General features: G+C 69.0%; 49 protein-coding genes. 21 read left to right on the top strand and 28 right to left on the bottom strand.

The window, feature by feature from the left end:
* Positions 1-42: 42 nt before the first annotated feature.
* The 10 genes from ABE434_RS16735 to glnA all read right to left on the bottom strand — a co-directional run bounded on the left by ABE434_RS16735 (position 43) and on the right by glnA (position 10,004).
* Positions 43-678, bottom strand: a complete 636-nt coding sequence (locus ABE434_RS16735; RefSeq protein WP_176990242.1) for a superoxide dismutase family protein — start codon at positions 676-678, stop codon at positions 43-45.
* Positions 679-731: 53 nt separating this feature from the next.
* Positions 732-1,295 carry a superoxide dismutase family protein gene (locus ABE434_RS16730; RefSeq protein WP_346479624.1) on the bottom strand — a complete coding sequence of 188 codons (564 nt, stop codon included), beginning with the start codon at positions 1,293-1,295 and terminating at the stop codon, positions 732-734.
* A gap of 93 nt (positions 1,296-1,388) precedes the next feature.
* On the bottom strand, positions 1,389-2,840 hold the full coding sequence (gene ntrC, locus ABE434_RS16725) for a nitrogen regulation protein NR(I) (RefSeq protein ID WP_346479623.1): 1,452 nt from the start codon (positions 2,838-2,840) through the stop codon (positions 1,389-1,391).
* Positions 2,833-3,891, bottom strand: coding sequence for an ATP-binding protein (locus ABE434_RS16720; RefSeq protein ID WP_346479622.1), 1,059 nt, complete (start codon positions 3,889-3,891; stop codon positions 2,833-2,835). Before ABE434_RS16720 ends, ntrC begins: the two co-directional genes overlap by 8 nt.
* A gap of 54 nt (positions 3,892-3,945) precedes the next feature.
* Complete coding sequence (locus ABE434_RS16715; protein ID WP_346479621.1) at positions 3,946-4,296, bottom strand: VOC family protein; 351 nt, start codon at positions 4,294-4,296, stop codon at positions 3,946-3,948.
* Positions 4,297-4,357: 61 nt separating this feature from the next.
* Entirely contained in the window at positions 4,358-5,488 is a 1,131-nt protein-coding gene (locus ABE434_RS16710) for an MltA domain-containing protein (RefSeq protein ID WP_346479632.1), read from the bottom strand.
* Between the two features lie 41 nt (positions 5,489-5,529).
* Positions 5,530-6,279 carry an N-acetylmuramoyl-L-alanine amidase gene (locus ABE434_RS16705; protein WP_346479620.1) on the bottom strand — a complete coding sequence of 250 codons (750 nt, stop codon included), beginning with the start codon at positions 6,277-6,279 and terminating at the stop codon, positions 5,530-5,532.
* A 159-nt stretch (positions 6,280-6,438) separates the two neighbouring features.
* The gene (amt, locus tag ABE434_RS16700) at positions 6,439-7,872 is read right to left on the bottom strand and encodes an ammonium transporter (protein WP_346479619.1); all 1,434 of its coding nucleotides are present in this window, start codon (positions 7,870-7,872) and stop codon (positions 6,439-6,441) included.
* Positions 7,873-7,890: 18 nt separating this feature from the next.
* Entirely contained in the window at positions 7,891-8,229 is a 339-nt protein-coding gene (locus tag ABE434_RS16695; RefSeq protein ID WP_019184907.1) for a P-II family nitrogen regulator, read from the bottom strand.
* Positions 8,230-8,594: 365 nt separating this feature from the next.
* Complete coding sequence (gene glnA / locus ABE434_RS16690) at positions 8,595-10,004, bottom strand: type I glutamate--ammonia ligase (protein WP_019184908.1); 1,410 nt, start codon at positions 10,002-10,004, stop codon at positions 8,595-8,597.
* Between the two features lie 223 nt (positions 10,005-10,227).
* Between glnA and ABE434_RS16685 the strand changes: the two genes are divergently transcribed.
* Positions 10,228-11,022 (top strand): undecaprenyl-diphosphate phosphatase, encoded by a 795-nt coding sequence (locus tag ABE434_RS16685; RefSeq protein WP_179460568.1) that lies wholly within the window; start codon positions 10,228-10,230, stop codon positions 11,020-11,022.
* A 71-nt stretch (positions 11,023-11,093) separates the two neighbouring features.
* On the top strand, positions 11,094-11,918 hold the full coding sequence (locus ABE434_RS16680) for an META and DUF4377 domain-containing protein (RefSeq protein WP_346479618.1): 825 nt from the start codon (positions 11,094-11,096) through the stop codon (positions 11,916-11,918).
* Positions 11,919-12,125: 207 nt separating this feature from the next.
* Here the strand turns inward: ABE434_RS16680 and ABE434_RS16675 are convergent, their stop codons facing one another.
* The 9 genes from ABE434_RS16675 to ABE434_RS16635 all read right to left on the bottom strand — a co-directional run bounded on the left by ABE434_RS16675 (position 12,126) and on the right by ABE434_RS16635 (position 21,153).
* Positions 12,126-12,737 (bottom strand): YbhB/YbcL family Raf kinase inhibitor-like protein, encoded by a 612-nt coding sequence (locus ABE434_RS16675; protein WP_346479617.1) that lies wholly within the window; start codon positions 12,735-12,737, stop codon positions 12,126-12,128.
* 10 nt (positions 12,738-12,747) lie between these two features.
* Positions 12,748-14,817 (bottom strand): tetratricopeptide repeat protein, encoded by a 2,070-nt coding sequence (locus tag ABE434_RS16670; protein ID WP_346479616.1) that lies wholly within the window; start codon positions 14,815-14,817, stop codon positions 12,748-12,750.
* Between the two features lie 61 nt (positions 14,818-14,878).
* Positions 14,879-15,874: an alpha/beta fold hydrolase gene (locus ABE434_RS16665; RefSeq protein WP_176990310.1), complete on the bottom strand. Its 996-nt coding sequence runs from the start codon at positions 15,872-15,874 to the stop codon at positions 14,879-14,881.
* 57 nt (positions 15,875-15,931) lie between these two features.
* Positions 15,932-16,723: a lysophospholipid acyltransferase family protein gene (locus tag ABE434_RS16660; RefSeq protein WP_179460572.1), complete on the bottom strand. Its 792-nt coding sequence runs from the start codon at positions 16,721-16,723 to the stop codon at positions 15,932-15,934.
* Between the two features lie 180 nt (positions 16,724-16,903).
* The gene (locus ABE434_RS16655) at positions 16,904-17,341 is read right to left on the bottom strand and encodes a hotdog fold thioesterase (protein WP_176990255.1); all 438 of its coding nucleotides are present in this window, start codon (positions 17,339-17,341) and stop codon (positions 16,904-16,906) included.
* A gap of 26 nt (positions 17,342-17,367) precedes the next feature.
* Complete coding sequence (locus ABE434_RS16650; protein WP_346479615.1) at positions 17,368-19,434, bottom strand: phospholipase D family protein; 2,067 nt, start codon at positions 19,432-19,434, stop codon at positions 17,368-17,370.
* Positions 19,431-19,988 carry a YceI family protein gene (locus ABE434_RS16645; RefSeq protein WP_346479631.1) on the bottom strand — a complete coding sequence of 186 codons (558 nt, stop codon included), beginning with the start codon at positions 19,986-19,988 and terminating at the stop codon, positions 19,431-19,433. Before ABE434_RS16645 ends, ABE434_RS16650 begins: the two co-directional genes overlap by 4 nt.
* A 42-nt stretch (positions 19,989-20,030) precedes the next feature.
* On the bottom strand, positions 20,031-20,507 hold the full coding sequence (locus ABE434_RS16640; protein ID WP_176990257.1) for a histidine phosphatase family protein: 477 nt from the start codon (positions 20,505-20,507) through the stop codon (positions 20,031-20,033).
* A 13-nt stretch (positions 20,508-20,520) separates the two neighbouring features.
* Entirely contained in the window at positions 20,521-21,153 is a 633-nt protein-coding gene (locus tag ABE434_RS16635) for a ParA family protein (RefSeq protein ID WP_176990258.1), read from the bottom strand.
* A 132-nt stretch (positions 21,154-21,285) separates the two neighbouring features.
* Here ABE434_RS16635 and ABE434_RS16630 point away from each other — a divergent pair, with 132 nt between their 5' ends.
* Positions 21,286-22,770 (top strand): AAA family ATPase, encoded by a 1,485-nt coding sequence (locus tag ABE434_RS16630; protein WP_346479614.1) that lies wholly within the window; start codon positions 21,286-21,288, stop codon positions 22,768-22,770.
* Between the two features lie 10 nt (positions 22,771-22,780).
* Here ABE434_RS16630 and ABE434_RS16625 read toward each other — a convergent pair whose 3' ends face one another.
* The 3 genes from ABE434_RS16625 to ABE434_RS16615 form a co-directional block, all read right to left on the bottom strand.
* Positions 22,781-23,698, bottom strand: a complete 918-nt coding sequence (locus tag ABE434_RS16625) for an AEC family transporter (protein WP_346479613.1) — start codon at positions 23,696-23,698, stop codon at positions 22,781-22,783.
* A gap of 110 nt (positions 23,699-23,808) precedes the next feature.
* A complete protein-coding gene (locus ABE434_RS16620) occupies positions 23,809-24,447 on the bottom strand; it encodes a tetratricopeptide repeat protein (RefSeq protein WP_346479612.1) in 639 nt (212 codons plus the stop codon).
* 92 nt (positions 24,448-24,539) lie between these two features.
* Entirely contained in the window at positions 24,540-25,163 is a 624-nt protein-coding gene (locus tag ABE434_RS16615; protein ID WP_346479611.1) for a DUF938 domain-containing protein, read from the bottom strand.
* 144 nt (positions 25,164-25,307) lie between these two features.
* Here ABE434_RS16615 and ABE434_RS16610 point away from each other — a divergent pair, with 144 nt between their 5' ends.
* The 9 genes from ABE434_RS16610 (at position 25,308) to ABE434_RS16570 (ending at position 37,894) form a co-directional block, all read left to right on the top strand.
* Complete coding sequence (locus tag ABE434_RS16610; protein WP_346479610.1) at positions 25,308-26,936, top strand: TldD/PmbA family protein; 1,629 nt, start codon at positions 25,308-25,310, stop codon at positions 26,934-26,936.
* A gap of 132 nt (positions 26,937-27,068) precedes the next feature.
* Complete coding sequence (locus ABE434_RS16605) at positions 27,069-28,703, top strand: TldD/PmbA family protein (protein WP_346479609.1); 1,635 nt, start codon at positions 27,069-27,071, stop codon at positions 28,701-28,703.
* Between the two features lie 20 nt (positions 28,704-28,723).
* Positions 28,724-30,058, top strand: coding sequence for a TldD/PmbA family protein (locus tag ABE434_RS16600; RefSeq protein WP_346479608.1), 1,335 nt, complete (start codon positions 28,724-28,726; stop codon positions 30,056-30,058).
* Between the two features lie 67 nt (positions 30,059-30,125).
* On the top strand, positions 30,126-30,827 hold the full coding sequence (locus ABE434_RS16595; RefSeq protein WP_346479607.1) for a DUF4159 domain-containing protein: 702 nt from the start codon (positions 30,126-30,128) through the stop codon (positions 30,825-30,827).
* Positions 30,828-30,888: 61 nt separating this feature from the next.
* The gene (locus ABE434_RS16590; protein ID WP_346479606.1) at positions 30,889-31,872 is read left to right on the top strand and encodes a MoxR family ATPase; all 984 of its coding nucleotides are present in this window, start codon (positions 30,889-30,891) and stop codon (positions 31,870-31,872) included.
* Positions 31,873-31,882: 10 nt separating this feature from the next.
* Positions 31,883-32,779, top strand: coding sequence for a DUF58 domain-containing protein (locus ABE434_RS16585; protein WP_346479605.1), 897 nt, complete (start codon positions 31,883-31,885; stop codon positions 32,777-32,779).
* Positions 32,776-33,894 (top strand): BatA domain-containing protein, encoded by a 1,119-nt coding sequence (locus ABE434_RS16580; RefSeq protein ID WP_346479604.1) that lies wholly within the window; start codon positions 32,776-32,778, stop codon positions 33,892-33,894. The genes ABE434_RS16585 and ABE434_RS16580 overlap by 4 nt, the downstream gene beginning before the upstream one ends.
* The gene (locus ABE434_RS16575; RefSeq protein WP_346479603.1) at positions 33,891-36,068 is read left to right on the top strand and encodes a hypothetical protein; all 2,178 of its coding nucleotides are present in this window, start codon (positions 33,891-33,893) and stop codon (positions 36,066-36,068) included. Before ABE434_RS16580 ends, ABE434_RS16575 begins: the two co-directional genes overlap by 4 nt.
* Entirely contained in the window at positions 36,065-37,894 is a 1,830-nt protein-coding gene (locus ABE434_RS16570) for a hypothetical protein (RefSeq protein ID WP_346479602.1), read from the top strand. Before ABE434_RS16575 ends, ABE434_RS16570 begins: the two co-directional genes overlap by 4 nt.
* Positions 37,895-37,913: 19 nt before the next feature.
* On the opposite strand, the gene ABE434_RS16565 is transcribed toward ABE434_RS16570, so the two are convergent.
* Positions 37,914-38,390 carry a hypothetical protein gene (locus tag ABE434_RS16565; protein ID WP_346479601.1) on the bottom strand — a complete coding sequence of 159 codons (477 nt, stop codon included), beginning with the start codon at positions 38,388-38,390 and terminating at the stop codon, positions 37,914-37,916.
* A 187-nt stretch (positions 38,391-38,577) separates the two neighbouring features.
* On the opposite strand from ABE434_RS16565, the gene ABE434_RS16560 reads away from it, so the two are divergent.
* Genes ABE434_RS16560 through ABE434_RS16550 form a run of 3 tightly spaced genes read left to right on the top strand, consistent with a single transcriptional unit; the run spans position 38,578 to position 42,530 of the window.
* Positions 38,578-41,058: a DEAD/DEAH box helicase gene (locus tag ABE434_RS16560; protein ID WP_346479600.1), complete on the top strand. Its 2,481-nt coding sequence runs from the start codon at positions 38,578-38,580 to the stop codon at positions 41,056-41,058.
* A complete protein-coding gene (locus ABE434_RS16555; protein ID WP_346479599.1) occupies positions 41,055-42,146 on the top strand; it encodes a ribonuclease H-like domain-containing protein in 1,092 nt (363 codons plus the stop codon). The genes ABE434_RS16560 and ABE434_RS16555 overlap by 4 nt, the downstream gene beginning before the upstream one ends.
* Positions 42,147-42,194: 48 nt before the next feature.
* Positions 42,195-42,530, top strand: a complete 336-nt coding sequence (locus ABE434_RS16550) for an I78 family peptidase inhibitor (protein WP_176990276.1) — start codon at positions 42,195-42,197, stop codon at positions 42,528-42,530.
* Between the two features lie 16 nt (positions 42,531-42,546).
* Here ABE434_RS16550 and ABE434_RS16545 read toward each other — a convergent pair whose 3' ends face one another.
* Together ABE434_RS16545 and ABE434_RS16540 are read right to left on the bottom strand one after the other, a co-directional pair.
* On the bottom strand, positions 42,547-44,412 hold the full coding sequence (locus ABE434_RS16545; protein ID WP_346479598.1) for a M56 family metallopeptidase: 1,866 nt from the start codon (positions 44,410-44,412) through the stop codon (positions 42,547-42,549).
* 15 nt (positions 44,413-44,427) lie between these two features.
* Positions 44,428-44,814, bottom strand: a complete 387-nt coding sequence (locus tag ABE434_RS16540) for a BlaI/MecI/CopY family transcriptional regulator (RefSeq protein WP_319210241.1) — start codon at positions 44,812-44,814, stop codon at positions 44,428-44,430.
* A 228-nt stretch (positions 44,815-45,042) separates the two neighbouring features.
* Between ABE434_RS16540 and ABE434_RS16535 the strand changes: the two genes are divergently transcribed.
* Complete coding sequence (locus tag ABE434_RS16535; protein WP_346479630.1) at positions 45,043-46,167, top strand: serine hydrolase domain-containing protein; 1,125 nt, start codon at positions 45,043-45,045, stop codon at positions 46,165-46,167.
* Here the strand turns inward: ABE434_RS16535 and ABE434_RS16530 are convergent.
* The gene (locus ABE434_RS16530; protein ID WP_346479597.1) at positions 46,124-47,233 is read right to left on the bottom strand and encodes an SDR family oxidoreductase; all 1,110 of its coding nucleotides are present in this window, start codon (positions 47,231-47,233) and stop codon (positions 46,124-46,126) included. The two genes, ABE434_RS16535 and ABE434_RS16530, sit on opposite strands and share 44 nt — an antisense overlap.
* 206 nt (positions 47,234-47,439) lie before the next feature.
* Here ABE434_RS16530 and ABE434_RS16525 point away from each other — a divergent pair, with 206 nt between their 5' ends.
* Positions 47,440-47,781 (top strand): hypothetical protein, encoded by a 342-nt coding sequence (locus ABE434_RS16525; protein WP_176990279.1) that lies wholly within the window; start codon positions 47,440-47,442, stop codon positions 47,779-47,781.
* 9 nt (positions 47,782-47,790) lie between these two features.
* Here the strand turns inward: ABE434_RS16525 and ABE434_RS16520 are convergent, their stop codons facing one another.
* Complete coding sequence (locus ABE434_RS16520) at positions 47,791-48,855, bottom strand: DNA topoisomerase IB (protein ID WP_319210235.1); 1,065 nt, start codon at positions 48,853-48,855, stop codon at positions 47,791-47,793.
* 134 nt (positions 48,856-48,989) lie between these two features.
* Here ABE434_RS16520 and ABE434_RS16515 point away from each other — a divergent pair, with 134 nt between their 5' ends.
* The 3 genes from ABE434_RS16515 (at position 48,990) to ABE434_RS16505 (ending at position 55,547) form a co-directional block, all read left to right on the top strand.
* Positions 48,990-49,391: an I78 family peptidase inhibitor gene (locus tag ABE434_RS16515; protein WP_313211184.1), complete on the top strand. Its 402-nt coding sequence runs from the start codon at positions 48,990-48,992 to the stop codon at positions 49,389-49,391.
* 167 nt (positions 49,392-49,558) lie between these two features.
* Positions 49,559-54,013, top strand: a complete 4,455-nt coding sequence (gene gltB, locus ABE434_RS16510) for a glutamate synthase large subunit (RefSeq protein ID WP_346479596.1) — start codon at positions 49,559-49,561, stop codon at positions 54,011-54,013.
* 88 nt (positions 54,014-54,101) lie between these two features.
* Positions 54,102-55,547: an FAD-dependent oxidoreductase gene (locus tag ABE434_RS16505; RefSeq protein ID WP_346479595.1), complete on the top strand. Its 1,446-nt coding sequence runs from the start codon at positions 54,102-54,104 to the stop codon at positions 55,545-55,547.
* 26 nt (positions 55,548-55,573) lie between these two features.
* On the opposite strand, the gene ABE434_RS16500 is transcribed toward ABE434_RS16505, so the two are convergent.
* The gene (locus ABE434_RS16500; protein ID WP_346479594.1) at positions 55,574-55,870 is read right to left on the bottom strand and encodes a hypothetical protein; all 297 of its coding nucleotides are present in this window, start codon (positions 55,868-55,870) and stop codon (positions 55,574-55,576) included.
* Between the two features lie 173 nt (positions 55,871-56,043).
* Here ABE434_RS16500 and ABE434_RS16495 point away from each other — a divergent pair, with 173 nt between their 5' ends.
* Positions 56,044-56,916, top strand: coding sequence for a methylglyoxal synthase (locus ABE434_RS16495; protein ID WP_176990285.1), 873 nt, complete (start codon positions 56,044-56,046; stop codon positions 56,914-56,916).
* Positions 56,917-56,994 lie beyond the last annotated feature (78 nt).

Raw genomic sequence — 56,994 nt, 5'->3', positions numbered from 1 at the left:
CGCCGGCGAATGCCGGCGTTTTTTCGTCAACCACGGCCCGGATTACGGGGCCGCTTTGATCACCGCGCAGGCCAGGCGCGCGCCGGCGTTGCCGGTCGGCTGGGTCTTGTAGTCGTCCGCGTCGGCGTGGACGATCAGCCCGCGGCCGATGATGTCGAAGTCATCGCCCTTGCCGATGTTGACGTTGGTCGAGACCGGAGCGTCGACCACGGCATTGCCCTGGGCGTCGGCCTTGATGTTGGGCATGTCACCGCCGTGGTGCGGTGCGGTGGCAACGCTGCCGTGGTCTTCCTTGCCCGGGTTGAAGTGGCCGCCGGCGCTGGCGCCGTCCGGCGCGCTGCAGTCGCCCTTCTCATGGATGTGGAAGCCATGCTCGCTGTTGGGCTTCAGGCCGCTGACCTGGCCCTTCACGTGGACCTTGCCGTCGACGATGCTGAAGGTCACGTTGCCCTTGACGTCGTTGCCCTGGGTGGCGGCGAGGTCGGCGCTGGCGGTGTGGTTGGCATGGGCTTCGCTGGTCATTGCCGGCGGGGCTTCCGGGGTCGCTTCGGCCGTCGGCTGGGCCGCGGTGGCTTCAGCGGCCGGGGTGGCTTCCGGGGTGGTGTCGGCCGGCTTGTTGCAGGCCGTCAGCCCGAGCGCGGCGATGGCAGCGAACAACGAGGTGTGGATCAGGCGCATGTGGATCTCCTTGCGGGTAGCGTTGGAAGAAGCGACGTCGGGGGACTGCGCGATCAGCGCACGACCCGGATGACGCCGCAGGCGATTCTGGCGCCGGCGTTGCCGGCGGGTTGGCTGCGGTAATCGTCGGCGTTGGCATGCACGATCAGTGCACGTCCGGCGATATCGGTGGCTGCGCCGCCGCCAAGAGTAACCGCTGGCAGGCGGATGTCGACGTTGACGCGCCCCTGCGCGTCGGCACGCAGGTTGTCCATGTCACCGGCGTGATGCGCACCGGCACTGTTGCGGCCGTGCGGCTGGCCGGACGGATTGAAATGCGCACCGGCGCTGCTCGCATCGACCGCACTGCAGTCGCCGCGCTCATGCACATGGAACCCGGCCACCTGCAGTGGCTGCAGGCCGCCGATGACGCCGGTGATATGCACGCCGCGCGTATCCGGGACCAGCGCAAGGCGCCCGCTGACCAGGCTGGCCGAGGCCGGCGACAGATTGGCTTCGGCCATCTGCGCGGTGCTGACCACCGGCACGACGGGTGCCACGGGGCGCGGCGGCGGCGTGCTGCCGCAGGCGGCCAGGCCGACCGCGATAGCTGCGAGGACGACAGGGGAACTGCGCATGGGAAGACTCCTTGGTTGCAAACTAACGGTGCGCTCGTCCACAGGCCATGAAAGTGGCCGGGACACGGCGCACACGCGGTGTGGACATGCGGTTCATCCGCCTCGGCGGCGACCGGCGCCGAGCTTGCGGGTGAGGGTGTTGCGGCCCATGCCCAGCCGCGCGGCGGCCTCGGCACGGCGGCCATGGGTGATCTGCAGCGCGGCCTCGAGCAGTGCGTGGTCGACGCGCTCACGCACCTGTGCGTGCAGGCCTTCCGCGCCTTCGGCCAGGCGCTGGCGCGCCCACGCCGACAGCAGTGTTTCCCACTGGCCCGGATCGCCGGCGCTGCGCGAGCGCGGCGCACCCGCGCCCCGATGCAGCGCGCTGTCCACGTCGGCCACACCGATGCTGTCGGCCGCAGCGAGCGCGGCCATGCGCCAGCACACATTCTCCAGCTCACGCACGTTGCCCGGCCAATCGTGTTCGCGCAGTGCCTGCAGCGCCGCCGCGGTCAGCCGCTTGGGGGACGTGTCCAGTTTGTGTGAGGCAGCCGCAAGGAAGGTCTCGGCGAGCTGGGCGATATCGTCGCGACGCTCGCGCAGTGGCGGCAGCCGCAGCCGAACGACATCCAGCCGATGCAGCAGGTCAGCACGGAAGCGCCCCTGCGCGACCAGGCTTTCCAGGTCCTGGTGGGTCGCGGCGATCACGCGCACATCGACGCGGATCAGCTCGCGTCCGCCGACACGGAAGAACTCACCCTCGGCCAGCACGCGCAGCAGGCGCGTCTGCAGCGGCAACGGCATGTCGCCGATTTCATCGAGGAACAGCGTGCCGCCATTGGCCTGCTCGAAGCGGCCGATGTGGCGACGCTGCGCCCCGGTGAATGCGCCGGCTTCGTGGCCGAACAGTTCGCTTTCCAGCAGTTCGGACGGAATGGCCGCGGTATTGAGTGCGACGAACGGCCCCTGCACGCGCGGCGATTCGTGGTGCAGCGCATGCGCGACCAGTTCCTTGCCGGTGCCGGTCTCGCCATTGATCAGCACCGACAGCGGCGCCTGCGCCAAGCGCCCGATCGCGCGGAACAGCGCGCGCATCGCCGGCGTATCGCCGACCAGCTGCGGGCGCTGGTCCGGCGGCGTGGCGCTGGCGGTCTCGCTCGGCTCGGCCAGGGGCACATCCGGGGCCGGCAGCACGCGCTGCGCCAGGGCGACCGCATCGTCCAGATCGAAGGGCTTGGACAGGAACTCCTGCGCACCGCCGCGGAAGGCACCGGCCGTGCTGGCCACGTCGGTGTAGGCCGACATCACGATCACCGGCAGCTGTGGATGCGCCGCCTTGAGCTTGTCCAGCAGCACCAGCCCATCATCGCCGGGCATGCGCACATCGGTGAACAGCAGGTCCGGTGGCGGCTGATCGGCCAGCATCGCCAGCGCCGCAGCAGCGCCGTCGAAGCCTTCGACACGGTAGCCGGCCTCGCGCAGCGCGGTGCACAGCACGAAGCGCACCGCGCGGTCATCGTCGACCACCCAGACGCGCTGGGCGGCGGTATCGACCTGGTCAGCCATGGGCGGCGGTGTCCTCGGCGGGGGTGCCCTGCCCGATCGGCAGCAGCACGGTGAATACGGTATGGCCCGGGCGCGAGCGGTAGGTCAGGGTGCCGCGATGCTCGCGCGCCACCTGCTGGGCCAGCGCCAGGCCCAGCCCGGTGCCCTCGGCGCGGCCACTGACCAGCGGCAGGAACAGATGCTCGGCCAGGTCTTCAGGCACGCCACGGCCGTCATCGGCGATTTCCAGCCGCAGCGCCAGCGGGTGCAGTTGATCCGTGATGCGCACACCGTGCTCCACCCGCGTGCGCAGGGTCACCGTGCCGGCACCGGCCTGGATCGCATTGCGGACCAGGTTCCACACCGCCTGGGTGAGACGGTCGGCGTCGCCATCGAACTCGGGAATGCTGGGATCGTAATCGCGCTGCATCCGGACGGCCCAGCCACCCTCGCTCTCGGCCAGGCGCAGCACGCGTTCCAGCGAGGCATGGATGTTGAGCGCTGCATGCGGCGCGGCCGGCGCCGGCGACAGCAGCTGCTCGAGCAGGCCGTTGAGGCGTTCGATCTCCGAGCCGATCAGCTCGATCAGTTCACGCTCGTCCGGATCGCGTTGCGCGTTGCGGCGTGCCAGCAGCTGGGCCGCGCCCTTCAACCCGGCCAGCGGATTGCGCAGCTCGTGCGCTAGTCCCTTGAGCGCGGCACTGAGCGCGCTGGGCAGCGCCTGGGTGGGATCCAGCCCCGGGAACTCATCCACCGGATGCGCCTCCAGCAGCCAGCCACCCTCGTCCCAGCGGCTCAGCCAGCCCTCGGCAAAGCGCGGTGCATCGCCCGGCAGCGCCAGGGCCAGCCGGTGCAGTCGCAGGGTGTCGCGCTCGTCACGGGCCAGGAAGTGGGCCAGGGCGTCGCCCTGGGCCTCCAGCGAGGCCAGCGGCTGGCCCAGCAAGCGACGCACGCTCACGCCCAGCCAGCGCGCGAAGGCGGGATTGCAGCCCACCAGGCGGCCGCTGGCATCGGCCCAGGCGACCGGGGTGCCGAGGGCGTCGAGGGCGGGGGGCGGTAGCGCGGTGGTCATTGCACCAATGTAGTGCAAAACGGCAGGCCTGTTGATCCCGGTTTCCTGCCTCGCTCACGCGTGCTGCAGGATGTTGACCAGCCGGCCCAACGGATCGCGGAGGTAGAACCGACGCACACCCCACGGTTCGTGGACCGGGCCGTACGTGATCGGAAGGTTGGCCGCGTGCACCCGACGCAGCACTTCGTCCAGATCGTCGACCTCGATGGAGAGATCAGGCACGGTGGTACCGGAGCCGCCTTCGGACGCCACACTCACCTGGACAGTCATATCCGCGGATCCCGCATAGGTGCGGATCCAACCATGATCCATGGCCAGTTCCAGGCCAAGGATGTCCCGATAGAAACTGTCCGCGGCGGCCGGATCGGACGCGGGGATGTTGGCGATGATGCGTTTGACCTTCATGAGCCCTCCCGGGCGCTGCAACAACCGCACGTATACCCGCCCCCACCAGATCCGCGCGTCGTCAGTTCGCCGCGACCGGCGCCTTCGGCAGCGCCGCGCCCTTCGGCCACAGCATCCAGATCGTGCCCTTCTGCTTCATGTGCCCCGCCAGTTCGCCGGCCGCATCGCCGGTGCCCCAGAACAGGTCCGCGCGGACCTCGCCGGTGATGGCACCGCCGGTATCCTGCGCGGCGACCGGGCGCACCAGCGCGGTGCCGTCCGGGCGCGTGGTGGACAACCACAGCAGGCTGCCCAGCGGCACCACGTTGCGGTCCACGGCGACGCTGTAGCCGGCGGCCAGCGGCACGTTCAACGAGCCGCGCGGGCCGTCGTCGCTGTCGGGGCCGCGGGTGAAGAACACATAGCTGGGGTTGCTGGCGAGCAGCTCGGGAACGCGCGCGGGATGGGCATCGGCCCAGGCGCGGATGGCGGCCATGCTCACGTCGGCCTGCTTCAGCTCGCCCTGCTCCACCAGCCAGCGGCCGATCGGGCGGTAGGGATGACCGTTCTGGTCGGCGTAGGCGATGCGAAGCTGGCGGCCGTCGGCCAGCTGCACGCGCCCCGAGCCCTGGATCTGCAGGAACTGCAGGTCCATCGGGCTGGTCAGCCACGCCAGCACCGGTGCCTTGACGCCGTTCGCGGCGATCCGCGCAGCATCGTCATACGGCTTGAGCACGCGCCCCTCCACGCGGCCGCGCAGGCGCTTGCCCTTGAGTTCGGGGTAGAGGCTGTCGAGCTGGACGCTGACCATGTCGCCCGGCACGCCGTACACCGGCACGGATGCCTTGGCGGTACGGGTGAGGCTGCCGGCATAGATCGGCTCGTAGTAGCCGGTGATCAGGCCATCGGCCCGGTTGCCACCCGCGCGCAGCGCATAGACGTCGAGATTCGCCTGCAGGAACTGGCGGATGGCGGCCGGCGTGGTGGCGACATTGGCCGCTGCAGCGCAGGTGGACGCCCAGCTGACCTCCGTCTTCAGGCGCGGGCAGGCACTGCGCCAGGCCGCGAAGCCAGCCTGCAGATCGGCGTCTGCGACGGCAGGCAATGCGTTCCAATTCGCCTTCGCGTAAGTGCTGGTTTGCACAGGCGCTTGTGATGCGGGGCGCTGCGGCGCGACCGCACACGCACTCAGCAGCGCCGACGCGATGCCCATCAACGCGGCGTGCTTGAGTGCGGGGAGGAGGGGCGTGAACTTCATGGGCGGCGTTCCTGTTGCAACAGCAGCGAGTGCAGGATGCGGGCGTCTTCGGCATCGAGATCTGCGGGGAGATCGTCACGACCGCGGAAGCGGCGATGGAAGGCACCGACCGCGGCAGCCCGGTCGTCCATCGGATAGCCGAACGCGTGCAGCGCCAGCCAGGCATCGAAGCCGGGCGGGGCCGGGCCATCGGCGGCGCGCGGCCATACGCCGAAGCCGGCCTCGGCCAGGGTCTGCCACGGGAAGAAACGGCTGGGATCCTGCTTGCGCGACGGCGCCAGGTCGGCATGCGCGATGATCTGGCTGGGTGGGATGCGCAGGCGCGCGCACAGGTCCTCGAGCAGGCGGATCAGGGCGGCGATCTGCGCCGGTGCGAACGGCGTGTCGCCGTCATTGTCGATCTCGATGCCGATCGAGGCCGAGTTGAGATCGGTGATCGTGCCCCAGCGCCCGGGACCGGCATGCCACGCGCGGCGGTCATCGCCGACCAGCTGGTAGATGTGGCCGTCGGCGCCGACCAGATAGTGGGAGCTGACCTTGCCGCCGCTGTTGGCGCTGCGCAGCGTGTCCAGGCTCTCCTGCACGGAGTGCTGATCGGTGTGGTGCAGCACGATCACCACCGGCGCGCGCGCGTTGTGGTTCGGTGACGGCACCCAGGTGGCGAGCGGGCTGCGGACCCCGGTACTGGCGCAGGCAGCGAACAGCAGGCAGGCGAGCAGCGGAAGCAGGAAGCGGATCTGGCGCATGACCGCATTGTGCGTGATCTGGCGCGCGGTTGCCGGGCGCGGCGTGAATCGGCGGTGTGCGCGGACGTCGTTGAAAGCAGCCCGATAAAAAGCCGGCGACCCGAAGGCCGCCGGCGAAGGTGAAGCATCTCTCTCGTTTCTAATGCGGTATCGCGCGGATCAGGCCTCGTAGGCCGATTCGCCGTGCGAGGTGACATCCAGGCCGGTGCGCTCTGCTTCTTCGGTGACGCGCAGGCCGAACACCATGCGCACCACCAGCAGGATCAGCACGGTGGCCACGGCGCACCAGACGATGGTGAAGCCGACGCTGACCAGCTGCACCCAGACCTGGTGGCCGATGTCCAGGTCGGCCTTGGTGCCGCCCAGCGATTGCGCGCTGAACACACCGGTGAGCAGCGCACCGACGATGCCGCCGATGCCGTGCACACCGAAGACGTCGGCGGTGTCATCGACCTTGAGCAGGCGCTTGAGGCCGGTGACGCCCCAGACACAGACCACGCCGGCGACCAGGCCGATCACGATCGCGCCCAGTGGGCCCACGGTGCCGCAGGCCGGCGTGATGCCGACCAGGCCGGCCACGGCGCCGGAGGCAGCGCCCAGCGCGGACGGCTTGCCCTTGCTGACCGCTTCGACCAGGGTCCAGCCCAGCACCGCGGCGGCGGTGGCGAGGATGGTGTTGATGAAGGCCAGCGAGGCGACGGTGTCGGCGGCGGCGGCCGAGCCGGCGTTGAAGCCGAACCAGCCCACCCACAGCAGCATCGCGCCGATATAGGTGAACGGCACGTTGTGCGGCTTCAGTGCGGTCTGGCCGTAGCCGATGCGTTTGCCGACGAAGTACGCGCCCACCAGGCCGGCCACGCCGGCATTGATGTGGACCACGGTGCCACCGGCGAAGTCGATCGCGCCCATCTCACCGAGATAGCCGCCGCCCCACACGATGTGCGCCATCGGGATGTAGCTCAGGGTGAACCACAGGGCCGAGAACAGCAGCACGGCCTTGAACTTGATGCGCTCGGCGAACGCACCGACGATCAGTGCGGTGGTGATGCCGGCGAAGGTGGACTGGAAGGCGACGAACAGATAGTCCGGCAGGCCGGCGATCGGCGTGTTGCCGACGGTATCCGGCCCGAAGCCCTTGAGGAAGGCGAACTGGGTGAACGAGCCGAAGAACGCGTTGCCTTCGCTGAACACCGCGCTGTAGCCATAGGCCACCCACAGCATCAGCACCAGCGAGAACACCACCAGGATCTGGCTGAGGATCGACAGCACGTTCTTGGAGCGCACCAGGCCGCCATAGAACAGCGCCAGGCCCGGCACCACCATCAGCAGCACCAGCAAGGTGGAGGTGAGCATCCAGGCCACGTCGCCGTGGTCGAAGGCAGGTGCAGCGGCCGCTTCGGCGACCGGCACAGCCGTGGCCTCCGGCGTGGCCGGCAGCGGCTCGACCGCGACCGTCTCCGACGGCACGGGGGTGACCTGGGCCTGGGCATGCGCACTGCTGGAGAAGGCACCAACGGCCAGCGCGCTGAGCAGCATCATCAGGCACACGGCATGGAACCGGGCTTGCCACCCGGTGAACAAAGAGGTCTTCATTGTGGGCTCCGAGTGGGGTTAGAGCGCGTCAGCGCCGATTTCGCCGGTGCGGATGCGGACGACCTGTTCGACCGCGGTGACAAAGATCTTGCCGTCGCCGATCTTGCCGGTGCCGGCCGCGGTCTGGATGGCCTCGACCACGGCCTCCAGGCGATCGTCGGTCACGACGGTCTCGATCTTGATCTTCGGCAGGAAATCCACGACGTACTCCGCGCCGCGATACAACTCGGTGTGGCCCTTCTGGCGGCCGAAGCCTTTGACTTCGGTCACGGTGATGCCCGACACGCCAGCGTCGGAGAGGGCCTCGCGGACCTCGTCGAGCTTGAACGGCCGGATGATGGCGGAGATCAGTTTCATGCGCATATCCCGATGGTGGATGGAACCGGCCCGCGTGGGGCCGATGTCAGGTCAACCGGCGGCCACTTGCACATGGCCGCCGGTCGTTGCGCCGAACGTTGCATGGGCCACGCCGTTGCCGACGCCCGGAGGGCGACGCCAGCGGTGACGCGGGAGGGAGGAAGGGCCCATGACACGCGTCCGGTCTCTCTTGCCCCTGGTGGTGCGTACTGCCTGCGTCGCGGCTCCCCAGCCGCAGCGCATCTACCACTGTCCCGTTGAACCGCGGTGCGGGGCGCGTTGCAGGCCGCCCCGGCCCCGGTTGCAAAAGGTGGCGACGATGACGAAGGGTGGGAGGGAAATCCTTCGTCATCGTCACCCATTGCTCAGTTCGCGTAGTACATCTGGTACTCGAGCGGGTGGGTCGCCGCGCGGAACTTGGTGACCTCCTGCATCTTCAGCGCGATGTAGCCGTCGATGAAGTCGTCGCTCATCACGCCACCGGCCTTGAGGAACTCGCGGTCCTTGTCCAGCGCTTCCAGGGCCTGGTCCAGCGAGGAGCAGACCTGCGGGATCAGCTTCTCTTCTTCCGGCGGCAGGTCGTACAGATCCTTGTCGCTCGGCGCGCCCGGGTCGATCTGGTTCTTGATGCCGTCCAGGCCGGCCATCATCAGCACGGTGAAGGTCAGGTAGCCGGACTGGATCGGATCGGGGAAGCGCATTTCGATGCGGCGCGCCTTCGGGTTGGACACCCACGGAATGCGGCACGAGGCGGAGCGGTTGCGGGCCGAGTAGGCCAGCATCACCGGCGCTTCGAAGCCCGGGACCAGGCGCTTGTAGCTGTTGGTGCCGGAGTTGGCAAAGGCGTTGATGGCCTTGGCGTGCTTGAAGATGCCGCCGATGTACCACAGCGCCAGCTGGCTCAGGCCGCCGTAGCCGTCACCGGAGAACAGGTTGGTGCCGCCCTTGGAGAGCGACTGGTGCACGTGCATGCCGCTGCCGTTGTCGCCGACCAGCGGCTTGGGCATGAAGGTGGCGGTCTTGCCGTTGCGGTGGGCGACGTTCTTGATCACGTGCTTCATGCGCAGCAGTTCATCGGCCTTCTGCACCAGGGTGCTGAACTTGGTGCCGATCTCGCACTGGCCGGCGGTGGCCACTTCGTGGTGCTGCACTTCCACTTCGATGCCGACCTGTTCCAGCGTCTTGCACATTTCCGCGCGCAGGTCGTGCAGCGAGTCGGTCGGCGGGACCGGGAAGTAGCCGCCCTTCACCGCGGGACGGTAGCCGCTGTTGGCGCCGTCGTACTTGTCACCGGTGCTCCAGGCCGCTTCTTCGGAATCGATCTTGAAGAAGGTGTGGCCCATGTCGTTGGCGAAGCGGACCGAATCGAAGATGAAGAACTCCGGCTCCGGGCCGAAGAAGGCCTGCTCGGCGATGCCGGAGGACTTCAGGTAGGCCTCGGCGCGCTTGGCGATGCCGCGCGGGCAGCGGCCGTACGGCTGCATGGTGGCCGGATCGAGGATGTCGCAGCTGATGACCAGGGTCGGATCGGCGTAGAACGGGTCGATGTAGGCGCTGGACGGGTCCGGCAGCAGGACCATGTCCGATTCGTTGATGCCCTTCCAGCCGGCGATCGAGCTGCCATCGAACATCTTGCCTTCTTCGAACAGCGACGGCTCCACGATGCTGACCGGGAAGGTGACGTGCTGCTCGATACCACGCATATCGACGAAACGCAGGTCGACGAACTCGATCTGGTTGTCCTTGATCAGCTTCTCAACATTTTCCACGGACATCGGTGAAACCTCAGATGGGTGATTGCCTGGGTGGATAGAGCAATCCCCGTGCCAACTTTTCAGACTTCACAAACCCTTGATTTCACTGGGCTCACCGACGACCCGGCGCGCGCCCACCCGCACCAAAGTAGTGCATGCCCTGCACCACGCACACATTTGGTGCGGGACGCGGATGTTTTATGCTGCCTCCCGATTTCACCCATTCCGAGCCCCAGCACTCCCGATGTCCGACCTGCTCTCCGCCCTCCTTCTGGGCATTCTTGAAGGCCTCACCGAATTCCTGCCGATCTCCAGCACCGGCCACCTGCTGATCGCCCAGCACTGGTTGGGCGCACGCTCGGACTTCTTCAACATCATCATCCAGGCCGGCGCCATCCTGGCGATCACGCTGGTGTTCCGGCAGCGGCTGTGGACCCTGGCGACCGGCCTGCATGAGCGCGCCAACCGCGACTACGTGCTCAAGCTCGGCACCGCGTTCCTGGTGACGGCCGTGGTCGGCCTGCCGGTCCGCCTGGCCGGCTGGGAACTGCCCGAGACGGTCACCCCGGTGGCCTGGGCACTGATCATCGGCGGCCTCTGGATGATCCTGGTGGAGGCCTACACCGCGCGCCTGCCCGAACGCGATGAAGTGACCTGGAAGGTCGCGGTCCTGGTGGGTGTGGCGCAGGTGGTCGCGGGCGTGTTTCCCGGCACCTCGCGTTCGGCGGCGGCGATCTTCATCGCGATGCTGTTCGGCCTGAGCCGACGCGCGAAAGCCACCGAGTTCGTGTTCCTGGTGGGTATCCCGACCATGTTCGCCGCCAGCGGCTATGCCTTCCTGGAACTGGCCAAGGACGGCAAGCTCGCCAGCGAGAACTGGACCGATGTGGGCGTGGCCTTCCTTGCCGCGGTCGTCACCGGCTTCGTCGTAGTGAAGTGGTTGCTGGGCTACATCAAGTCGCACCGGTTCACTGCGTTCGCGATTTACCGCATCGCACTGGGCGCGGCATTGCTGCTCTGGTTGCCGGCTGGCAACTGAACAGCCCGGCGCCGGCGTAACCCCGTTGTGGTGGCGCCGGCGTTTTTCCCCAGGTTCCCAAGGAGATGTACATGAAACGCACCCTGATGCTGATCCTGCCGCTGGCCCTGATGGCCGCCTGCAGCAACCCCTCGACTGCCCCCGCCGGCCGCGATGACCTCGCCCCGGCGCCGACCGCCGCCGCCGACCAGGCCGCCGTGGCCCGTCTGGACGTGCAGCGTCTGCAGGGCAGCCATTGGCGCCTGGATTCGGCCACCGATGCCAGCGGCAAGCGCATCGATGCGCTGTTCGCCCGCGCCGACAAGCCGGTCACGCTGGACTTCCAGGACGACCGCATCGCGATCAGCAATACCTGCAACCGCATGGGCGGCGGCTACACGCTGGCCGATGGTTCGCTGACGATCTCGCCGATGGCGTCGACCATGATGGCCTGCACCGACAAGAACCTGATGGCGCTGGACCAGGCCGTCGGCAGCCGCCTGGAAGGCGCCCTGAAGACCGAACTGGGCGATGCCGGTCAGCTGACCCTGCGCACCGCCAAGGGCGATGTGCTGGTGTTCACCCCGGAGCCGACCGCGGAAACCCGCTACGGCGGCGCAGGCGAGACCGTGTTCCTGGAAGTGGCCGCGCAGACCAAGCCGTGCCCGCACCCGATGATCCGCGACAAGCAGTGCCTGCAGACCCGCGAAATCCGCTACGACGCCAACGGCATCAAGCAGGGCGAGCCGGGCGAGTGGGAGAACTTCTACGATGTCATCGAGGGGTATACCCACGAAGACGGCGTGCGCAACGTGGTGCGCGTGAAGCGTTACAAGATCGCCAACCCGCCGGCCGATGCCTCGTCCAACGCGTATGTGCTGGACATGGTGGTCGAGTCCGCGAACGAGAAGAAATAAGAAAGCAGAAGGGCGGCCACTGGCCGCCCTTCTCCATTCTGTAGTGCCGGCCGCTGGCCGGCTCCCGAGAGCGCAGTACCGACCAACGGTCGGTACCTACCGGATAGGGCGGCGACCAGCGGTCGGTATCCCCGATAGCGCAGTACCGGCCAGCGGCCGGTACCTACCGGATGTCGCGCCGACCAACGGTCGGCACCCACCGGGGGATCACGCCAACGCCGGGTTCAACGTGTAGGTGCCATGCAGCGATGCTTCGGCCAGCACGTGCCCGTGCATCGCGCGCAGCACGTCCGCCCCGGTGAACGGGCTCGGCAGCGCCAGCTGCGCCACGTCCAGCGCGAACACGCGGAAGAAATAACGGTGCACGCGCTCGTCGTTGAACGGCGGATACGGGCCGTCATAGCCCAGGTACTGGCCGGCCATGTCCGGGTTTCCGGCAAACCAGCCGGTGAAATCATTCACTCCCTGGCGGCTGCCCGCCGGGCCCGCCGGCTGGGTCTTGCCGCGCACCGTGAAACCGTCGCTGCAGCTGCCGGCGGCCAACGCGTGCACGTCGGCCGGGATATCGGCCATCGCCCAATGGGTGAAGTGCCCGCGCGGCTGGTCGCGCGGCACCGTGCAATCCTCGCGGCCGACCGTGTCCGGCACGGTCGGCACGTCCGGATCGATGCACAGCAGCGCGAACGAACGGGTGCCGGCCGGCACGTCGTGCCAGGCCAGCTGCGGATTGCGGTTGGGTGCGAAGCCCTCGGCATTGCCGGCCGCGAACGTGGCGGGGATCGGCTGGCCGTTGGTGATGCTGTCACTGCTCAGGTGCATGTGCCTCTCCTCACTCTTCCGGGTAGCCCAGGCGCACCGCGACCGAGGTCAACAGCGCGAACGCGGGGCCCATTTCATCGCGGTAATCGCGCCAATGACCGGGCGCCATCCGGGCCGGGCCCAGCGTTGCCGCCGGCGGGAAGCGCATGCCGAACAGGTTGCCCAGGTACTGGGCCATCGCCTGCGCGTCGTGCCCGATGTCATCGATGCGCACCAGCGCGTTCGGGTACAGATCCTGCTCGTGCAGCGTCGCGACCTGGGCCAGCGAGCGCGCCAGCCACTCGGCGGCTTCGTGCACCGAGTTCACCGCGAACGGCGCCGGCGCACCGAAGGCGATCCATTCCAACAGCATGTCGCGCGGATCGCGCAGGGCGACGATCAGGCGGCCTTCCGGCAGCTGCGGTCGCAGCGCCCACAACAATGCGTTGTCCCACCACAGCAGCCAGTCGATCACGGCGCCACTGTTGATCCCGCGCGCGGGCAGCTGTTCGCGCCAGCGTGCGACCAGCGCCTCCGGCGTCAGCGTGCCGGTCGAAAGGTCCTGCAGCGTGTGATAGCTCTGGAAGGCATCGTTGGGCGGCGTGGCACCGAAGCGATCGCCGCGGACCACCGGGCTGGCCGCGGCCAGGGCGGCGATCACGCGCTCCACGCCCGAGCCCGGGGCGCCCCAGACGAAGATCGGCGCGATGGCGTTGTCCTCCGGCACGGATGCCAGCTCCGGCCAGCTCGGCGGCGCCTTGGCCTGCGGCGGCAGCGGCAGGCGCTGGGGCGCTTCGGCAGCGTGCAGATCCACCCAGGTCCGGACCGCATCGCGGTACTGGCCGGCGCGGTCCTGGATCGCGCCGAGCCACGCGCGCAGCGACGGCCTGGCCGCCTCGGGCGCGCCATCGTGCAGGGCCTGCACGCGCGCGATCGCCGCGGATGGATCCCGCTTCAGCAGGCCTTCGACCAGGCGCGCTTCGCCACTGACGCGGCCCGGCTCCAGGGTGACGATCCGCTCGGCGATCGCTTCGGCCGCGTCTTCTTCATTGTTCATGTCGTGCAGGCGCAGGCGCGTTTCCAGCGCCGGCAGGTGCTCGGGCATCGCCTGCAGCCAGCGCTCGCCGACGGCCACCGCTTCCGGGCCTCCCACCGGCTCGACGGTCAGGCGCGCCATCCACAGGTCGTGCACCTCGGGGTGATCGGCCAGGGTCGCATCGAGCGTCTCGCGGGCCTGCTCTTCGCGGCCCAGGCGCTGCCAGGCCATCAGCAGCAGCTGCAGGGTGTGGCGATCGGACGGCCATTGGCTCAGGACCGGCAGCAGATGCTCCAGCGCCAGCAGCGGCTGCCCGGCCTGCAGCTCCAGCTCACCGGCCAGGCGGCGCATCGCCGGGGTGTCACTGGCCGGCGTGGCCAGCACCTGGCGCATCATCTCCGCGGCCACATCCACATGGCCCTGGCGCAGCGCCAGCTGCACGATCAGGCCCTGCAGCGAGGTGACACTCGGGTTCACCTCCAGCACGCGGCGGAAGGCCTGCTCGGCGAAGGCCAGCATGTCCTTGCCCAGGTAGGCGAAGCCGAGCGCGTACAGCACCCGCGAATCGCCCGGCAGGGCTTCGCTGGCGGCCGACAGCAGGGCCAGCGCGCGATCCACCTCGCCCCGGCGCAGCGCGACCATGCCCGAGAGCGCGGCCAGCTCCGGGTGCTCTTCGTCCACGCGGGTGGCCATGCGGGTCAGCCGCTCGGCTTCGTCCACGTCGTTGCGGGCCAGCGCCAGATGCGCCTGGATCACGTAGGCGGACAGTTCATTGGGGTTGAGTTCGGCGGTGCGGTCCAGTGCCGAGCCGGCCGCATCGAACTGGCGCAGGGCCAGCAGCAGGCCGGCCTGCTGCAGGTGCAGGTCGGCATTGTCCGGGGCCAGCGTCAGCGCCTGCTGCAGGCTGGCCAGCGCGTCATCGAACTGGCCCTGCTGCTGCAGCGACAGCGACAGCCAGCGGTGCGCCTGTGGCTGCTCCGGCTCGGTCGTGGTCCACTCGCGCGCCAGCTGCACGGCATCGTCCACCGCATTGCGGCGCAGGGCTTGGAGAATCTGGTCTTGCATGACGGTCCGAACTCGAGGGCAAACCCCGATTGTAGCGGGGCCGGCCGGCCTGGGCGGCCGCTCAGGCGGGCGTATTCGCCTCGATCCGCAGTCGCTGGGCCACCCAGCGCTCCGAGAAGCCATCGCCGCGCCAGTTCTCCAGGAAGCCGCAGTGGCCGCCCCAGGGGGCGATTTCCAGGTGGGCATGGGCCGGCAGGCGCCAGCCGTTGAAGGTGGCGAAGGGGATGACCGGGTCGTCCTGCGCCATCAGGATGTCGGCCGGCACCTGCAGCCCGGCCAGCCGGTCGCCGGCGATCGAGTACCCGTCGAAGTAGGCCTGCAGCGAGCCGAACTCGGTGTGGTGCTCGACCAGCCAGGCGGTCAGCGCGCGGATGTCCAGCTTCAGCACGCGGTCGTCCCAGTCGCTCAGCTCGGGGAACAGATCGCGCTTGCGGCGCAGCGAGCCGGCCCACTTGCGCCGGAAGTACCAGTCGTACATCGCCGGGCCGTTCTCGATGCTCTCCATCGTGATCGCCGGGTCCAGCACCGGGCAGACCGAGGCCACGCGGCGCAGCGGCACGCCGGCCGAGGGCGCGCGCAGTGCCAGGCGCAGCACGAAGTTGCCCCCCAGCGAGTAGCCGGCCGCGACCAGGGGCAGCTCCGGCCAGCGGCGGGCGATGTCGCCGGCGGCCTGCACCACTTCATCGATGCGGTTGGAGTGGAAGATGCCGGGATTGAGGTGATGGGTGTTGCCGTGGTCGCGGAAGTTCAGCCGGACCACGTCATAGCCTTCCTCCAGCAGCCGCGCGGCGGTCATGCGCATGTAGCTGGATTCGGCGCTGCCTTCCCAGCCATGCAGCAGCAGCGCCATGCCGATCGGCTGGCGCCCCTGGATATAGCTGTGCCAGCCCTGCAGGCGGACGCCTTCGCCACCATCGAGGATCAGTTCGTCGGTGTGCGCGCCGGTGGCCGCAAGCAGCACCAGCCCGCGCTGCATGCGCATCCGGCTGGAGCTGAGCATCGACTGCAGGTGCGGATTGCGCAGCCAACGCGGCGGTTGATAGTCGGCAGCGGTCAACATGGGCGCGAGCCTGCTCCCGGCTGCGACGCTGGCGCGTGAAGGAACACCGCCGGCTTACTCGGCGGACATGGCCGCCAGGATGCGCGCGCGCGAGGTTTCCGCGATGCGGCGACGGCCTTCCAGATCATGGGTATCAATGGGCGCGAGGAAGTGCACCTCGGCCCGCCGTGCCGGCTCTCCCAGCAGACGCAGGAAGTTGGCGAAAAAGCTCTCTTTCGGGCCGAAGGCGACAATGGTCTGCGCATCACCGCGCCAGCCATAGCGCAACGCCACCGGCTGGATCGGCACCTGGGTCTCGACCGCGGCCTGGAAAATACGCGCATGGAACGGGCCCACGTCATGGCCACCGCGGGTACGCCCTTCCGGGAACACACCCACGGCCTTGCCCTCGCGCAGGCGCACGACCATTTCCTGCATTACGCCGCCCAGCGATTCAGTGCTGCCGCGCTGGTGGAAAATGGTCTGCCCGCGCGCGGCCAGCCACCCGACCACCGGCCAGCCGGCGATCTCCTGCTTGGCCACGAAGCCCATCATGCGCTGGCTGTGCAGCATCGAGATGTCGACCCAGCTCACGTGGTTGGCCACGAACAGCACCGCACCCGGCAGCGGCGTGCCGATCCGGTGCAGACGGAACCCGAAGATCCACATCAGGCCGGCCGACCAGACGTTCACCGCCGCATGCTCGAGCGTGCGCTCGCCCACGCGCACGCGCGCCCACAGCGGCAGCATGGCGATCAGCAGCATCGGCAGGAACAGCAACAGGTGGACCAGCAGCAGCGGTACGCGGTACAGGTAACGGCACACACGCGCCACGCCGCCACGTGAGGCCGGAGTGGGGGAATTCATCCGCGAACGATACCCGAGCGCCGCAGGCTCTGCCAGCGGAATCCGGACAAATCGATGGCGTGCGCACGCCAGCCGCCGCAAGCGATCAAGCCAACGGCCAGCGGCGGCACAACGGCCGTCCGACATGCGCCGGCGCACTGTCGTGGGTCGCGCAACACAGCATCCGTGCCATGTGCGCGATCAGCCCGGGCGCACGGCCGGTACCACCGCCAGGGTCAGCCGCGAGGTGCAGACCAGCTTGCCGGCCTCGTCCTCGATGCGGATGTCCCAGACCTGGGTGCTGCGCCCGACATGCACCGCACGCGCGGTGCCGGTGACGGTGCCGGCGCGCACGGCGCGGATGTGGTTGGCGTTGATTTCCAGCCCCACGCAGACCTGCTGCGTCGTATCCACGCACAGATTGCCGGCGCTGCTGCCGAGGGTTTCCGCCAGCACCACCGAGGCGCCACCGTGCAGGATGCCGTAAGGCTGGCGGGTACGCGGGTCGACCGGCATGGTCGCGCTGATCCAGTCCTCGCCGGCGGCGGTGAACGTGATGCCCAGATGCTCGATGAGCGTGTTGCGGCCGAGATCGTTGAGGGCTTCGATCGACACCGCTTCGCGGAATACCTGGGACATGCAGCTTCTCCGTGGGGGTTGCAGACTTACAGAATCGGGACCAGCCCGGCGCCGAAGGCGGTGAGCATGCGCACCAGCAGCCACTTCGGCCCGACGTTGACCTCGGGGAAGTCCCCGACGGCCACATAGCAGGTGTGGAAGGCCGGGTCCTGCCGCTTGAGCGGGTCCGGGCACTCGGGCCCCGGCTGGAATTCGTAATCGGTGGCGTAGCGCCACGGCCAGAAATCGAGCACCGGCAGCGCCTCGGAGGCCTTGCCGACGCTGTAGTTCAGGCCGGACAGCACCGGCGGCTTGGCCCGCGGCGCGACCACCCAGGAGTTCTGCGGATGGATGTCACGCAGGATGCTCTGCGCCAGCGCTTCGGCGAACACGGGGTCATCGATGATCACCGCGCCTTCGGTGTTGTAGTTCTCGCTGCGCGGATCGAAGTTGTGCGTGCCGATCACGCCGATGCGGCGATCCACCACCATCGACTTGGCATGCAGGCCCATGCGCGCGCCCTTGCGGGTGACCGGCAGCGGTTTGTTGACCGCCTTGGTGCCCAGGAACGAGGGCCGGGTTTCGGCACGCAGCACGCGGCGCTCGACCACGCTGCCATCGGTACGCCGGCGCGCGGATGGACCCGGCGTGGGCTGGCGCGTGACGCGGGCGTCGCTGGCACTGTCCGCATCGCTGCCGGCATCGCGGCCGCGGCGACCATCGGCAGTACCGCTGCCGCGCGCATTGCTGCCGGCCGCGCTGCCACCGAGCAGGCTGCTGCGCTTGCCCTGCGACGGCGGCACCTCGGTTCCCAACGGGGCGGGCAGCAGGTTGCGGTAATCCACCGGCGCGTCCAGCGGGAACGGCTTGAACTCGTAGATGTTGAAGCCCAGCTCGCGCAGGTTGCGACGCTTGTACTTGTAGGACAGCGCGTAGACGATCGGGTTGTCGGTGGCGGCCAGGCTGTTCGTCGACACCACCACGCGCGGTGCGTGCTCGCGCTTGCGCAGGTCGCGGAACAGGCGCTGTGCCGGCTTGGACAGCACCAGATACGGGGTCTGCAGCAGCACTTCGGACTGCGCGCTGGCGATCAGCGCGTCCAGCTGCGGCTCGGTCACGTGCTGGCCGTTGGCCGGCTGGCTGGCGCGTTCGCGGCGATGCTTGCGCGGCAGATCGGCGACGTACTGCACCGAGGCCACCGGCAGGGCGGTATCCACGAACGTGCGGCGCACGAAATCGGGATTGTCGGCCTCTTCGCTGACCCGCTCGACCCGCTCCGGCCGCCGGAAGTCGGCCGGCGGCATTGTCGGGACGCCCTGGCGGAGCAGCGTGCGCCCGACATCGTTGAGACGCTCGGCCGGCACGCTGCGCGGCGCGCGCCAGAACGCATCGAAGTTGGCGGCCATCTCGCGTACCTCCGGGCCGGCCACGATCACATCGCGGTCGCGGAAGTTGTATTCGCTGTCCCAGTCGTAATAGTCGTCCTGGTAGTTGCGTCCGCCGACCACGCCGAGTGCGTCGTCCACCACCAGCAGCTTGTTGTGCATGCGCTGGTTGAAGCGGCGGAAGCAGCACACCACGCTGGCGGCGTAATCGAAGTAGTTCAGGCGGGCCTTGCCGAAGGTCGGGTTGTAGACCCGCAGCGCGAAGTTGGCATGGCTGCCGGACAAGGCGCCGAGGATCTCCAGATCGGAGATCGCCGAGAGCTGGTCGATCAGCACCCGTACCTTGACCCCGCGGCGGGCGGCCGCCTGCAGTTCGTCCAAGACCAGCCGGGCGCTGTCGTCCTTGTCGAAGATGTAGGTCTGCAGGTCGATGCTGCGGGTGGCGCTGCGGATCAGGTTCAGCCGCGCGACCAGGGACACCTCGCCCTCGTCCAGGATGGTGGCGTAATGCCGCGGCTGGTCCGGCCGGGATTCGGCGAACGCGCGGCCACCCAGGGCGCGCAGCGGTGAATCCAGCGCACAGCGGTCCGGCTGGTCGCAGTCGACCACGGTCGAGCGCGCCTGCACGGCGATGCCGGCCGCGCGGTCGCGCTCGGCGTTGGACAGCGAGGCACAGCCGCTGCCCAGCAACAGCGTTGCCAGCACCAACAGACGCAGCAATGGGTTCACGGTTTCGGCGCCTCGCTCAGACGCGCACGCAATACAAAAGTCACTCGATCACTCAGGGCAAGCTGCCAGCTGTCCATTCCATACCGGCCACGCTGGACGGTACCGCGGCTGACCACATCGCAATCATACCCGGCCCGGGCACACGCCGGCGGTTCGACCCGCAGGGTCTCCGGGTGGCTGACCCCGCGCAGGATCAGGCGGCCCTCGATGCTGCCGCCCTTGTCGACCACCTCGGGCCAGTACGGCAGCGAGTCGAACTCGACCACCGGGTAGCGGGCCGAGTCGAAGAACTCCTCGCCGCGCATCCAGCCGGTGTAGCGGGGCTTGCCGGGAATCTCGACGTAGCGGGTGAACATCCGCAGGTGCACCTGGTGGCGACCGTCGGAGAGCACCTCGATGTTGCCTTCGAAGCGGGGGAATACCCCCTCCATGCGCTGCCCCAGCCGCGTCCGGATCTCAAATCCGAAGCGCGAGCTGGCCGTATCGAAGGCCAGGGCATGGCTGGTCGGCGCTGGTACCGACGACGGCGGGGCGGCATGCACCGCCCCTGCCATCAACAGCAGCCCGAACCACGCCGCGCGGACTGCCCACACCGCTTACGGCCACCAGAAGGCGGTCAGGCTGGCCACGCCGGGCTCGATGGCAGCCTCGCGGTCGAAGGCCAATACCGCGATCCCGCCCGGCGGCATGCCGCGGTAGTCGCTGCTGGTGCCCTCGCTCATCAGGGCCACCAGTTGTTCCAGGCCGGGGTTGTGGCCCACCACCAGCAGGCGGTCCACATCGCGGCGCGCATCGATCAACCCCATCAGGGTGCCCGGGGTGGCGTCGTAGACGGCATCCTCCAGCCGCTTCTCGACGAAGCCGGTGATGCCCAGTACGGCCTCCAGGGTTTCGCGGGTCCGCCGTGACGGCGAGCAGAGCACGCAGTCGGGCAGCAGGTTGTTTTCCTTGAGCCAGCGGCCGGCGGCCTCGGCTTCGGCCAGACCGACCGGCGACAGCGGGCGGTCCAGATCGGCCTGGCCGGTGCTGGCGGTTTCGGCATGGGCGTGACGCAGCAGTATCAGTTCTCGCATGGGATCTCTCGTATCAGGCTTTCTTCAGCCACTTCAACAGCGGCTCCCAGTCACTCTGGTGCTCGCGCACCTGGGCCGAGCGGTAGTCGAACAGACTCCGTCCCAGCCCGACCATCACCACATAGCTCTGGCTGTCGCGCAACTGCGCGACGACCTCATACGGCCAATCGGCCAACATCTGTATCGCCTGTTGCGAGGTCTGCGTCCAGGGTTTGGTGCGGTTGAGCACCAGGCCGACCGGCAGGCTGCGGTTGTGCACGCGGGGGACGCGCGACAGGCTGTTGAGGAAGCCGACGATGGCCTCGATGTCCAGCGCCGAAGGCAATACCGGCACCACCACGGCATCGGCAACGTCAAGGAAATGCGGAATATCGTCGGCCATCGCACCGGCCGGGGCATCGATGATGACCTCCTCGGTGCCGTCGGGAATCAGTCGTTCCCAGCTCTTTTTGCGGTACACGTCGATCGGCAGCACGGCGCTTTCCAGGACCGAGCGCCGTTGTGCCCAACGGGTACTGGAGCCCTGTGGATCGGCATCGGCCAGCACGGTCGGTCTGCCCTGCAATGCCGAATGCGCGGCCAGGTGGGTGGCAACGGTGGTCTTGCCCACCCCGCCCTTGGAACCGGCCACCAGGATCGTCTTCATGCAAGCCTCGCTTCCGGGGAACGTTTCCGCAGCCTACACCGGCGCCTGTGACGGAGATAGTCGCAGCGCTGAACCCGAACCGACGGCCGTGGCTTTGCTATCGTGGATGGTTCCAATGGACTGACCGCCAGCATGAGCGAACTACAGGACCTCAGCGCGCTGATCCGCGCCAACACCCCGCTGATCATCATCGAGACCCAGGATGAGGGCCGGGTGGTGGAGCTGTTCCGGCAGACCCTCATGCATGTCTGGCGTGCCCTGCACCGCTGGTCGATCACCGAAGGCCTGCGCCGGATCGACATGGACCGCGAGGACGACCCGGTCGGCCCGCCGGATGCCAGCGCGGCGCTGCAGATGATCCGGCAGGCCGAGCAGCGCGGCATCTACCTGCTGCTCGATTTCCATCCCTACCTGGGGTATGCCAGCCATCAGCGCGCGCTGCGCGACCTGATCCAGCGGCGGCACTGCGAGGCGCACGTGCTGGTGCTGATCGGGGCCAAGGTCGAGCTCCCGGCCGAGCTGGAAGCGCTCGCCACCCGCTTCAACCCGCGCCTGCCCGACCTCAACGCGCTGCTGAAGATGCTGCGCGAGGAAGCCGAAGCCTATGCCCGCGAGAACGGCGGACGGCGCGTGGAGGTGGACAACGAGGCGGTCCAGAAAATCCTGCACAACCTGCGCGGGCTGAGCCTGGTCGATGCCCGGCGGATCGCCCGGCAGCTGATCTTCGCCGACGGCGCGCTCAGCCAGGACGACCTGCCGCAGCTGGCCCGGCTCAAGTTCGAGCTGCTCAACCGCGCCGGGCACCTGCACTACGAATACGACACCACCCGCTTTGCCGACGTGGCCGGCGCCAACCGGCTCAAGCGCTGGGTCAACCAGCGCCGCCCGGTGTTCCTCGGCGGTGCCGGCCCGGCCGGCCTGGATCCGCCCAAGGGCATGCTGCTGCTCGGCGTGCAGGGCTGTGGCAAGTCGATGCTGGCCAAGGCGACCGCTGCCGGTTTCGGCGTGCCGCTGCTGCGGCTGGACTTCGGCAGCCTGTACGACAAGTTCCACGGCGAGACCGAGAAGAACCTGCGCGAGGCGCTGGCCTCGGCCGAGCAGCTGGCGCCCTGCGTGCTGTGGATCGACGAGATCGAGAAGGGCCTGGCCAGTGGCGGCGAGGATGGCGGCGTCTCCCGCCGCGTGCTGGGCCACCTGCTGACCTGGCTGGCCGAGCGCAAGAGCACGGTGTTCATCGTCGCCACCGCCAACCAGGTGCACGAGCTGCCGGCCGAGCTGCTGCGCAAGGGCCGCTTCGATGAGATCTTCTTCGTCGACCTGCCCGATCCCAACACCCGGGTCGAGCTGCTGCGGCTGCACCTGGGCAAGCGCCAGCTCAACGCCGACGACTTCGCCCTGCCGGCGCTGGCGGCCGCGGCGGAGGGCTTCTCCGGCGCGGAGATCGAACAGGCCGTGGTCTCCGGGCTGTACGCCGCGCATGCCGAATCCCGGGCGCTGGATACCGGGCTGCTGATGCAGGAAATCCGCGGCAGCCGGCCGTTGTCGGTGTTGATGGCCGAACAGGTCACCGCACTGCGCGACTGGGCCCGGGGGCGCACGGTCAGCGCGGACGAGTGACGCCCGCGCCTCATCCCGCCAGCTGGTGCAGCACCCACACCCACGCCGGCAGCGTCACCAGCGACAGGAGGATGCCGTAGCCGACCAGCGCGGCGGCCAGGCGCGGGGCGAGGCGGTGGGACATCGCCAGCGCGGCGGCGGTGATCATGGTCGGCATCGCCGATTCGAGCACATTGGCCTGCAGCATCGTGCCCTGCAGCCCGAAGGCCCAGGAGATCGGCAGCGCCAGCGCCGGCATCACCAGCAGCTTGAGCAGCAGGCCGATGCCCAGCGGCTTGAGTTCATCCAGGGGCAGCCGCAGCTGGATCGAGAAGCCCACCGCCAGCATCACCAGCGGCAGCATCGCATCGGCCAGCTGCTTCAGCCCGGTGCCGATCCAGGCCGGTGGCTGCTCGGGCATCAGGGTCAACGCGAACAGCAGCGCCCACAGCGGGGGGAACTTCGCGATCCGCAGCAGGATCTGCGCGGCGGTGGGCGGGGTATCGCCGCTGTAGCGTGCGATCACGTACAGGCCGAAGGTCGACAGCAGTACGAAGGTGCCGAACTGGTCGTAGACCACCGCATACGGCAGGGCGGGGTCGCCGAGCAGCGCGCGCACCATCGGGTAGCCGATGAAACTGGAATTGGCCAGCGCCACGCAGATCAGCAGCACCGCGTGCACGTCGCGGGCGAAGCCGAACGCGCGCGTGGCCAGGCTGATCAGGACCAGGGTGGCGAGCATGAGCAGCCACGGCGTCGCCACCAGTCCGATCAGGCTGGCATCCAGGTGCAGCCGCGGGACATAGATCAGCACCGCCGCCGGCAGGCACACGTACAGCACGATGCGGTTGAGCACATCGGCGGTGTTGTCGGGCAGCGCGCGCAGGCGCGAGAACGCCATGCCCAGGCCGAGCATGGTCAGGATGAGCGCGAATGCATCGAAAGCCATCGCGACAGCCTAGCTCACGCGCCTGCGGTCTACGCCCCGACCTTGGTCGACGTGCCGGCGCCCCGCGCGACCGACAGTCCCTGACCGCCCGCGCGGGCAGGGACGCCCGATCACGGCCAGGCCGGCGGTTTCTCGGCCCACGCCTGCTGGATTTCGGCCAGCGTGCTGCGTTCGCTGTCGCGCCAGCCCGGCAGCAGGGCGGCGTAGCGGTCCGTCCCGCTCCACTGCTGCGGCTCGGTGCGCACCGCGGCGGCATACCACTGCACCGCATCGCTCCTGCGGCCCAGTGTCCACAGCGCGAGCGCGTACGTGGGCGGCACCCACGACGGGTTGCCGCGCAGCCCGTTCTGGGCCGTCGTCCACTGCGCCAGCGCGGCCTCGGTATCGCCCATGCGGAACAGGTCCCAGCCGTAGTTCCAGCGCACCGAACGCGCCTGCATCGAGCTGACGGCGGTCGTCGAGGTGGCCTGTTCGTACAGGCTGCGCCCCAGTTCCGGCCGCCCCTGCGCGATCGCCACGCCGGCCAGCTGCACGGTCGCCTCCAGCGTCTTGCGGCCGCGTTCGCGCTGCTTCATCAACTGGTCGACCAGGTCGGCACTGCTGCCCGTCACCGCCACCATCGGCGTGGCGGCCGCATCGTTGTCGAAGTAGAACTCCTGCACCGCCGGCAGCGATTGCGCCGACACGTTGAACACACAAGCCCCCATGGCCAGCATCACGCCGGCCAGCATCTGTCTTGCAACTGCCATGCAAACTCCCCCAGGTTGTCACAACAACCTCCCCTCCTGATCCTAACCGCAGCGCGGGCCCGGCACCAAGCGCCGCCGACCGGCGGTCGGCGCTACCGGCCGCGGCGCCAGACCCGCAGGCGGTTGTTGGCCGGCATCGCCACGTCCTCGACCAACACCATGCCCACCCCGGCCGCCAGCGCATCCACCGCCTCGGCGTCGCGGATGCCCGAGGCCGGATCCCGCGCCTTCAGCCACGCATCGAACTGGCGGTTGCTGTCGCTGCTGAAGGCGCCGTGGTGATTGAAGGGCCCGTAGATCGCCAGCACGGCGTCGTCGGCCATGACTGCGGGCAGTCCGGCGAACAGCGCCTGGACGTGCGCCCAGCTCATGATGTGCAGGGTGTTCGCGCTGAACACCGCATCGAACGCCAGCGCGACGGCCGGCAGCGGGCCGAGCCCGGGCGCGGGCGACAGCACCGCCTGCAGCGGCCACGGGGCGGGCGTGTTGGACAGGCCGGCGGCCTGCAGCCGCGCGGCGATCCCGGGCAGATGATCCGGATGGTCGCTGGCCTGCCACTGCAGGTGCGGCAGCGCGCCGGCGAAGTGTTCGGCATGCTGTCCGGTGCCGCTGCCGATCTCCAGCACCCGGCGGCGGTCGGCGAAGTGGCGCTGCAGCACCGCCAGGATCGGCGCGCGGTTGCGCTCGCAGGCCTCGGACCAGCGTATCTGGCTCATCGGAATGTCACACCGGCAGGGAATCGATCTCCATCCAACCATGACCGCAGTCACTTGTGCCACTGTGCGCTGGCACCGAAAGTCGAAGACTTGTCCAACGCCGGCCGCCTCCGTGCCGTCGGCCGTCCTTGGGGGATGTGAGCTGTGCAACGTCGTGAGTTCCTAGCGCTGTCTGGAATGGGCCTGGCTGGCCTGGTACTGCCGCACGGCCGGCTGATCGCCGCCGAGCAGCTGCTCGAACCGGGCGATGTCGGCCGGCGCAAGGCACTGGCCGAGGCCGCGCTCGCCGCCGCCAAGCGGGCCGGCGCCAGTTACTGCGACGTGCGCATCGGGCGTTACCTCAACCAGGCGATCATCACCCGCGAGAGCAACGTCCAGAACGTCACCAACAGCGAATCCTCGGGCATCGGCATCCGGGTGATCGTCAACGGTGCCTGGGGCTTCGCGGCCACGCACCAGCAGACGCCGGCCGCAGTGCTGGCCACGGTGGAGCAGGCCGCAGCGATCGCCCGTGCCAACGCCGGCATCCAGACCCGCCCGGTGCAGCTGGCCCCGGTCACCGGGGTCGGTGATGTGAGCTGGAAGACGCCGATCCGCACGAACGCGATGGCGGTGCCGATCAAGGACAAGGTCGACATGCTGCTGTCGCTGAACGCGGCCGCGCTCAATGCCGGTGCCGACTTCATCAACTCCACGCTGTTCCTGGTCAACGAGCAGAAGTTCTTCGCCTCCAGCGATGGCTCCTTCATCGACCAGGACGTGCACCGGATCTGGCTGCCGTTCACCGCCACCGCGATCGACAAGGCCAGCGGCAAGTTCCGCACCCGCGCCGGGCTGTCCTCGCCGATGGGCATGGGCTACGAGTTCCTGGATGGCGACGCGCGCGGCAAGATCGCGCTGCCGGGCGGCGTGATCGCCTACCGCGATTCCTACGACCCGGTCGAAGATGCCATCGCCGCGGCCCGCCAGGCCCGCGAAAAACTCAAGGCACCATCGGTCAAACCGGGCAAGTACGACCTGGTGCTGGACCCGTCCAACCTGTTCCTGACCATCCACGAGAACGTCGGCCACCCGCTGGAGCTGGACCGCGTGCTCGGCTACGAGGCCAACTACGCCGGCACCAGCTTCGCCACGCTGGACAAGCGCGATGCGGGCTTCCGCTGGGGCAGCGACATCGTCAACTTCTTCGCCGACAAGACCGCGCCGGGCAGCCTGGGGGCGGTGGGCTACGACGATGAAGGCGTGAAAACCAAGCGCTGGGACCTGGTCAAGGACGGCATCCTGGTCAACTACCAGGCCACCCGCGACGAGGTGCATATCCTGGGCGAGAAGGAATCGCACGGCTGCAGCTATGCCGATTCGTGGTCCAGCGTGCAGTTCCAGCGCATGGCCAACGTCTCGCTGGCGCCGGGCAGGACGCCGCTCAGCGTGGCCGACATGATCAGGAACGTGGAGAACGGCATCTACATCCACGGCCGTGGCTCGTACTCGATCGACCAGCAGCGCTTCAACGCGCAGTTCGGCGGCCAGCTGTACTACCAGATCAAGAACGGTGAGATCACCGGCATGATCGAGGACGCCGCCTACCAGATCCGCACGCCGGAATTCTGGAATGCCTGCAGCGCGATCTGCGACGAGCGCGATTTCCGCTTCGGCGGTTCGTTCTTCGATGGCAAGGGCCAGCCGGGCCAGGTCTCGGCGGTTTCGCACGGCTCGTCGACCACGCGCTTCGATGGCATCAACATCATCAACACCGCACGCAGCCTGGGATGAGCCCGTCCCCGCTCCGTGCCGAATGTCACTACCGCGGCGCCCGCATGGCCGCAAGAATCGGCTGTGCCGCCGCGGCGGTCGCCCTGATGTCGCTGTTTCCCTGCCACCCCCACACCGACGTGGAGAGCTGCCTTGCAAAGACGTGACTTCCTCGCCCTGACCGGGCTTACCGCCGGCGGACTGATCGTGCCGTCGTTCTTCGGCAAGGTCATTGCCGCCGAACAGCTGCAGAGCGCGCTCGATCCGGCCCTGAAGAAGCGCCTGGCCGACGCCGCGCTGGCCGCCGCCCGCCAGGCCGGCGCAACCTACTGCGACGTGCGCATCGGCCGTTACCTGCGCCAGTACGTGATCACCCGCGAGGACAAGGTCCAGAACGTGGTGAACACCGAATCGACCGGCGTGGGCATCCGCGTGATCGTCAACGGCGCCTGGGGCTTTGCCGCCACCAACCAGCTCGGCACCACCGATGTGGCACGTGCCGCGCAGCAGGCCGCCGCGATCGCCAAGGCCAACGCCGGCGTGCAGACCGCCCCGGTGCAGCTGGCAGCCGCGCCCGGCGTGGGCGACGTGTCCTGGCGCACGCCGATCCGCAAGAATGCGATGGACGTACCGATCAAGGAGAAGGTCGAGCTGCTGCTGGACGTCAATGCAGGCGCGATGGGCGCCGGCGCCAGCTTCGTCAACTCGATGCTGTTCCTGGTCAACGAGCAGAAGTACTTCGCCTCCACCGATGGCTCCTACATCGACCAGGACGTGCACCGCATCTGGGCGCCGATGACGGTCACCGCCATCGACAAGAGCACCGGCAAGTTCCGCACCCGTTCGGGGCTGTCCTCGCCGATGGGCCTGGGCTACGAGTACCTCGATGGCGTCGGCACCGGCAAGGCGGTCTCGCCCAACGGCGTGGTCAACTACCGCAACTCCTACGACATGAAGGCCGATGCGATCGCCGCGGCCAAGCAGGCGCAGGAAAAGCTCAAGGCACCGTCGGTGAAGCCGGGCAAGTACGACCTGATCCTGGATCCGTCGCATACCTGGCTGACCATCCACGAGTCGGTCGGCCACCCGCTGGAACTGGACCGCGTGCTCGGCTACGAAGCCAACTACGCCGGCACCAGCTTCGCCACGCTGGACAAGCGCGAGCAGCATTTCCAGTACGGCAGCGACAAGGTCAACATCTTCGCCGACAAGACCCAGCCGGGCAGCCTCGGCGCGGTCGGTTACGACGATGAAGGCGTCAAGACCAAGCGCTGGGACCTGATCAGCGAAGGCAAGCTGGTCGATTACCAGACCATCCGCGACCAGGCCCACATCCTGGGCAAGACCGAGTCCGACGGCTGCTGCTACGCCGATTCGTGGTCCAGCGTGCAGTTCCAGCGCATGGCCAACGTGTCCCTGGCGCCGGGCAAGACCAAGCTGAGCGTGGCCGACATGGTCAAGGACGTCGAGAACGGCATCTACATCATCGGCGACGGCTCGTTCTCCATCGATCAGCAGCGCTACAACGCGCAGTTCGGTGGCCAGCTGTTCTATGAGATCAAGAACGGCCAGATCACCCGCATGCTCGAGGACGTGGCCTACCAGATCCGCACCCCGGAGTTCTGGAACGCCTGCACCGCCGTGGCCGATGAAAGCGACTACCGCCTGGGCGGTTCGTTCTTCGACGGCAAGGGCCAGCCCGGCCAGGTCTCGGCGGTCTCGCACGGTTCGTCCACCGCGCGCTTCAACGGCATCAACGTCATCAATACCGCGCGCAGCCTCGGCTGACCGGTCAGGAGCCCCAATCCATGAGTATTTTCACCGAAGCCCAGGCCAAGGCCATCCTCGACAAGGTCATCGCGCTCTCCAAGGCCGATGAGTGCACCGCCGTGCTGGCGGGCTCGATCGACGGCAACATCCGTTTCGCACTGAACAACGTCTCCACCAGCGGCATCGTCGACAACACCGAACTGGCCGTCACGGTCGCCTTCGGCAAGCGGGTCGGCACCGCCTCGATCAACGAGTTCGACGACGCCGCGCTGGAACGCGTGGTGCGCCGTGCCGAGGATCTGGCCCGTCTGGCCCCGGAGAACCCGGAATTCCTGCCGGCGATCGGCAAGCAGACCTACCGGTCCAGCCCGACCTTCAGCGAGTCCACCGCGGCGATCGACCCGGCGTTCCGCGCCAAGGTCGCCGCCGACTCGATCGCGCCGTGCCGTGGCAACGGCCTGATCGCAGCCGGCTTCCTCGAAGACGGCCAGAGCTTCCAGGCCACCGCCAACAGCAACGGCAACTTCGGTTACCAGCGCGGCACGAACTTCGATTACACCTGCACGGTGCGCACCGAAGACGGCCGCGGTTCGGGCTGGGTCGGCCGCAACCTCAAGGAGGCCGCTGATTTCAAGGCCGACCAGGACATCCGCATCGCCATGCGCAAGGCCACCGAATCGGCCGAAGCCAAGGCGCTGGAGCCGGGCAAGTACACGGTGATCCTGGAGCCGGCTGCCGCGGCGGGCCTGATCAGCTTCATGATGAACTTCTTCGATGCGCGCTCGGCCGATGAAGGCCGCAGCTTCCTGTCCAAGAAGGGCGGCGGCAACAAGCTCGGCGAACAGGTCTACGACCCGCGCGTGAACATGGTGGCCGACCCGTGGCACCCCGAGGCCGCCGTGCTGCCGTGGGATAATGAAGGCCAGCCGCGCGAGAAGCTGGACATCATCAAGAACGGCAAGATCGCCAACCTCAACTACTCGCGCTTCTGGGCGCAGAAGCAGGGCAAGACCGCCAACGCGCGGCCGGGCAACCTGCTGATGGCCGGTGGCGACAAGAGCACCGCCGAGCTGGTGCGTGGTACCCAGAAGGGCATCCTGGTCACCCGCACCTGGTACATCCGCATGGTCGATCCGCAGACCGTGCTGCTGACCGGCCTGACCCGCGATGGCACCTTCTACATCGAGAACGGCCAGATCAAGCACCCGGTGAAGAACTTCCGCTTCAACGAATCGCCGGTGATCATGCTCAACAACATCGAAGAACTGGGCAAGCCGGTGCGTGTGGCCGGTGACGAATCCAGCCTGGTGATGATGATCCCGCCGATGAAACTGCGCGATTTCACCTTCACCTCGTTGTCCGACGCGGTCTGATGCACGGTCGTGACGGCCGCTGGCCGTCTCCCCGTCTGGCCGGTTGCCCCCGGGAACGTGCGTGGCGATGAACCGCGCACAGTTCCTGCGCCTGATGCTGGGCAGTGCCGCCTTCGCGGCATTGCCCGCGCCGGCGCGCGCCCAGGCCGGGCGCTATGACTTCTGGTTCACCCGCCTCAAGTACGACTCCGGCGACTGGGACGTGGATGCACGCATGCCGTCCAACGTGATCACCTCGCTGATCGATTACACCTCCCTGCGCGTGGACCCGACCGAGCACGTGATCGCCCTGTCCGATCCGCGCATGCTGGAGGCGCCGTTCTGCTATCTGGCCGGGCACAAGCTGGTCGAGTTCAATGCCGCCGAGCGGCAGAACTTCGTGCGTTACGTGCGCAACGGCGGCTTCGTGTTCGTCGATGACTGCAACCACGACATCGACGGCCTGTTCGCCAAGTCCTTCGAAGCACAGATGGCCAAGCTGTTCGGGCCGAAGGCGCTGAACAGGCTGCCGAACAACCACGCGCTGTACCGCAGCTTCTTCCGCTTTCCCGAGGGCCCGCCCGCCACGGGGTTCGAGCTCAATGGCTGGGGCGACGACCTGGTCCACGATTACCTCAAGGGCATCGAGATCGATGGCCGGCTCGGCGTGCTCTACAGCAACAAGGACTACGGCTGCGAGTGGGACTACGACTGGCGCAACAAGCGTTTCCTGGCCGAAGACAACACCCGCTTCGCGGTCAACATCATCATGTATGCGTTGAACAGTTAGGTTCCTTCCTGCATTCCAGCCACGCATGGCGTGGCTCTACACCGATCTCTGCGAGTGCCTTATGACGACCGACAGCCTTGATGTCCTCCTGCCCCGACTGGATCACCTGCGCAGCGCGCTGGGCCAGGCCGTGGTCGGCCAGCACACCGTGGTCGAGCAGCTGCTGATCGGCCTGCTGGCCGGTGGCCACTGCCTGCTGGAAGGCGCACCGGGCCTGGGCAAGACCCTGCTGGTGCGCTCGCTCGGCCAGGCGCTGGAGCTGCAGTTCCGCCGGGTGCAGTTCACCCCGGACCTGATGCCCAGCGACATCCTCGGGACCGAGCTGCTGGAAGAAGACCACGGCACCGGCCACCGTCATTTCCGCTTCCAGAAGGGCCCGATCTTCACCCACCTGCTGCTGGCCGACGAGCTCAACCGTACCCCCCCCAAGACCCAGGCCGCGCTGCTGGAAGCGATGCAGGAGCGTACCGTCAGCTACGCCGGCACCACCTATGCGCTGCCGGCGCCGTTCTTCGTGCTCGCCACGCAGAACCCGATCGAACAGGCCGGCACCTACCCGCTGCCCGAAGCGCAGCTGGACCGTTTCCTGCTGCACGTGCGGGTGGACTACCCCACCGAGCAGGAAGAGCGCGACATCCTGCTGCAGACCACCGGCAGTGCCACGGGCAGCGTGCCCAAGGTGATGCACGCCGAAGACGTGCTGGCCCTGCAGGCGGCCGTGCGCCAGGTGCACATCAGCGAGGACGTGCTGACCTGGATCACCCGCCTGGTGCGTGCCAGCCGACCCGGCAGCGATGCGCCGGCGGCGGTGAACCAATGGATCAAGTGGGGTGCCGGCCCGCGTGCCGGACAGTCGCTGGTCCTGGCGGCCAAGGCACGTGCACTGCTGCAGGGCCGTTTCGCCGCAACCCGCGAGGATGTGCAGGCGCTGGCGGCCCCGGTGATGCGCCATCGCCTGCTGTTGTCCTTCGCCGCCGAGGCCGAGCAGAAGAGCGCCGACGACGTGGTCGCCGCGCTGCTGCAGGCCGTGCCGTTCCCGGGTTGATCCACACGCCGTGAGCCGCAACGCACCGATCGCGATCCCCGCCGATGTCCGCAGCCGCCTGAAGGCACTGCGGCTGCTGCCGCGCCGTGCGCGCGGCGCGCACGGGATCGGCCAGCACGCCAGCCGCAGTCGTGGCGCCGGGCTGGAGTTCGCGCAGTACCGCGCCTATGAGCCCGGAGATGAGCTGCGGCAGATAGACTGGAAGCTGTACGCGCGCTCGGACCGCTTCTTCGTCCGCGAATCCGAGCGCGAAAGCCCGATCACGCTCTGGGTGCTGCTCGATGCCACCGCCTCGGCGGGCCAGAGCGATCGCGCCCGACCGGACTGGTCGCGGCTGGACCACGCCTGCGCCACCGCCGCCTGTCTGGTCGAACTGGCCCTGCAGCAGAGCGATCGCTTCGGCGTGATCGTCCTGACCGGCGAGGGCGTGCACCTGGTGCCGGCCGGCCATGGCCCGCGCCAGCGCGACCGCGTGCACCTGCTGCTGCGCCAGGTGCAGGCCAACGGCAGGTGGCCGCCGGTCACGGCGCTGGCACCGATCTGGGAGCGCGTACAGGCCGGCGACCTGCTCGTTGCGCTGGGCGATGGTTTCGACGAGGCCGGCATTGTGCTGCTGGAGCGGCTCGCCGCTGCGCGCCGCGAGGTGCTGCACCTGCAGCTGCTGACCGCCGAAGAGCGCGATTTCCCGTTCACCGAGGGCCACCGCTTCCGCGATCCGGAGACCGGCGAAGAACTGCTGGGCGACGGCCGCGCCATCCGCGCGGATTACCTGGCCCGCTTCGACACGGCGCAGCGCGCATTGCAGGCACGCCTGCAGAGCAGTGGCATCGTGCATGCCACCGGTTATCTCGACCAGCCGCTGGATCAACCGCTGCGTGTGCTGCTCGGTGCCGGGGGCGGCGCATGAGCCTGCTGTATCCGCTTGGCTTGCTGGCACTGGCTGCGTGGCTGGTGCCGCTGCTGATCCACCTTGCACGCCGCCATCAGTACGCGCCGCTCGATTTCGCCGCCCTGCGCTGGCTGCGGGCCCGGATCCGGCCGCGCCAGAAGATCCGTTTCGATGAGTGGCCGCTGCTGCTGGTGCGACTGCTGCTGCTCGCCGCACTGGCCCTGCTGCTGGCACGCCCGTTGTTGCACGACGCTGCGGCCGACACCCACCCGGTCACGGTGGTCGCCCCGGGGCTGGACGGCACTGCCCTGCGCGGGCGGGACGCCACGGGGGACTGGCGCTGGCTGGCCCCGGGTTTCCCGGCACTGGCCGATGCTGTCCCCGCATCCCCCTCACCGCTGGCCAGCCTGCTGCGCGAGCTGGACCAGACCCTGCCCGCCGGTGCGCCGCTGACCGTCTACATTCCCGACCCGATGCCCGGGCTGGATGGCGAGCGCCCGCGCCTGTCACGCGCCGTGACCTGGCGGCCGGTGCCCCTGGCGCCCGCCATCACACGCGCGGCGACGCTGCCGGAGGTGCAGGTCGGCGCCGGCATCGCCGACGCCGAGCAGCGGGTGCTGGCAGCGATCCAGCGCGCGTGGTCGAACCAACCGCTGTCGCCTGCACGCGCCGCGGGCACCGCCCCGGACGATGGCCAGCTCGGCGCGTGGCTTGCCGCTGGACCGTTGCCCACCGCCTGGCAGGCGTGGGTGCAGCAGGGCGGGAGTGTGCTGGTCACGCCCGGTGCCGCGGGGTCCGGCTGGACGCCGGCGCTGCGCGATGCACAGGGCGCGGTGGTGCTGGAACAACGGCAGGAAGGCAGCGGTCGTCTGCTGCGCTTCAGCGCAGCGCTGTCGCCGACGGAGCTGCCGGCATTGCGCGATCCCGGCTTCCCCCGCCAATTGCTGGCCGTCATCGCGGCACCGGCCGCGCCCACCCTCGCACCTGCGGCCACACAGGCACCGTTGCGTGGCGCTGCCGCACCGCTCCCCGCACCACGTGAGCTTGCGCCGTGGCTGCTGGCGCTGATCGTGCTGCTGTTCGCGCTCGAACGGCTGATGGCCACCTCGCCGCGCCGTGGAGCAGGGGCATGAACGCCATCACCCAGCGCGGCTGGCAGCGCGCGCGGCGGCGGCAGTGGTGGATCACCGCCGTACTCGCGGTACCGATCGCGCTGGCACTCAGTGCGGTTGCATGGCGGGTCGCGGGGTTCAATGCGTTCACCGTGATCCTGCTGCTGACGTTGCTGGTCGGCGTCGGGCTGGCCACCTGGCGCGCACGCCGGCTCGATCGCCAGTGGCTGGTTCGCCGCCTGGATGAACACCCGATCGCACAGGACAGTGCCGACCTGCTGTTCGCGACCCCCGACACGTTGAACCCGTTGCAGCGGCGCCAGCGCGCGCATGTCGAGGCGGCACTGCAGTCGCGCCTGCCCGAGCTGCGACCCCGCTGGCCGTGGCGCTGGGTACTGGCGTCGGCGGTGCTGTCAGTGCTGGCCATGGCCCTGGCCTTCGGCTGGCCGCGCGGCCAGAGCGCAGCGCCACTGTTCCCCGGCGCGAGCGCACCGCCGGCCACACCGGCGCAACCGCCGCAGCTGCGTTCGACGCGGCTGGAGATCACCGCCCCGGCCTACACCGGGCAGCCGGTGCGCGTGCAGAACGCGCTGGATGGCAAGGTCGCGCAGGACAGCCGCCTGCAGTGGTCGCTGCGCTTCTCCGCGCAACCGCACACCGCCGCCCTGCAGTTCCACGATGGCCAGCGCATCGCGCTGCAGCGCGAGGGCGACCTCTGGACCGCACGGTGGACCGCGACCCGCCCGGCGCTGTACCGCGTGGTGACCGAGCCCGCCCTGCGCGACACCCGTCTGTACCGGCTCGATGTGGTGCCGGATCGCCCCCCGGTGGTGCGCGTGATCGCCCCGGACCGCAGCCTCGTGCTGGGCACGCCCGGCCAGCGCCAGTGGCCGCTGCAGTTCGAGGCCACTGACGACCATGGTGTGGTCGGCACTGCGCAGTTGAAGGTCACGTTGGCCCAGGGCAGCGGTGAGAACATCACCTTCCGCGAGCAGACCTTCACCCTGACCGGCACCGGGCCGGCGACGCAGCGGCGCTTCGCGCGCACGCTCGATCTCGGCGCGCTGGGCGCCACCGAAGGCAACGATGTGATCGCGCAGCTGACCGTGCGCGACACCCACGCGCCCACCGCGCAGAGCGCACAGAGCAGCAGCGTCATCCTGCGCCTGCCCAGCGCCGCCGAGATCCAGGGCACCGACATGGAGGGCATGGTCAAGAGGACCCTGCCGGCGTACTTCCGCAGCCAGCGCCAGATCATCATCGACGCTGAGGCGCTGATCAAACAGCGCCGCCAGCTGCCGGCCGAGGAGTTCGTCAAACGCGCCGATGCGATCGGCGTGGACCAGCGCATCCTGCGCCTGCGCTATGGCCAGTTCCTCGGTGAGGAAAGCGAGGGCGGGGCCAAGCCGCCACCGACCAGCGACAGCCTGCCCACCAGCGACACGCCGGCGACCCCGCATGACGAGGATCATGATCACCATGGCGAGCCTGCGCAGGCCCAGGCCCAGGCGCAGGCCGGCCACGATGACCACGACCATGGCGCACAAACCGACGGCACCGCGCCCGTATTTGGCAGCGCCACCGATGTGCTCTCCGAGTACGGCCATACCCATGACCACGCCGAGGCCGCCACCCTGCTCGATCCCAAGACGCGCGCCACGCTGAAGGCGGCGCTCGACCAGATGTGGTCGTCGGAAGGCGAACTCCGCCAGGGCCAGCCCGAGCGCGCCCTGCCCTACGCCTACAAGGCGCTGGGTTTCATCAAGGAAGTGCAGCAGGCCGAGCGCATCTATCTGGCGCGGGTCGGTCCGGAGCTGCCGCCGATCGATGAAGGCCGGCGCATGACCGGCGATCGCGCCGAGCTGGCCAGCAGGGCATTGCCGCTGCGTGCGCTGGAAGCCCCCGACCAGGCCATCGTGCAGGTCTGGCAGCAGCTGGCCGATCCCGGCAGCGCGCCCGATCTGGACGCGCTGACCCAGTGGCTGCGGCGCAATGAAGCGCGGTTGCCGGATCCATTGAGCCTGGCCGCTGCCATCGAGACACTGCGCATCACCCCGGACTGCGCCGACTGCCATCAGGCCCTGCGCGCGCAGCTGTGGCGTGCCCTGCTGCGGCCGCTGCCGCAGGTGCCGCGTCGCAACGCACCCGATGCCATGGGCCAGCGATACCTGGATGCACTGGAGGCCACCCCATGAGCGAACCGCGCTGGATCCTGATCGCGCTGCTGGCCGTGCTGCTGCTGGCCAGCGCACGCCTGTGCTGGCAGCAGTGGCGGGGGCCGGTGCGGTCGCGCGGCGTGTTCGTCGGCCTGCTGCTGTTGCAGATCGCGGTAACCGCGCTGCTTTATCTGACCCTGGTGCCGCCGATGCAGCGCGCGGCCGGCGGTCAGCTCACCGTGCTGACCGCGGCGTCCGATCAGGCGCGCTGGTCGGCCGCGCCCGGCGAGACCGTGGTCGCGCTGCCGGAAGCGCCAACGGCGACCGATGCCCTGCGTGCACCCGACCTGGCGACTGCGCTGCGCCAGCATCCGGGTACAACCTCCCTTCGGCTGATCGGCGATGGCCTGACGGCCCGCGATCGCGATGTGGCGCTGCCGCGCGGCGTGCGTCTCGCATCGCCCGGCGCACCGCAGGGCTGGATGTCACTGCAGCCGCCGCCGGTCACCGCGCCCGGTGCGGTGTTCACCGTCAGCGCGCGTGCGCAGGGCGTGCCGGACGCGCGCGCCGAGCTGGTGGATCCGGCCGGCCTGGTCGTCGACCGTGCCACGCCCGGCGCCGATGGCAGCGTGCACCTGGACGGTGTGGCACGCGTCCCCGGGCAGAGTGTGTTCCGCCTGCGCCTGCTGGATGCCGGCCAGCATGTGGTCGATATCCTGGCCGTACCCGTGGACACCGTCGCCACGGCCACGCCGCGCCTGCTGATCCTGGCCGGTGCGCCAGGCCCGGAGCTCAAGTACCTGCGCCGCTGGGCCACGGATGCCGGGCTGCGCGTGCAGGCGCAGGCCAATGCGGGCGGAGGGGTATCGCTTGGCGATGCGCCGATCCCGCTCACCGCGGCCAGGTTGGCCGAAACCGATGTCGTGGTGCTGGATGAGCGCAGCCTGGCTGCACTGTCGGCCACGCAGCGCAGCACGCTGCAACAGGCCATCCGCAATGGGCTCGGTGTCCTGGTCCGTACCAGCGGTCCCCTTGGTGATGGCGCCCGCCAGGTGCTGCGCGGCTGGGGACTGTCCGTCACCGGCGGCAACCAGGCTGCGCCCCTGTCACTGCCCGCGGATGCCGACGCCGCCCTGCTGCAGGCGCGCCGTGGCCCACAGCGGCCCGCGTCGGACAGCACCGCCTACGTCGAGGAAGCAGACACCGCCTCGCACCAGGCCGCGCTGCCGGTGTTGGAGCGGTTGGCCGTGCAGACCGCCGGCGCGACGCCGCTGCTGCACGATGACAAGGGCACGTCGGTCGGCGGCTATCGCGCCCTCGGGCGCGGACGCGTCGCGCTGCTGCCGGTCACCGACAGTTATCGGCTGGTGCTGGCCGGCCGCGACGATCGCCATGCCGAGCTGTGGAGCAGCGTGCTGGCCAGCATCGCGCGCGCGCTTCCCGCCGCAGAGGTCCCACGCATCGATGCCATCACCCCCTGGGCCGGCGAGCGCATGGCCCTGTGCCACCTGCAGGCGACCGCGCAGGTGCGTGCACCGGATGGCGCGTTCATTCCATTGCGGATCGATCCGGCCAGCGGTGCGGAGCACTGTGCGGGCTATTGGCCAGCGCAGGCCGGCTGGCATCAGCTGCAGCAGGGCGAGAACCGCCACACGTTCTACGTGTTCGATCCGGCCACTGCGCGACCGCTGCATCGGCAGCAGCTGCGGGAGGCGACCGCACAGCGTCTGGCTCGCGGCACCGCCGCCGCATCGGCGGGCGTGGTCGAAACGCCGGGCGCACGCTGGCCGTGGCTGTTGGCCTTCGTGCTGGCGGCGGGGCTGCTGTGGTGGCTGGAGCGGCGGCGGGTGGCGCCAACGCGATGACAGCAGATCCGCCTGCCCGCTACTCCGGCAACGGCGTCAGCGGCGTCGGGCACCCACCCTGCTGCGCACACACCTCCATGGCGCGACGCTGTTCTTCCTCGGTGAGTTCCGGCGGAGGGCGGGCGGTCGCGGACTGGATCTGCGCGGGCCCGCCAGTGAGCTTGCTCACGCCCTGCGCGGCTTTGGCCAATCCCTGATTGATGCCCATCATCAGATAACCGCCACTCATGCTGACCTGCTCGGGCGACGGCGGCTCGCTCCAGGTGCGGCTGAAGCGATTGGGCTGCACCTGCACCGGATTCTTGAAGCGGTACAGATCCAGCGGCTCGTCGTCGGGCTTCAGCGCACGCACCTCGCCCAGCGTGGTGACCTCCCCCTGCGCTGTCACGGGCGGTGGTTCCACCGGCTCGGGTGCGGCGGCCTGCTGGGCCTGTGCGGCGGCACCCAGCAGCAGGCCGGCCAGCAGCGCGGCGCCTTGATGTCCACGTAATGCCACAGCGACTCCATCCGTGTTTGGTTGCGGGCTGATCTCAAGGATACGGAGGCCGGTGTCAGATTTCGTTGATGGCAGCTGTCCAGGCGACGCCGCCATGCACTGAACCATTCACCCGCGCGCACCCCGATGTCTCAGACATTGAGACGCGGTCATGTTTCCATAGCGTCCTTTGCAGACCGTTGTGACCATGGCTTACGAACTCGCCAAGCGCACTGAAGACGCCGAGCGCCGCCTCGCCACCACCGATGGGCTGCCCTCGCGCGATGGCGCGCTGCTGACCGCGCGCCTGCAGCGCCGCTACAACGACCGCATCACCGGCAGCTTCACGATTCCGGCCCGCGAGGGCCAGTACGCGCCGATCCCGGCCGATGTGCCCGACGCCCTGGTCCATGCGCTGAAGGCGCGTGGCATCGAGCAGCTCTACAGCCACCAGGCGCAGGCCTGGGAGGCCAGCCAGCGCGGCGAGCACGTGGCGATCGTGACCCCGACCGCCAGCGGCAAGTCACTGTGCTACACCCTGCCGGTGGTCAGCGCGGCGATGCAGGGCAAGGCCAAGGCGCTGTACCTGTTCCCGACCAAGGCGCTGGCCCAGGACCAGGTGGCCGAGCTGCTGGAACTCAACCGCGCCGGCGATCTGGGCGTGAAAGCCTTCACCTTCGATGGGGATACGCCGGGCGATGCGCGCCAGGCGATCCGCCTGCACGGCGACATCGTGGTCTCCAACCCGGACATGCTGCACCAGGCGATCCTGCCGCATCACACCAAGTGGGCGCAGTTCTTCGAGAACCTGCGCTACGTGGTCATTGATGAAGTGCACACCTACCGCGGCGTGTTCGGCAGCCACGTCACCAACGTGCTGCGCCGGCTCAAGCGGATCTGCGCGTTCTATGGCGTGGAGCCGCAGTTCATCCTGTGCTCGGCGACCATCGGCAACCCGCAGGCGCATGCCGAGGCGCTGATCGAAGCGCCGGTGACGGCCATCACCGAATCCGGCGCGCCCAGCGGGCCGAAGCATGTATTGCTGTGGAACCCGCCGGTGGTCAACGCCGATCTCGGCCTGCGTGCTTCGGCGCGTTCGCAGAGCAACCGCATCGCCCGCATCGCGATCAAATCCGGGCTGAAGACCCTGATCTTCGCGCAGAGCCGGTTGATGGTCGAAGTGCTGACCAAGTACCTCAAGGACATCTTCGACCACGACCCGCGCAAGCCGACCCGCATCCGCGCCTACCGCGGCGGCTACCTCCCCACCGAGCGCCGTGAGACCGAACGCGCCATGCGCGCCGGGCAGATCGACGGCATCGTCAGCACCTCGGCGCTGGAGCTGGGCGTGGATATCGGCAGCCTCGACGTGGTCATCCTCAACGGCTACCCGGGCAGCGTCGCCGCGACCTGGCAGCGCTTCGGCCGCGCGGGCCGCCGCCAGCAGCCCGCGCTGGGCGTGATGGTGGCCAGCTCGCAGCCGCTGGACCAGTACGTGGTGCGGCATCCGGACTTCTTCGCCGAGGCCTCGCCCGAGCATGCGCGCATCGCGCCGGACCAGCCGCTGATCCTGTTCGACCACATCCGCTGCGCCGCCTTCGAGCTCCCGTTCCTGGCCGGCGATCCGTTCGGCCCGATCGACCCGCTGGTGTTCCTGGAAGCCCTGGCCGAAACCGAGGTCGTACATCGCGAAGGCGACCGCTGGGAGTGGATCGCCGACAGCTACCCGGCCAACGCGGTCAGCCTGCGCTCGGTCGCCGATGGCAACTTCGTGGTGGTGGACCGCAGCGACGGCAAGCAGCAGATCATCGCCGAGGTGGATTATTCCGCCGCCGCGCTGACGCTGTACGAAGGCGCCATCCACATGGTGCAGTCCACGCCCTACCAGGTGGAGCGGCTGGACTGGGAAGGCCGCAAGGCCTATGTCACCCGCACCCACGTGGACTACTACACCGACAGCATCGATTTCACCAAGCTCAAGGTGCTGGACCGTTTCGATGGCTGCATCGCCGGGCGCGGCGACTCCCACCATGGCGAGGTGCACGTGGTGCGCCGCGTGGCCGGCTACAAGAAGATCCGCTACTACACCCACGAGAACATCGGCTACGGCCCGGTCAACCTGCCCGATCAGGAGCTGCACACCACGGCGGTGTGGTGGCAGTTGCCGCAGGCGCTGCTGCTGACCGCGTTCGACAGCAAGCAGGAAGCGCTGGACGGTTTCCTGGGCGCCGCCTACGCGCTGCACATCGTCGCCACGGTGGCGGTGATGGCCGATGCGCGCGACCTGCAGAAGGCCGTCGGCAATGGTGACGGTGCGTGGTTCGCGGTGGCCGACCAGAGCGGGCGCGGGCAGCTGCGTGGCGCCGAGTTCGATGCCAGCGCGATCGAACTGCAGCAGCAGTTCGTGCCCACGGTCTATCTGTACGACAACTTCCCCGGCGGCGTGGGCCTGAGCGAGCCGCTGTGGGTGCGCCAGGCCGAGCTGCTGCTGCGCGCGCGCGAACTGGTGCAGGGCTGCGACTGCAAGGCCGGCTGCCCGGCCTGCGTCGGCCCGGTGCTGGCCGGCCAGGAAGACGATGCCACCACGCCGAAGGCGCTGGCGTTGAAGGTGCTGGACCTGTTCGACAGTGCCGCCCTGCCGTCCGCGGCCGAACGTGAGCACCAGCATGCCGAGGTGGTCGCCCCGTGAGCCTGAGCCTGGACAAGCTGCGCCTGCTGCGCCGGCAGGCCGGTGATGCGACGGCGGCGGCGCCTGAAAACCCGGTAGGTGCCGACCGTTGGCCGGCACATCCCACCGAACCCGCAGCCCCGCTTCCGGCCGCCGCCAACGACGCGCGTGCGCGCACGCCTGCGCCCGCCTCCGTTTTCGGCTGGGTCGAGCAGGAGATCCGCCACAAACCGACCGGCGCCGCCGCACGCGAGACCGCACCGGCGGTTCCCGCTGTTCCTGTCCCCGCGCCGGCGCTGCGCAGACCCGAGATCGGTGGCCTGCGCCGCCTGCTTGGCCTGCGCGATCGCGGCATCAGCACCGCCAAGCCGCGCGAGAACGCCGCGGATCGCCACGTGCCGGGCGAGGAAATCACGCCGGGGCTGTTCCTGATCGAATCGTTCGTCGCGCAGGCGATCCCCACCGAACCGCTGTCGCTGGCCTTCGCCAAACGCGAGGGCGAGCAGGTGCAGCCGCGGGACCTGTTGTTCTTCGACACCGAGACCACCGGCCTGGCCGGCGGCACCGGTACCCGTGCCTTCATGATCGGCGCGGCGGACTGGCACACCCATCCCGAACGTGGCGACGGCCTGCGCATCCGCCAGCTGCTGATGACGACGATGGCCGCGGAAACCGCGATGCTGCGCGAGTTCGCCGGCTGGCTGCAGCCGGGCACGGTGTTCTCCAGCTACAACGGGCGCTGCTACGACGCCCCGCTGCTGAAGACGCGCTATCGGCTGGCGCGGCAGCGCTGCCCGATCACGCCGCTGGACCATGTCGACTTGCTGTTTCCGACCCGCCGCCGCTATCGCGGCACCTGGGAGAACTGCCGGCTGGCCACGATCGAGCGCCAGCTGCTGCAGATCGTGCGCGAAGACGATCTGCCCGGCTCGGAAGCCCCTGCGGCGTGGCTGAATTACCTCCGGGGCGGCAGCGCGGTGAACCTGCGCCGGGTGGCCGAGCACAACCACCAGGACGTGGTGACCCTGGCGCTGCTGATGCGGCGGCTGGTGGCCGAGGAGCAGCGCGACCGGGAAACGTTGGCGCTGCAGGCCATTGACGCGGTGTAAAGGCCGGTCCACGGACACTGCGGGTACTTACCGTGGGAGGACCACCACATGCGTCTGAACCTTCTGTTCGCCCTGGGCTGTGCCCTGCCGCTGGCCGCCTGCAGTCATCCCGGCAAGACGGCGGGAACACCCGCTGACAGCCCGACCTCGACCGCCCCACCCGCGGTGGCCGGCAGTGGCGGCCAGTGCGATCCGGAAAAGCTCACCGGCCTGACCGGGCAGACCGCCACCGAGGCGGTGATCCAGAAAGCAGTGAAGGACAGCGGTGCCCGCAACGCCCGCGTGCTCAAGCCGGGCATGGCGATGACCATGGATTACCGCGAAGACCGGCTCAGCATCGAAGTGGACGCGCAGAACAGGATCGTGCGCGCCAACTGCGGTTGAGAAGGCTTCCTGCAGGTCAGTCGCTCAGGCGCTGGGCCTTGCCGCTGGCCAGCGCCTGATCGATGGCCGTGCGTACTTCCCGCACGGCGCGGGCCGAGGCCAGGCTCTGCTGCTGCGCCAGGCGCGCCTGCTCCCGGCCCAGCTCGGCCTGCTCGCGCGCGACCAGGGTGATCTGACGGGCGTCCACCGCCTTGGCCGCGGCGGTACGCGCTTCGCGCGCTGCCTGACTGGCACCGGCGGCAGCCGCACGTGACTGGCGCGCGGCCTGGTTGGCCTCGGCGGCCGCATCCAGTCCCACTTGGCGCGTCGCGTGGTTGACCACCGCCGCGACATCCACCGCGGCCAGCGCGTCGGCGGTGACCTGCATCGAGACCTTGGCCAGCTGCTGGCCGATCGCCGCCTGGCGGTTGCCCAGCTCGGCCTGCGCGTTGCCCAGGGCCGCCACGTCGGACTGACTGCGGCTGAGCTGGCTGAGGACGGCGGGATCGCGGATGAGATAGCGCGCCTGGCCACGACGCACCCACAACGCCGGTTCGTCGCCGCCCGCATCGCGTCGCGCCTGCTTGAGATCGGCCACCGAGGCATCGACGAAGTTGTCGTCCTGCCCCATCAGCACGAACGCCTGGGCGGGTTGCTGGCGGATGTTGAGCTTGCCATGGGTGACGAAGGACATCCCGTCATCCAGATCCTTCGGCGGTTCCGGCGCACGCGGTGCGACGGGGGCGGCGGGGGCGGCCGGCGGTTCCGGGGCCGGCATGGGCTCCGGTGCGGGCATCGGCTCCGGCGCGGGGACCGGGGCGGGTGCCGGACGGGGGGGGCGCGCAGGCAACGGCGTGGGCGGCGTGGGTACGTTCGGTGCAGTCGGGGCCGGGGGCGCCGGCGGCGGCGGCGCAGCCACCAACCGCAGCGGCGCCACGCCGACCACCACGAACAGCGCGGTGATCGCCAGCGAGGCCACGCGCGGGAAGCTGCGGGTCTGTTGCAGGGTCAACAGGCGGCGCTTGAGGCTGCGCAGGTTCGGCGAGGCGCTCGCCACGCCCACGGCGGGACGCGGCGCGACACCCAGCTGCACCAGCAACCGGCCATAGCCATGCCGGCAATGCCCGTGGCCGGCCACCACCGCACCATCGCAGGCTTCTTCGCGGGCCAGGGCGTATTCGCGCGCGGCCAGGTGGACCAGCGGATGGAAGAAGAACAGATGCTGCGACAGTGCCGGCAGCAGGCCCCACCACAGGTCGCGGCGCTGCAGATGGATCAACTCGTGGGTCAGCGCCATGTCCAGATCATCGGCCGACATCGCCGGCAGTTCGCGCGCCGGCAGCAGCAGCACGGGCCGCCACGGGCCGATCAACTGCGGCGAGCGGATTTGTGCGGAGAGCTTCAGGCGCGGTGCGCGACGCAGGCCATGCGCTTCGGCAGCGAGCTGCAGGGCCTGCTGCAGACCGGCGTCGGTGCACTCGGTGGCACCGCGCACCAGCGCGCGGCTCGCGCGGTAGCCGCGCAGGCTGTGCACCAGCATCAAGAGCACGCCGGCGGCCCACAGGGCCAGCAGCAGCGACGGCCAGGACACTGCCATCGTCGCCGTCTCGGCCGCGCTCGCTGCATGGATGACCGGCGCGGCCTGCACGGCCGCATCGAACGCAGGCAGTGCCGTCACCGGGGCGGTCGGGGCAATCACCGCGACGGGTGCAGGCAGCACCGCCAGTTCCAGCGGGCTGCTCCAGAACAGGCCCAGCACCGCCTGCGCCGCCACCAGCCACCACAGCCGGCAGCGGGTGGCGGAGGGCAGCTGCGGCAGCAGGCGGCATACGCCCCACACCAGCGCCACCAGCACCGCACTCTGCACGCTGGTCCAGCCCAGCCGCATCAGCAGTTCGCTCATCATCATGTCCATGGCTCAGCCCTCCCGCTTGCGTGACTGCAACTGTGCGACCAGCGCTTCCAGCTCGGCCAGCTCCTGATCGCTGACGTCGACCTTGTGCGACATGAACGCCACGAACGGCGAGACCGAGCCCTGCAGCGTCTTCTCCACGAAGCTGGCCACCGCGCCCTGCACCACGCTGTCCTGGCCGCTGGTGGTGGCATAGCGGTACACGCCGTCCACCTGCCTGCGGCTCAGGTACGACTTGGCGCGCAGCCGCTCCATCATGGTCAGCACGGTGGACCGTGCCAGCCCGCGCTGCTCGCCGAACCCGGCGGCGACTTCGCCGACGCTTGGACGGTCCTGTTCCGCGATGTACTGCAGCAGGGCCAGCTCCTGGTCCCCGATGGTCTTGCCGCGCATGGCGCACTCCCTATGACTACACGTGTCGCCACCGTGCCAGTGACTACAGGTGTCGTCAAGTGCCGGACGGTCGGTGCCGACGAACGGTAGGCCGAGCGCGAGCGCCCTGCCGGTGGCCTTAAACCTTTTCGCCGCGGCCCGCATCCAAGCCTTCGAGCTGCGGCATCCCGCCCTGGCGCCGCGTCACCTTCGCCAAGGACCTGCTGCATGCGCTCCACGTACCGCGTGATCTTGATGGCCGCCCTGCTGTTCCCTCTGGGCGCGCAGGCGCGAGCCGGCAATGTGGACACGGCCAACCAGCAGACCCGGCAGTTCATCGGCCGGACCATGGACGCCCTGCGCATTCCCGGCCTGCAGATCGCCGTGATCCAGGAGGGGAAGGTGGTGCTCTCGGAAAGCCACGGGCTGGCCAACGTCGAAAACGGGCTGCCGGCCACGCGCACGACGCGTTTCCCGCTCAACTCGGCGACGAAGTCGTTCACCGGGGTGGCGATGATGCAGCTGGCCGAGGCGGGCAAGGTGAACCTGGATGCGCCGATCTCGACCTATCTCGCCGATCTGCCCGAGGCATGGCGCGGCGTTCGGGTCCGCCAGCTGCTGGCGCACACCTCCGGGCTGCCGGACATCCTGGATGCGCAGGGACTGCTCGGCGGAGGGAGCGAGCAGGCGGCCTGGGCGGCGGTGACCCGGCTGCCGGTGGAGACCGCCCCCGGCGCGCGCTTCACGTACAACCAGACCAACTACGTGCTGTTGGCACGGATCATCGCCGCGCAGTCGGCCATGCCGTACGACCGCTACGTGGCCACGCGTCAGTTCGATGTCGCCGGGATGCCGTCCACGACGTTCGGCGACAGCTACGACCTGATCGCCAACAGCGCCACGATCTACAGCTGGTTCCCGCGCCGCACCGATGCGCCGGACGCCGCGCCACGTCTCTCGCACTGGTTCTACGACATGACGCCCGGGCTGTGGGCCGGCGGCGGCATGCTGACCACCGCCGATGACGTCGCGCAGTGGCTGGTCGCGTTGTCCGGCAACCGCCTGATCAACGCGGCCAGTACCCGCAGGATGTGGACGTCGGAACGGCTCAACGATGGCCGCGAGGGCGCCTGGGGAGACGGCTGGGCGGTGTTGCAGGGCGCCCCGCAACGCCAGGTGGCCGGCATGGGTGGCGCGCGCTCGGCCTTCATCGTCTACCCCGACCAGGGGCTGGCCATCGTGGTGCTGACCAACCTGGTCGGGGCCAACCCGCAGAACTTCATTCCGCAGATCGCCGCGTTCTACGGCGTGGACGCGCCGGTGCCGACGGTCAGCCGCGCGGCCCGCCCATCACCGGCAGGATCACGCCGCTGATGTAACTCGCGGTGATCGGCGAGGCGAGGAACACATAGGCCGGCGACAGCTCTTCCGGCTGCGCCGGTCGGCCCATGTCGCTGTCCTGGCCGAACTCGGCCACGTCGGGGGCTTTCTTGTCGGCCGGATTGAGCGGCGTCCAGACTGGGCCCGGGGCGACCGCATTGACCCGGATGCCGCGCGGCAGCAGCTGGCTGGCCAGCGCCTTGGTGAAGGCATGGATCGCGCCCTTGGTGGCCGAGTAGTCCACCAGCGACTTGCTGCCGAACAGGCCGGTTTCCGAGCCGGTATTGATGATGCTGGCGCCTTCGCCCAGATGCGGCAGCACCGCGCGCGCCATCTGGATGTATCCGCCGATGTTGGTCTGCAGGGTTTCCTGCAGATGGTCGTCCTCGAGGTCTTCCAGGCGGTCGCAGTGCAGCTGGAAGGCGGCGTTGTTGACCAGGATGTCGACCCCGCCGAACGCCTTGACCACCTGCTTCACCGCCTTGTTGCAGAAGGCCGGGTCGCGTACATCGCCGGCGATCACCAGGCAGCGGCCGCCTTCCTTCTCGACGTGCTCGCGGGTGATCTTCGCGTCCTTCTTTTCATCCAGGTGCAGCACCGCCACATCGGCCCCTTCGCGGGCGAACAGCACGGCCACCGCGCGGCCGATGCCGGAGTCGGCGCCGGTGATGATCGCGCGCTTGCCCTTGAGTTTGCCGCTGCCCTGGTAGTCCGGCGCAAGGAAACGCGGGGCCAGCTGCATCTCGTGTTCGTTGCCCGGTTTGGCCAGCTGCTCGGCCGGCATTTTCTCCGGCTGGCGGCGCGTGCCGGCCTGGGTAGCCTTCTTGGTCCTGGAGGCAGCGGCCTTCTTCGCCGCACGCGCGTCCTTGGCCTTCTCCTGGTCCTGCAGACGGCGCTGGCGCGCCGCCACGCGCGCAGCGCGCGGATCGGTGGCGGCAGCCTTGCGGGTCGCGGTTTTCACGACCGGCGCACGGGTACGCGGTTCGGTTGCGTCGGCCGCCGGGGCCGCCTTGCGGGACGTGGGGGTCTTGGTGGTCTTACGGGGTTTGGCCGTGGCCATGTTCGACTCCTGTTGCCGGATCAGATGCGTGAAACTCACGCGGGCGCATGTCGCCGCGGCGGTGCCGCTCTGGAGTGCGCAGCCCCACTATGGTCAACCCGGCGGCCAGGGATGGTGAATGGAGCGTGCCCACACCGTGTAGAGGATTCATGCGCCGCATACGGGCACCGATGCACCCTGAGCGCAATTCCCATGGAGTGCGTCGCATGCTTCGTTACCTGTCCGCGGCTGTGGCCGTCCTTGCTTTGTCCGCCTGCAGCAGCACCCCTGTCGCGCAGGTCCAGCCGATCGACGGCGTGATTTCCGGCCAGTGCCATGTCGACAAGGTGCGTGGCGCCACCGGGCTGGCCGCGTCGGCGGCCACCGTGGAGCGGGCCCGCGTGGACAGCGACAGCCTCGAGGTCATCGTGCTGCGGGGCCAGCGCCAGGAAAGCGGCCCGACCGCCAGCGGTGCGGTGCCGTCCAGCGCCGGAGCGGAAAGCGGTGGCGAACGGCTCACCATCGAAACCGGCAACACCAACAACATCACCGCGATCTACTGCGGCTGACCGCTGCGCTCAGCCCGCGCGGGCGCGCCGGACGGTGCGCCGCGCGGCTTTGAGTACTTTCAGCGTGGCCAGTTCCCACTGGCGCTCGCCGCGCAACCCGGCAAGCGCCTTCAATGAGCCGGCCCGCCAGCCATCGAATACGCAGGGATCGATGTAGGCCTTGCGGCACACCGACGGTGTGTTGCCCAGCAGGTTGGCCACCTCGCATACCACCTGCTTCTGCAATGCCGCCAGCGCGCGCTCACTGGAGGGTTCGGGCAGCTCGGTCGCGGCAAGCTGACGGATCGCCTCCAGCGTGCCGCCCCAGGTGCGGAAATCCTTGGCGCTGAAATCCTCGCCCATCGCATCGTGCAGATAGTCATTGACCATGCCCGAGTCCACCGGTTGCACCGCGCCCTCGTCATCGCGGTACTGGAACAGCGCCTGCCCGGGCAGCTGCTGGCAGCTGCGGATAAGCTTGACCAGTTCGCGGTCATCCACGTCCACCTCATGCGCCTGCCCGGACTTGCCCCGGAAGCGCATCTGCGCCCGGCCGCCCTTGACCAGCGCGAGGTGGCGGTTACGTAGCGTGGTCAGCCCGTAAGAGCGGTTGTCACGTGCATAGACTTCATTGCCAACGCGCACCAGCGTCTGTGCCAGCAACGCCACCACGATCGCCAGCACTTTGTCGCGCGGGAAGCCGGGCAGCTTCAGATCGCGGCGCAGGCGCCGACGCAGCGTGGGCAGGGCGGTACCAAAGGCAATGATGCGATCGAATTTGCCATCGCCCCTCACCCGCGCCCAATCGGCGTGGTAGCGGTACTGCTTGCGCCCGCGCGCGTCGCGGCCGGTCGCCTGCAGGTGGCCGTTGGGCAGCGCGCAGATCCACACATCGGTGTACGCCGGCGGGATCGCCAGCGCGCGGATCCGGGCCAGCGTGGCGGCATCGCGCACCGCCGCACCGTCGGCGTCGCGGTAGGCGAAGCCCTTGCCGGCCTTGCGGCGGGCGATGCCGGGCAGTTCATCGCTGACATACCGCAGGCCGGCCTGGCGGGCGGCGGCGGCTTCGGGGGTGGTGGTGCGGCTCGGGCTCATGGACGCGGCGCGGATCAGGGAAACGCAGTGTTACCGCTGCCGGTGCGGCGCCGCGTCAATAACGCAACACAAACACCTCACGCCGCGCTTGGCGATATCCTCCAGAGTTTACTGGCTCGCTTCCTGGAGTACCGATGTCGTCCCTGTCGTTCCGCCGCGTGCGGCGTTCTTTCGGGCTGATCGCCCTGTTCCCCGCCCTGCTGGTCCTCGGTGCGTGCAGCGCCCCGCCGATGGACGAGCAGGAGGCCGTCGCCACCCATGCGCAGAAGGCCGCCGAAGCCGCCGCCGCGCCGACCGACGAAGCCGGCAAGGCGACCGAAGCGCCGCCGGTCGGCAGCTGCGATGCCACCCAGGTGCAGAGCCTGGTCGGCCAGCCCTATACCGCCGAGCTCGGCAGCCAGGCCCAGCAGGATGCCGGCGCCACCAGCGTGCGCGTGCTCAAGCCGAACGACATGACCACGATGGAGTTCATCGGCGAGCGCCTGAACGTCGAAGTGGATGCCAAGAACGTGGTGGCCGGCGTCCGCTGCGGCTGAACAGGCGACGGAGAAAACCCCTGAAACTCAGGGGTTTGGTTGCGCCTGCAACCGTGTATTGCGGCGTTGCAGCAACTATGCTCTAGTCGAGTCATCCGGTGCCTCCAGATGCGCTCAACGGATTGAGCGGGGACGAGTGTCGCCGCTCACCCGACATTGAGGCAGAGATGGCCCCCCGCAACCGCCAAGGGCTTTACGACCCGCAAGATGAGCGAGATGCCTGTGGTTTCGGCATGGTCGCCCAGCTCGACGACCAGCCGTCCCGACTGCTGGTCGACACGGCTATCGCCGCACTCTCGCGCATGACCCACCGCGGCGGCGTCGCTGCCGACGGTGTCACCGGTGACGGCTGCGGCCTGTTGCTGCGCCGTCCCGACGTGTTCCTCAAGGCACTCGCCGCCGAAGCGGGTCTCACGCTGGGTGCGCGCTTCGCCGCCGGCGTGGTGTTCCTGCCGCACGACACCGTTGCCGCACAGGCCTGCCGCGACACGCTGGAACAGCAGCTGCGCGAGGCCGGTTGCCAGCCGGTCGGCTGGCGCGTGGTCCCCACCGATCCCAGCGTCTGCGGCCAGCTCGCGCGCGACACCCTGCCGCACATCGAGCAGGTGTTCGTCGATGCCGGTGCCGCGCAGGACGAGGCCGCCTTCACCCTGGCCCTGTTCCTGGCCCGCCGCCGCAGCGAACAGCAGCTGCGCGAGCACGCCGATTACTACGTCACCACGCTCAGCCCGAATGCGATCAGCTACAAGGGCATGGTGCTGCCGGACAAGCTGAGCCGCTTCTACGTGGACCTGCAGCGCAACGACCTGGCCTCCAGCGCGATCGTGTTCCATCAGCGCTTCTCGACCAACACGCTGCCGCGCTGGCCGCTGGCGCATCCGTTCCGGATGCTCGCGCACAACGGCGAGATCAACACCATCGAGGGCAACCGCCGGTGGGCGCAGGCGCGCAGCAAGGTGTGGAAGACCCCGCGCTTCGACATCGGCGAATTCAATCCGGTCATCTCCATGCACGGCTCGGACTCGCAGAGCCTGGACAACATGCTCGAGCTGATGGTCAGCGCCGGCATGGAGCTGATCCAGGCGCTGCGCATCCTGGTGCCGCCGGCGACCCAGTCGCTGGAGTTCAAGGATCCGGACCTGGCCGCGTTCTACGAGTTCTACGGGCTCAACAGCGAGCCCTGGGACGGCCCGGCCGGCATCGTCGCCTGCGACGGCCGCTATGCCGCCTGCACGCTGGATCGCAACGGCCTGCGCCCGGCGCGCTGGATGCTGACCTCCGACCGCCACTTCCTGGTCGCCTCCGAAGCCGGTGTCTGGGAAGTGCCGGCCGAGCGCGTGGTGCGCAAGGGCAAGCTCGGCCCGGGCGAGATGATGGCGATCGACCTGAAGCGCGGCGACCTGCTCGACTCGGATGCCATCGACCGCATCAACCGTGGCCGCGCGCCGTACAAGCAATGGCTGCAGCAGGGCGTGACCTACCTGCAGACCGAGCTGATCGATCCGTCGCTGGTGGAAGAGCCGTTCGACGAGCGCACCCTGCGCAGCTATCACAAGCTGTTCCAGCTCAGCACCGAGGAAGTGGAGCAGATCCTGCGTCCGCTGGCCGAGACCGAGCAGGAAGCCACCGGCTCGATGGGCGATGACACGCCCATGGCCGTGCTGAGCCAGCACAGCCGTCCGCTCTACGATTACTTCCGCCAGGCGTTCGCGCAGGTCACCAACCCACCGATCGATCCGCTGCGCGAAGACTGCGTCATGTCGCTCTCCACCCAGCTCGGCAAGGAGACCAACATCTTCCATGCCGGTGCGGAGACGGTGAACCACGTCATCCTCAATTCGCCGGTACTCAGCCAGCGCAAGCTGCGCCAGCTGATCAAGATGGAGCAGTACGCCGACAAGAACCGGCTGATCGATCTGTCCTACAGCCTGGACGAAGGCCTGAAGGCCGGCATCGAGCGCATCTGCGCCGAAGCCGAAGCCGCCGCCCGCGAAGGCATCGTCATGCTGCTGCTGAGCGACCGTTACCCGGTTGCCGACCGCCCGATGGTGCATGCCCTGCTGGCCACCAGCGCGGTGCATCACCATCTCTCCAATGCGGGCCTGCGCTGCGACGTCAACCTGATCCTGGAAACCGGCACCGCGCGCGATCCACACCACATGGCCTGCCTGCTCGGCTTCGGTGCCACCGCGGTGTACCCGTACCTGGCCTACCAGACCCTGTTCGACCTGGGCCGGCGCGGCATCCTGCAGCTGAGCAAGGGCGGCGAGCAGTCGCAGATCGGCCGTCGCTACCGCAAGGGCATCTACAAGGGCCTGTCCAAGATCATCTCCAAGATGGGCATCTGTACCGTGGCCAGTTACCGCGGCGCGCAGCTGTTCGAGATCGTCGGGCTGGACGACGAGGTGGTCGACCTGTGCTTCCCGGACACCGCCTCGCGCGTGGCCGGAGTCGGCTTTGCGCGCCTGGACGACGAGGCCCGCGAGCTCACCGTGCGTGCCTGGAACGACCTGCTGCGCCCGGACGTGGGCGGCGTGCTGAAGTACGTGCACGGCGGCGAATACCACATGTACAACCCGGACGTGGTCATGACCCTGCAGCGCGCCGCGCGCAGCGGCGATGCCGCGGACTGGCAGCGCTACTGCGAGGCCGTGCATGGCCGACCGGTCTCGGCGCTGCGCGACCTGCTGCAGCTCAAGGCCGCGCCCACGCCGACGCCGCTGGATGAAGTGGCCCCGGCCGAAGACCTGTTCCGCCGCTTCGACACCGCCGCGATCAGCCTCGGTGCGTTGTCGCCGGAAGCGCACGAAGCGCTGGCGATCGCCATGAACCGGCTCGGCGGGCGCAGCAATTCCGGCGAAGGCGGCGAAGACCCAGTGCGCTACGGCACAGAGAAGCGCAGCAAGATCAAGCAGGTGGCCTCGGGCCGCTTCGGCGTCACCGCCGAGTACCTGGTCAACGCCGAAGTGCTGCAGATCAAGGTTGCCCAGGGCGCCAAGCCCGGCGAAGGCGGCCAGCTGCCCGGGCACAAGGTCAACGAGCTGATCGCGCGGCTGCGGTACGCCAAGCCGGGCATCGGCCTGATCTCGCCGCCGCCGCACCACGACATCTACTCGATCGAAGATCTGGCCCAGCTGATCTACGACCTCAAGCAGGTCAACCCAACCGCACTGGTCTCGGTGAAGCTGGTCAGCCATGCCGGGGTCGGCACCATCGCCGCCGGCGTGGTCAAGGCCGGCGCCGATCTGATCACCGTGTCCGGCCATGACGGCGGCACCGGTGCCAGCCCGGTCAGCTCGATCCGCTATGCGGGCGTGCCGTGGGAACTGGGCGTGGCCGAATCGCACCAGGCACTGGTCGCCAACGACCTGCGCGGGCGCACCCTGCTGCAGACCGATGGTGGCCTGAAGACCGGCCTGGACGTGATCAAGGCCGCGCTGCTCGGTGCGGACAGCTTCGGTTTCGGCACCGCGCCGATGATCGTGCTGGGCTGCAAGTACCTGCGCATCTGCCACCTCAACAACTGCGCCACCGGCGTGGCCACCCAGGATGAGCGCCTGCGTGCGCAGTACTTCACCGGCCTGCCGGAGCGCGTGGAGAACTTCTTCCGCCTGCTGGCCGAGGAAGTCCGTGGCTGGCTGTCCTACCTGGGCGTGCGCTCGCTGGAGGAGATCGTCGGCCGTACCGACCTGCTGCAGCAGCTGGAAGTTTCACCGCGTCCGGGCGTCAAGGTGGATCTGTCGCGCCTGCTGCACCCGGCCGACTACGCGGGCAGCCACTGCGCCGCACAGCGTCTGTACGAATCGCCGGACAGCCTGGCGACGCAGATGGACGGTCTGCTCGCACCTGCGATCGCCGGCAAGCTCGGCGGCGAGCACCGCTTCCTGATCCACAACACCGACCGCTCGATCGGCACCCGCCTGTCCGGCGAAATCGCGCGCACGCATGGCAACCAGGGCATGGCCGATGCACCACTGACCCTGCGCTTCCGTGGCACGGCCGGGCAGAGCTTCGGCGCGTTCAACGTCGGTGGCCTGCAGCTGGAGGTCGAAGGCGAAGCCAACGATTACGTCGGCAAGGGCATGGCCGGCGGCCGGCTGGTGGTGCGCCCGCCGCGTGGCGCACGCTTCGAGGCGCGCAACACCGCGATCATCGGCAACACCTGCCTGTACGGCGCCACCGGTGGCGAGCTGTTCGCCGCAGGGCGTGCCGGCGAACGCTTCGGCGTGCGCAACTCCGGCGCGCTGGCAGTGATCGAAGGGGCCGGTGACCACTGCTGCGAGTACATGACCGACGGCATCGTGCTGGTGCTGGGCAAGGTCGGGCTGAACTTCGGCGCCGGCTTCACCGGCGGCCTGGCCTACGTGCTGGATATCGACCGCGATTTCGTGGACCGCTACAACCACGAACTGATCGACATCCACCGCATCTCGGCCGAGGGCTTCGAGAACCATCGCCAGCACCTGCATACGCTGATCAGCCGCCACCGCGAACTGACCGGCAGCATCTGGGCGCAGCAGATCCTCGATGAGTTCCGCGATTACGTCGGCAAGTTCTGGCTGGTCAAACCCAAGGCCGCCAGCATCGAATCGCTGACCGACTCACTGCGCCGCGCTGCGTGATCCATCCCGGTAGTGCCGGCCGCTGGCCGGCACCCTCAACGTGTAGTGCCGGCCGCTGGCCGGCAGATCACCATCCCAGGGCCCACCCATGAGCCGCAAGCAAGCTTTCCAGTTCCTCGATCTGCCCCGGACGATGCCGCAGCGCATCCCGGTCGAACTGCGCACCTCCGGCGACTGGGGCGAGCTGTACGGCAAGTTCGGCAAGGAGGACGCGCAGTTCCAGGCCGGTCGCTGCCTGGATTGCGGCAACCCGTACTGCAGCTGGAAGTGCCCGGTGCACAACGCGATCCCGCAGTGGCTGCAGCTGGTGCAGGAAAACCGCATCCACGAAGCGGCCACGCTGTGCCATTCGACCAATCCGCTGCCGGAAGTGTGCGGCCGGGTGTGTCCGCAGGACCGTCTGTGCGAAGGCAGCTGCACGCTGGAGGAGTTCGGCGCGGTGACCATCGGCGCGGTCGAGAAGTACATCGTCGATACCGCGCTCGCCACCGGCTGGCGTCCGGACATGAGTGCGGTGGAAGCCACCGGCAAGCGCGTGGCGGTGATCGGCGCCGGTCCGGCCGGGCTCGCCTGCGCCGACAAGCTGGCGCATGCCGGCATCCAGGCCGTGGTGTATGACCGCTACGAACAGATCGGCGGGCTGCTGCAGTTCGGCATCCCCAGTTTCAAGCTGGACAAATCGGTGATCAGCCGCCGCCGCAACGTGCTCGAAGGCATGGGCGTGCAGTTCCGCCTCGGGGTGGAGATCGGCCGCGATGTGAGCATCGATGACCTGCTGGCCGAGTACGACGCGGTGTTCGTGGGTACCGGCGCCTACCGCTATACCGACGGTGGCCTGCTCGGCCAGGACCTCAAGGGCGTGCTGCCGGCGCTGCCGTTCCTGGTGCAGAACAGCCGCATCGTCAGTGGCAGCGATGCCCACGGCCGGCCGATCGCCGGCTGGGAAGACCAGATCGCCCTGCCCGACCTCGAAGGCAAGCGCGTGGTGGTGCTGGGCGGTGGCGATACCGGCATGGACTGCGTGCGCAGCGCGATCCGGCTCGGCGCGGCCAAGGTGACCTGCGCCTACCGCCGCGACGAGGCCAACATGCCCGGCTCGGCGCGCGAAGTGGCCAATGCCCGCGAGGAAGGCGTGCGCTTCCTGTTCAATCGCCAGCCGCTGTCGATCGAGGCCGGTGCGGATGACGAAGTGATCGGGGTGATGGTGGTCGAAACGCAGCTGGACGCACCGGATGCACAGGGCCGCCGCAATGCGGTGCCGATCGCCGGCAGCGAATCGCTGCTGGAAGCGGACGTGGTGATCATCGCCTTCGGCTTCTCGCCGACTGCGCCGGCCTGGCTGACCGGACAGGGCGTGGAGGCCGGCAACAATGGCCGCATCGTGGCCGGTGGCAGTGGCCGCCTGCCGTTCCAGACCGCCCATCCGCGCCTGTTCGCCGGGGGCGATGCGGTACGCGGCGCGGACCTGGTGGTCACGGCCGTGGCCGAGGGCCGCGATGCGGCCGGCAGCATCGTGCAGCTGCTCTCGGCGTAACGGCGCGCCCTACCGAAGCGTGCCTCTCACGCGGCGCGCGGTACCGCGGGTACCGGCGTGTGGCGCACGCCGGCCCGCTCGATCTCCAGCGCCATCAGCAGCTCGATGTTGTCGAGCTGGTCGCGGATGCGGCGGTTGCTGACAACATCATCATGGCCGCGGCCCATATGCGCATCGAGCATGCGCGCCAGCCCGGCCAGCAGGACCTCGGCATCGGCCTGCGGGGCGTCACGCAGTACGGCGGCCAGCGCGCGGATGCGAGTGCCCTGATCCGCGACAGCGGGCTGAGACGAGGCGGCAACGGCAGAAAGGGAGAGGGTCATGGCAGGGGTTTCCTGATTGACGGACGACCACCACTGTCGGATATGGCCCCTCCAGAGACCATGCAACAATTACGAAAATGCGTGATGGCGCGTGACCGCCGTCACCGTTCGGCGCTAGCGCCGCTGCAACCTGAACGACTTACACTGACCGTGTCTCCCTCTGGACTGCTCCCATGCGCATCGGCCTGGCCGCGAACCGCCTGCACCACCACGACAAGCACGCCGCATTGTTCCGCTGGTTGCGCGCCAGCGACACCGGACTGCGCGAACTGGGCGTGGAGCTGCACGCGGTCGGACGCACCTTCGATGCGATCCAGCGGCTGGGCTTCCTGCAGGACTTCGCCCCGCTGCGGCGCTACCCGAACGGCCGCGAGGGTGGGCTGATGAAGCTGGTCGCCGAGGTGGTCGGCATGGGCACGCCCGAGCGCACCCTGGATGGCGCCATCTACCTGATGGACCCGGTCGATCCCTCGTCGGTGTTCCCCGAGGCGACCGCGCTGAAGCGCCAGTGCGTGATCCACGGCAAACCCTTCATCTCCACCGTCGCCACCGCGCGCGACTGGGTCGAGGTGGAGCGCCTGCACGCCGGCCTGGCCCCGGACCCGGGCGCCGATGACCTGCACGCCTTCGCGCAGCACACGCTGGCGCTGATCGCGCATGACGCGATGAAGCCGGCGATGCTGGCCTTCGCCGACGAGCACTTCGAGGTGCTGTCGCGCTTCCGCAGCCGGGTCGGCACCGGCACCACCGGCCAGCGCCTCAACGAACTGGCCTGGAGCCGCGGCTGGCCGCAGGGCGAGGAATGGGTGATGCGCTACCAGAGCGGCCCGATGGGCGGCGATGCGCAGATCGCCGACCGCGTGCTGGAAGGCCATTGCCAGCGGGCGATCTTCTTCGAGGATCCGCACGTGGCGCGCCAGCACGAGGCCGACATCCAGCTGCTCGAGCGCGCGGTCACCACCGTGACCGATCAGGCGGTGTGCATCACCGCACCGCGGGTGGCGGCCCGCTGGGCGCAGGCGGCGGCGTTGCGGATGGGGAACTGAGAAACACCGCATCGGTAGTGCCGGCCGCGGGCCGGCCCTCGCGCGAGAGGGGGGTTCATGGGGAGCCGGCCAGCGGCG

This window comes from Stenotrophomonas sp. TWI1183 (genome assembly GCF_039673115.1).
GTDB classification, from domain to species: Bacteria; Pseudomonadota; Gammaproteobacteria; order Xanthomonadales; family Xanthomonadaceae; genus Stenotrophomonas; species Stenotrophomonas maltophilia_AA.
The sequence above is the reverse complement of the archived record's forward strand: the minus strand, read 5'-3'. Positions and strand labels throughout refer to the sequence as shown.

What these genes read in the sequence shown, in the direction of transcription:
- gltB (WP_346479596.1), top strand. Translation starts at nt 49,559, where the DNA reads ATGGCCCCCCGCAACCGCCAAGGGCTTTACGACCCGCAAGATGAGCGA.
- ABE434_RS16525 (WP_176990279.1), top strand. Translation starts at nt 47,440, where the DNA reads ATGCTTCGTTACCTGTCCGCGGCTGTGGCCGTCCTTGCTTTGTCCGCC.
- ABE434_RS16615 (WP_346479611.1), bottom strand. Translation starts at nt 25,163, where the DNA reads ATGAGCCAGATACGCTGGTCCGAGGCCTGCGAGCGCAACCGCGCGCCG.
- ABE434_RS16630 (WP_346479614.1), top strand. Translation starts at nt 21,286, where the DNA reads ATGAGCGAACTACAGGACCTCAGCGCGCTGATCCGCGCCAACACCCCG.
- ABE434_RS16575 (WP_346479603.1), top strand. Translation starts at nt 33,891, where the DNA reads ATGAACGCCATCACCCAGCGCGGCTGGCAGCGCGCGCGGCGGCGGCAG.
- ABE434_RS16720 (WP_346479622.1), bottom strand. Translation starts at nt 3,891, where the DNA reads ATGACCACCGCGCTACCGCCCCCCGCCCTCGACGCCCTCGGCACCCCG.
- ABE434_RS16595 (WP_346479607.1), top strand. Translation starts at nt 30,126, where the DNA reads ATGAACCGCGCACAGTTCCTGCGCCTGATGCTGGGCAGTGCCGCCTTC.
- ABE434_RS16645 (WP_346479631.1), bottom strand. Translation starts at nt 19,988, where the DNA reads ATGGCAGGGGCGGTGCATGCCGCCCCGCCGTCGTCGGTACCAGCGCCG.
- ABE434_RS16660 (WP_179460572.1), bottom strand. Translation starts at nt 16,723, where the DNA reads ATGAATTCCCCCACTCCGGCCTCACGTGGCGGCGTGGCGCGTGTGTGC.
- ABE434_RS16695 (WP_019184907.1), bottom strand. Translation starts at nt 8,229, where the DNA reads ATGAAACTGATCTCCGCCATCATCCGGCCGTTCAAGCTCGACGAGGTC.
- ABE434_RS16580 (WP_346479604.1), top strand. Translation starts at nt 32,776, where the DNA reads ATGAGCCTGCTGTATCCGCTTGGCTTGCTGGCACTGGCTGCGTGGCTG.
- ABE434_RS16730 (WP_346479624.1), bottom strand. Translation starts at nt 1,295, where the DNA reads ATGCGCAGTTCCCCTGTCGTCCTCGCAGCTATCGCGGTCGGCCTGGCC.
- amt (WP_346479619.1), bottom strand. Translation starts at nt 7,872, where the DNA reads ATGAAGACCTCTTTGTTCACCGGGTGGCAAGCCCGGTTCCATGCCGTG.
- ABE434_RS16540 (WP_319210241.1), bottom strand. Translation starts at nt 44,814, where the DNA reads ATGCGCGGCAAGACCATCGGGGACCAGGAGCTGGCCCTGCTGCAGTAC.
- glnA (WP_019184908.1), bottom strand. Translation starts at nt 10,004, where the DNA reads ATGTCCGTGGAAAATGTTGAGAAGCTGATCAAGGACAACCAGATCGAG.
- ABE434_RS16710 (WP_346479632.1), bottom strand. Translation starts at nt 5,488, where the DNA reads ATGGGCATCGCGTCGGCGCTGCTGAGTGCGTGTGCGGTCGCGCCGCAG.
- ABE434_RS16655 (WP_176990255.1), bottom strand. Translation starts at nt 17,341, where the DNA reads ATGTCCCAGGTATTCCGCGAAGCGGTGTCGATCGAAGCCCTCAACGAT.
- ABE434_RS16675 (WP_346479617.1), bottom strand. Translation starts at nt 12,737, where the DNA reads ATGCACCTGAGCAGTGACAGCATCACCAACGGCCAGCCGATCCCCGCC.
- ABE434_RS16620 (WP_346479612.1), bottom strand. Translation starts at nt 24,447, where the DNA reads ATGGCAGTTGCAAGACAGATGCTGGCCGGCGTGATGCTGGCCATGGGG.
- ABE434_RS16505 (WP_346479595.1), top strand. Translation starts at nt 54,102, where the DNA reads ATGAGCCGCAAGCAAGCTTTCCAGTTCCTCGATCTGCCCCGGACGATG.
- ABE434_RS16735 (WP_176990242.1), bottom strand. Translation starts at nt 678, where the DNA reads ATGCGCCTGATCCACACCTCGTTGTTCGCTGCCATCGCCGCGCTCGGG.
- ABE434_RS16560 (WP_346479600.1), top strand. Translation starts at nt 38,578, where the DNA reads ATGGCTTACGAACTCGCCAAGCGCACTGAAGACGCCGAGCGCCGCCTC.
- ABE434_RS16635 (WP_176990258.1), bottom strand. Translation starts at nt 21,153, where the DNA reads ATGAAGACGATCCTGGTGGCCGGTTCCAAGGGCGGGGTGGGCAAGACC.
- ABE434_RS16515 (WP_313211184.1), top strand. Translation starts at nt 48,990, where the DNA reads ATGTCGTCCCTGTCGTTCCGCCGCGTGCGGCGTTCTTTCGGGCTGATC.
- ABE434_RS16685 (WP_179460568.1), top strand. Translation starts at nt 10,228, where the DNA reads ATGTCCGACCTGCTCTCCGCCCTCCTTCTGGGCATTCTTGAAGGCCTC.
- ABE434_RS16715 (WP_346479621.1), bottom strand. Translation starts at nt 4,296, where the DNA reads ATGAAGGTCAAACGCATCATCGCCAACATCCCCGCGTCCGATCCGGCC.
- ABE434_RS16680 (WP_346479618.1), top strand. Translation starts at nt 11,094, where the DNA reads ATGAAACGCACCCTGATGCTGATCCTGCCGCTGGCCCTGATGGCCGCC.
- ABE434_RS16530 (WP_346479597.1), bottom strand. Translation starts at nt 47,233, where the DNA reads ATGGCCACGGCCAAACCCCGTAAGACCACCAAGACCCCCACGTCCCGC.
- ntrC (WP_346479623.1), bottom strand. Translation starts at nt 2,840, where the DNA reads ATGGCTGACCAGGTCGATACCGCCGCCCAGCGCGTCTGGGTGGTCGAC.
- ABE434_RS16640 (WP_176990257.1), bottom strand. Translation starts at nt 20,507, where the DNA reads ATGCGAGAACTGATACTGCTGCGTCACGCCCATGCCGAAACCGCCAGC.
- ABE434_RS16570 (WP_346479602.1), top strand. Translation starts at nt 36,065, where the DNA reads ATGAGCGAACCGCGCTGGATCCTGATCGCGCTGCTGGCCGTGCTGCTG.
- ABE434_RS16550 (WP_176990276.1), top strand. Translation starts at nt 42,195, where the DNA reads ATGCGTCTGAACCTTCTGTTCGCCCTGGGCTGTGCCCTGCCGCTGGCC.
- ABE434_RS16590 (WP_346479606.1), top strand. Translation starts at nt 30,889, where the DNA reads ATGACGACCGACAGCCTTGATGTCCTCCTGCCCCGACTGGATCACCTG.
- ABE434_RS16705 (WP_346479620.1), bottom strand. Translation starts at nt 6,279, where the DNA reads ATGCGCCAGATCCGCTTCCTGCTTCCGCTGCTCGCCTGCCTGCTGTTC.
- ABE434_RS16500 (WP_346479594.1), bottom strand. Translation starts at nt 55,870, where the DNA reads ATGACCCTCTCCCTTTCTGCCGTTGCCGCCTCGTCTCAGCCCGCTGTC.
- ABE434_RS16545 (WP_346479598.1), bottom strand. Translation starts at nt 44,412, where the DNA reads ATGAGCGAACTGCTGATGCGGCTGGGCTGGACCAGCGTGCAGAGTGCG.
- ABE434_RS16495 (WP_176990285.1), top strand. Translation starts at nt 56,044, where the DNA reads ATGCGCATCGGCCTGGCCGCGAACCGCCTGCACCACCACGACAAGCAC.
- ABE434_RS16625 (WP_346479613.1), bottom strand. Translation starts at nt 23,698, where the DNA reads ATGGCTTTCGATGCATTCGCGCTCATCCTGACCATGCTCGGCCTGGGC.
- ABE434_RS16600 (WP_346479608.1), top strand. Translation starts at nt 28,724, where the DNA reads ATGAGTATTTTCACCGAAGCCCAGGCCAAGGCCATCCTCGACAAGGTC.
- ABE434_RS16520 (WP_319210235.1), bottom strand. Translation starts at nt 48,855, where the DNA reads ATGAGCCCGAGCCGCACCACCACCCCCGAAGCCGCCGCCGCCCGCCAG.
- ABE434_RS16670 (WP_346479616.1), bottom strand. Translation starts at nt 14,817, where the DNA reads ATGCAAGACCAGATTCTCCAAGCCCTGCGCCGCAATGCGGTGGACGAT.